The organism is Amphritea pacifica (assembly GCF_016924145.1).
Taxonomy (GTDB): Bacteria; Pseudomonadota; Gammaproteobacteria; order Pseudomonadales; family Balneatricaceae; genus Amphritea; species Amphritea pacifica.
On sequence record NZ_JAFFZO010000015.1, the window covers coordinates 1 to 57,671 of the forward strand.

The 57,671-nt window shown below is 50.8% G+C and carries 54 protein-coding genes (1 of these 54 running past the window's edge); 37 read left to right on the plus strand and 17 right to left on the minus strand.

All coding sequences use genetic code 11. The features are described 5' to 3' along the window. Positions 1-198: 198 nt before the first annotated feature. The gene (locus JW499_RS09980; protein WP_205210463.1) at positions 199-1,473 is read right to left on the minus strand and encodes an O-acetylhomoserine aminocarboxypropyltransferase/cysteine synthase family protein; all 1,275 of its coding nucleotides are present in this window, start codon (positions 1,471-1,473) and stop codon (positions 199-201) included. Between the two features lie 160 nt (positions 1,474-1,633). Between JW499_RS09980 and radA the strand changes: the two genes are divergently transcribed. Beyond that, positions 1,634-3,007 carry a DNA repair protein RadA gene (radA, locus tag JW499_RS09985; RefSeq protein ID WP_205210464.1) on the plus strand — a complete coding sequence of 458 codons (1,374 nt, stop codon included), beginning with the start codon at positions 1,634-1,636 and terminating at the stop codon, positions 3,005-3,007. A gap of 16 nt (positions 3,008-3,023) precedes the next feature. Here radA and JW499_RS09990 read toward each other — a convergent pair whose 3' ends face one another. After that, the gene (locus tag JW499_RS09990; protein ID WP_205210465.1) at positions 3,024-3,383 is read right to left on the minus strand and encodes a PilZ domain-containing protein; all 360 of its coding nucleotides are present in this window, start codon (positions 3,381-3,383) and stop codon (positions 3,024-3,026) included. 142 nt (positions 3,384-3,525) lie between these two features. After that, complete coding sequence (gene ettA / locus JW499_RS09995) at positions 3,526-5,187, minus strand: energy-dependent translational throttle protein EttA (RefSeq protein WP_205210466.1); 1,662 nt, start codon at positions 5,185-5,187, stop codon at positions 3,526-3,528. 238 nt (positions 5,188-5,425) lie between these two features. On the opposite strand from ettA, the gene JW499_RS10000 reads away from it, so the two are divergent. From JW499_RS10000 to ribA, 14 genes are all read left to right on the plus strand, one after another. After that, complete coding sequence (locus JW499_RS10000; RefSeq protein ID WP_205210467.1) at positions 5,426-5,845, plus strand: Hsp20/alpha crystallin family protein; 420 nt, start codon at positions 5,426-5,428, stop codon at positions 5,843-5,845. 210 nt (positions 5,846-6,055) lie between these two features. Next, the gene (gene glyA, locus JW499_RS10005) at positions 6,056-7,312 is read left to right on the plus strand and encodes a serine hydroxymethyltransferase (RefSeq protein ID WP_091354957.1); all 1,257 of its coding nucleotides are present in this window, start codon (positions 6,056-6,058) and stop codon (positions 7,310-7,312) included. Positions 7,313-7,450: 138 nt separating this feature from the next. Then, positions 7,451-7,927: a transcriptional regulator NrdR gene (gene nrdR / locus JW499_RS10010; RefSeq protein ID WP_091354959.1), complete on the plus strand. Its 477-nt coding sequence runs from the start codon at positions 7,451-7,453 to the stop codon at positions 7,925-7,927. Positions 7,928-7,932: 5 nt separating this feature from the next. Continuing rightward, the gene (ribD, locus tag JW499_RS10015) at positions 7,933-9,054 is read left to right on the plus strand and encodes a bifunctional diaminohydroxyphosphoribosylaminopyrimidine deaminase/5-amino-6-(5-phosphoribosylamino)uracil reductase RibD (RefSeq protein WP_205210468.1); all 1,122 of its coding nucleotides are present in this window, start codon (positions 7,933-7,935) and stop codon (positions 9,052-9,054) included. A gap of 2 nt (positions 9,055-9,056) precedes the next feature. Next, positions 9,057-9,734, plus strand: a complete 678-nt coding sequence (locus tag JW499_RS10020) for a riboflavin synthase (protein ID WP_205210469.1) — start codon at positions 9,057-9,059, stop codon at positions 9,732-9,734. Positions 9,735-9,758: 24 nt separating this feature from the next. Continuing rightward, positions 9,759-10,877: a bifunctional 3,4-dihydroxy-2-butanone-4-phosphate synthase/GTP cyclohydrolase II gene (gene ribBA, locus JW499_RS10025; protein ID WP_205210470.1), complete on the plus strand. Its 1,119-nt coding sequence runs from the start codon at positions 9,759-9,761 to the stop codon at positions 10,875-10,877. 5 nt (positions 10,878-10,882) lie between these two features. Then, positions 10,883-11,356 carry a 6,7-dimethyl-8-ribityllumazine synthase gene (gene ribH, locus JW499_RS10030; protein ID WP_091354969.1) on the plus strand — a complete coding sequence of 158 codons (474 nt, stop codon included), beginning with the start codon at positions 10,883-10,885 and terminating at the stop codon, positions 11,354-11,356. Position 11,357: 1 nt separating this feature from the next. After that, positions 11,358-11,834 carry a transcription antitermination factor NusB gene (gene nusB / locus JW499_RS10035; RefSeq protein WP_205210471.1) on the plus strand — a complete coding sequence of 159 codons (477 nt, stop codon included), beginning with the start codon at positions 11,358-11,360 and terminating at the stop codon, positions 11,832-11,834. 9 nt (positions 11,835-11,843) lie between these two features. Then, positions 11,844-12,821 carry a thiamine-phosphate kinase gene (thiL, locus tag JW499_RS10040; protein WP_205210472.1) on the plus strand — a complete coding sequence of 326 codons (978 nt, stop codon included), beginning with the start codon at positions 11,844-11,846 and terminating at the stop codon, positions 12,819-12,821. Further along, the gene (locus JW499_RS10045; RefSeq protein ID WP_205210473.1) at positions 12,818-13,291 is read left to right on the plus strand and encodes a phosphatidylglycerophosphatase A family protein; all 474 of its coding nucleotides are present in this window, start codon (positions 12,818-12,820) and stop codon (positions 13,289-13,291) included. Before thiL ends, JW499_RS10045 begins: the two co-directional genes overlap by 4 nt. 209 nt (positions 13,292-13,500) lie before the next feature. Continuing rightward, on the plus strand, positions 13,501-13,827 hold the full coding sequence (locus tag JW499_RS10050) for a PepSY domain-containing protein (RefSeq protein ID WP_205210474.1): 327 nt from the start codon (positions 13,501-13,503) through the stop codon (positions 13,825-13,827). Between the two features lie 14 nt (positions 13,828-13,841). Further along, positions 13,842-14,504, plus strand: coding sequence for a response regulator transcription factor (locus JW499_RS10055; RefSeq protein WP_205210475.1), 663 nt, complete (start codon positions 13,842-13,844; stop codon positions 14,502-14,504). Then, complete coding sequence (locus JW499_RS10060) at positions 14,501-15,853, plus strand: ATP-binding protein (protein ID WP_232846330.1); 1,353 nt, start codon at positions 14,501-14,503, stop codon at positions 15,851-15,853. Before JW499_RS10055 ends, JW499_RS10060 begins: the two co-directional genes overlap by 4 nt. 104 nt (positions 15,854-15,957) lie before the next feature. Continuing rightward, positions 15,958-16,575, plus strand: coding sequence for a GTP cyclohydrolase II (ribA, locus tag JW499_RS10065; RefSeq protein ID WP_205210476.1), 618 nt, complete (start codon positions 15,958-15,960; stop codon positions 16,573-16,575). Positions 16,576-16,621: 46 nt separating this feature from the next. Here ribA and dxs read toward each other — a convergent pair whose 3' ends face one another. The 3 genes from dxs to JW499_RS10080 are packed head-to-tail and all read right to left on the minus strand — an operon-like array spanning position 16,622 to position 19,528. Then, on the minus strand, positions 16,622-18,397 hold the full coding sequence (gene dxs / locus JW499_RS10070; protein ID WP_205210477.1) for a 1-deoxy-D-xylulose-5-phosphate synthase: 1,776 nt from the start codon (positions 18,395-18,397) through the stop codon (positions 16,622-16,624). A gap of 5 nt (positions 18,398-18,402) precedes the next feature. Further along, on the minus strand, positions 18,403-19,284 hold the full coding sequence (locus JW499_RS10075) for a polyprenyl synthetase family protein (RefSeq protein ID WP_205210478.1): 882 nt from the start codon (positions 19,282-19,284) through the stop codon (positions 18,403-18,405). Between the two features lie 4 nt (positions 19,285-19,288). Further along, positions 19,289-19,528, minus strand: a complete 240-nt coding sequence (locus JW499_RS10080; protein WP_091354988.1) for an exodeoxyribonuclease VII small subunit — start codon at positions 19,526-19,528, stop codon at positions 19,289-19,291. Between the two features lie 228 nt (positions 19,529-19,756). Between JW499_RS10080 and pomA the strand changes: the two genes are divergently transcribed. Together pomA and JW499_RS10090 are read left to right on the plus strand one after the other, a co-directional pair. Continuing rightward, positions 19,757-20,521: a flagellar motor protein PomA gene (pomA, locus tag JW499_RS10085; RefSeq protein ID WP_205210479.1), complete on the plus strand. Its 765-nt coding sequence runs from the start codon at positions 19,757-19,759 to the stop codon at positions 20,519-20,521. Positions 20,522-20,535: 14 nt separating this feature from the next. Continuing rightward, positions 20,536-21,489, plus strand: a complete 954-nt coding sequence (locus JW499_RS10090) for a flagellar motor protein MotB (RefSeq protein ID WP_205210480.1) — start codon at positions 20,536-20,538, stop codon at positions 21,487-21,489. A 73-nt stretch (positions 21,490-21,562) separates the two neighbouring features. Here the strand turns inward: JW499_RS10090 and JW499_RS10095 are convergent, their stop codons facing one another. Together JW499_RS10095 and JW499_RS10100 are read right to left on the minus strand one after the other, a co-directional pair. Continuing rightward, the gene (locus JW499_RS10095) at positions 21,563-21,868 is read right to left on the minus strand and encodes a c-type cytochrome (RefSeq protein ID WP_205210481.1); all 306 of its coding nucleotides are present in this window, start codon (positions 21,866-21,868) and stop codon (positions 21,563-21,565) included. A 159-nt stretch (positions 21,869-22,027) separates the two neighbouring features. Beyond that, positions 22,028-22,231, minus strand: coding sequence for a hypothetical protein (locus JW499_RS10100; protein ID WP_091354998.1), 204 nt, complete (start codon positions 22,229-22,231; stop codon positions 22,028-22,030). 298 nt (positions 22,232-22,529) lie between these two features. Between JW499_RS10100 and JW499_RS10105 the strand changes: the two genes are divergently transcribed. The 7 genes from JW499_RS10105 to JW499_RS10135 all read left to right on the plus strand — a co-directional run bounded on the left by JW499_RS10105 (position 22,530) and on the right by JW499_RS10135 (position 31,296). Beyond that, positions 22,530-22,997 carry a hypothetical protein gene (locus JW499_RS10105; protein ID WP_139203136.1) on the plus strand — a complete coding sequence of 156 codons (468 nt, stop codon included), beginning with the start codon at positions 22,530-22,532 and terminating at the stop codon, positions 22,995-22,997. Positions 22,998-23,135: 138 nt separating this feature from the next. Then, entirely contained in the window at positions 23,136-23,783 is a 648-nt protein-coding gene (locus JW499_RS10110; RefSeq protein WP_232846331.1) for a 2OG-Fe(II) oxygenase, read from the plus strand. Between the two features lie 219 nt (positions 23,784-24,002). Further along, positions 24,003-25,517 (plus strand): glycosyltransferase family 39 protein, encoded by a 1,515-nt coding sequence (locus JW499_RS10115; protein ID WP_205210482.1) that lies wholly within the window; start codon positions 24,003-24,005, stop codon positions 25,515-25,517. A 210-nt stretch (positions 25,518-25,727) separates the two neighbouring features. After that, a complete protein-coding gene (gene ptsP, locus JW499_RS10120) occupies positions 25,728-27,986 on the plus strand; it encodes a phosphoenolpyruvate--protein phosphotransferase (RefSeq protein WP_205210483.1) in 2,259 nt (752 codons plus the stop codon). Between the two features lie 21 nt (positions 27,987-28,007). Beyond that, entirely contained in the window at positions 28,008-28,514 is a 507-nt protein-coding gene (locus JW499_RS10125) for an MgtC/SapB family protein (protein WP_205210551.1), read from the plus strand. Next, positions 28,511-29,650, plus strand: coding sequence for a flavohemoglobin expression-modulating QEGLA motif protein (locus JW499_RS10130; RefSeq protein ID WP_205210484.1), 1,140 nt, complete (start codon positions 28,511-28,513; stop codon positions 29,648-29,650). The genes JW499_RS10125 and JW499_RS10130 overlap by 4 nt, the downstream gene beginning before the upstream one ends. Before the next feature lie 164 nt (positions 29,651-29,814). Beyond that, positions 29,815-31,296, plus strand: a complete 1,482-nt coding sequence (locus tag JW499_RS10135) for a class II fumarate hydratase (protein ID WP_205210485.1) — start codon at positions 29,815-29,817, stop codon at positions 31,294-31,296. A 5-nt stretch (positions 31,297-31,301) separates the two neighbouring features. Here JW499_RS10135 and JW499_RS10140 read toward each other — a convergent pair whose 3' ends face one another. Both JW499_RS10140 and JW499_RS10145 read right to left on the minus strand, forming a co-directional pair. Then, positions 31,302-32,558, minus strand: coding sequence for a surface lipoprotein assembly modifier (locus JW499_RS10140; RefSeq protein ID WP_205210486.1), 1,257 nt, complete (start codon positions 32,556-32,558; stop codon positions 31,302-31,304). Then, complete coding sequence (locus JW499_RS10145) at positions 32,545-33,462, minus strand: transferrin-binding protein-like solute binding protein (protein WP_205210487.1); 918 nt, start codon at positions 33,460-33,462, stop codon at positions 32,545-32,547. Before JW499_RS10145 ends, JW499_RS10140 begins: the two co-directional genes overlap by 14 nt. Before the next feature lie 791 nt (positions 33,463-34,253). On the opposite strand from JW499_RS10145, the gene JW499_RS10150 reads away from it, so the two are divergent. The 7 genes from JW499_RS10150 (at position 34,254) to JW499_RS10180 (ending at position 40,635) form a co-directional block, all read left to right on the plus strand. Beyond that, complete coding sequence (locus JW499_RS10150) at positions 34,254-35,456, plus strand: acetylornithine transaminase (RefSeq protein ID WP_205210488.1); 1,203 nt, start codon at positions 34,254-34,256, stop codon at positions 35,454-35,456. 174 nt (positions 35,457-35,630) lie between these two features. After that, the gene (locus tag JW499_RS10155; RefSeq protein WP_205210489.1) at positions 35,631-37,079 is read left to right on the plus strand and encodes a RimK family protein; all 1,449 of its coding nucleotides are present in this window, start codon (positions 35,631-35,633) and stop codon (positions 37,077-37,079) included. A 23-nt stretch (positions 37,080-37,102) separates the two neighbouring features. Then, positions 37,103-38,263, plus strand: a complete 1,161-nt coding sequence (locus JW499_RS10160) for a peptidase C39 family protein (protein ID WP_205210490.1) — start codon at positions 37,103-37,105, stop codon at positions 38,261-38,263. Between the two features lie 100 nt (positions 38,264-38,363). After that, positions 38,364-38,717, plus strand: a complete 354-nt coding sequence (locus JW499_RS10165; protein ID WP_205210491.1) for a hypothetical protein — start codon at positions 38,364-38,366, stop codon at positions 38,715-38,717. A 60-nt stretch (positions 38,718-38,777) separates the two neighbouring features. Further along, the gene (locus JW499_RS10170; RefSeq protein ID WP_205210492.1) at positions 38,778-39,359 is read left to right on the plus strand and encodes a c-type cytochrome; all 582 of its coding nucleotides are present in this window, start codon (positions 38,778-38,780) and stop codon (positions 39,357-39,359) included. An 8-nt stretch (positions 39,360-39,367) separates the two neighbouring features. Further along, complete coding sequence (locus JW499_RS10175; RefSeq protein WP_205210493.1) at positions 39,368-40,261, plus strand: cytochrome c; 894 nt, start codon at positions 39,368-39,370, stop codon at positions 40,259-40,261. 41 nt (positions 40,262-40,302) lie between these two features. Beyond that, entirely contained in the window at positions 40,303-40,635 is a 333-nt protein-coding gene (locus JW499_RS10180) for a hypothetical protein (protein ID WP_205210494.1), read from the plus strand. Positions 40,636-40,656: 21 nt separating this feature from the next. Here the strand turns inward: JW499_RS10180 and JW499_RS10185 are convergent, their stop codons facing one another. From JW499_RS10185 to JW499_RS10205, 5 genes are all read right to left on the minus strand, one after another. Next, on the minus strand, positions 40,657-41,103 hold the full coding sequence (locus JW499_RS10185; RefSeq protein WP_205210495.1) for a very short patch repair endonuclease: 447 nt from the start codon (positions 41,101-41,103) through the stop codon (positions 40,657-40,659). After that, positions 41,096-42,715 carry a DNA cytosine methyltransferase gene (locus tag JW499_RS10190; protein ID WP_205210496.1) on the minus strand — a complete coding sequence of 540 codons (1,620 nt, stop codon included), beginning with the start codon at positions 42,713-42,715 and terminating at the stop codon, positions 41,096-41,098. Before JW499_RS10190 ends, JW499_RS10185 begins: the two co-directional genes overlap by 8 nt. A 159-nt stretch (positions 42,716-42,874) precedes the next feature. Further along, entirely contained in the window at positions 42,875-44,278 is a 1,404-nt protein-coding gene (locus tag JW499_RS10195) for a hypothetical protein (protein ID WP_205210497.1), read from the minus strand. Position 44,279: 1 nt separating this feature from the next. Continuing rightward, positions 44,280-46,490, minus strand: coding sequence for an ATP-binding protein (locus tag JW499_RS10200; protein WP_205210498.1), 2,211 nt, complete (start codon positions 46,488-46,490; stop codon positions 44,280-44,282). A gap of 467 nt (positions 46,491-46,957) precedes the next feature. Then, entirely contained in the window at positions 46,958-48,229 is a 1,272-nt protein-coding gene (locus JW499_RS10205) for an NAD(P)/FAD-dependent oxidoreductase (protein ID WP_205210499.1), read from the minus strand. Positions 48,230-48,501: 272 nt separating this feature from the next. Between JW499_RS10205 and JW499_RS10210 the strand changes: the two genes are divergently transcribed. The 6 genes from JW499_RS10210 (at position 48,502) to JW499_RS10235 (ending at position 54,699) form a co-directional block, all read left to right on the plus strand. Next, positions 48,502-50,427, plus strand: coding sequence for an FAD-dependent monooxygenase (locus tag JW499_RS10210; protein WP_205210500.1), 1,926 nt, complete (start codon positions 48,502-48,504; stop codon positions 50,425-50,427). A 294-nt stretch (positions 50,428-50,721) separates the two neighbouring features. Further along, entirely contained in the window at positions 50,722-51,072 is a 351-nt protein-coding gene (locus JW499_RS10215) for a BufA1 family periplasmic bufferin-type metallophore (protein ID WP_091355034.1), read from the plus strand. Then, complete coding sequence (gene bufB, locus JW499_RS10220) at positions 51,059-51,988, plus strand: MNIO family bufferin maturase (protein WP_232846332.1); 930 nt, start codon at positions 51,059-51,061, stop codon at positions 51,986-51,988. The genes JW499_RS10215 and bufB overlap by 14 nt, the downstream gene beginning before the upstream one ends. Then, the gene (locus tag JW499_RS10225) at positions 51,988-52,851 is read left to right on the plus strand and encodes an HvfC/BufC family peptide modification chaperone (protein ID WP_205210502.1); all 864 of its coding nucleotides are present in this window, start codon (positions 51,988-51,990) and stop codon (positions 52,849-52,851) included. Before bufB ends, JW499_RS10225 begins: the two co-directional genes overlap by 1 nt. 15 nt (positions 52,852-52,866) lie before the next feature. After that, on the plus strand, positions 52,867-53,412 hold the full coding sequence (locus JW499_RS10230) for a DoxX family protein (RefSeq protein ID WP_205210503.1): 546 nt from the start codon (positions 52,867-52,869) through the stop codon (positions 53,410-53,412). A 576-nt stretch (positions 53,413-53,988) separates the two neighbouring features. Next, on the plus strand, positions 53,989-54,699 hold the full coding sequence (locus JW499_RS10235) for a GntR family transcriptional regulator (RefSeq protein WP_205210504.1): 711 nt from the start codon (positions 53,989-53,991) through the stop codon (positions 54,697-54,699). 94 nt (positions 54,700-54,793) lie between these two features. Here JW499_RS10235 and JW499_RS10240 read toward each other — a convergent pair whose 3' ends face one another. After that, positions 54,794-56,263, minus strand: a complete 1,470-nt coding sequence (locus JW499_RS10240; RefSeq protein ID WP_205210505.1) for an NCS1 family nucleobase:cation symporter-1 — start codon at positions 56,261-56,263, stop codon at positions 54,794-54,796. A 228-nt stretch (positions 56,264-56,491) separates the two neighbouring features. Further along, positions 56,492-57,671, minus strand: partial view of an NCS1 family transporter gene (locus tag JW499_RS10245; protein WP_205210506.1) — the 3' portion only. 182 nt of this gene lie beyond the right edge of the window; 1,180 of the gene's 1,362 nt are visible here — the last part of the coding sequence; the start codon falls outside the window, past its right edge; the stop codon is at positions 56,492-56,494.

Genomic DNA, 57,671 nt, shown 5'->3' on the forward strand with positions numbered 1-57,671 from the left:
ATCGAGATACTTGCTACAAAGGGAGCCTGAAAGGCTCTAAGCCGAGTCAAAGCGTCCCATAAATCTTTTACCTCGTTTTTGCTAACGTCGCTGGAATAGCCTTAGAAAAACAAAACCCCAGCAAAAATACTGGGGTTTATCAGTAACCTGAAGCCTCGCAAATGCGAGGCTTTTTTATAGTTGTTCCGGTCGCTCAGCTTATTTTGCGGCCTGTAGCGCCTGCTCCAGATCGGCCAGCAAGTCATCGATATGCTCAATGCCGACTGACAGACGCACCATATCGTCGGTCACACCCGCAGACTTCAGCTCTTCATCATTCAACTGACGGTGAGTGGTTTCTGCAGGAATCGATGCCAGAGACTTACAGTCGCCGATATTTACTAAACGGGTAAAGATGTTCAGCGCATCATAGAATTTACGGGTGCCTTCGCGTCCACCTTTGATGCCGAAGCTGAGGATGCCGGAAGCCTGACCTTTCATATACTTCTGTGCCAGAGGGTAATCTTTGTGGCTTTCCAGGCCTGCATAGTTAACCCAGCTAACCTGATCGTGTGCGGCAAGATATTCCGCTACTTTCTGAGTATTTTCGCACACCCGCTCCATACGCAGAGACAAGGTTTCGATCCCCTGCAGCAGCAGGAAAGCGTTCATCGGTGACAGAGCAGCACCGGTATTTCTCAGCGGCACGACCCGACAGCGGCCGATAAACGCCGCCGGACCAAAGGCGTCCGTGTAAACCACGCCGTGGTATGAAACGTCCGGGGTGTTCAGCAGCGGGAAGCGGTCAGCGTGATCTGCCCAGGGGAACTTACCGGAATCGATGATCACACCGCCGATAGAGTTACCGTGACCGCCTATATACTTGGTGGCCGCCTGAACAACGATATCGGCGCCATGCTCAATCGGGCGCCACAGAGCCGGGCTGGCAACGGTGCTGTCAACGATCAGTGGCAGACCGTGTTTATGGGCCAGCTCAGCCATGGTTTCAATGTCGGCAATGCCACCGGAAGGGTTGCCAATCGATTCACAATAGATCGCCCGGGTGCGGTCATCGATCTGTGCTTCCATCGCGGCAAAGTCATCTTTATTGGCAAAACGTACCTCAATGCCCTGACGTGGAAAGGTGTGGGCAAACAGATTGTAGGTGCCGCCATACAGTTCGCTGGTAGCGATGATGTTGTCGCCAGCTTCGGCGATGGTCTGAATGGCGTAAGTGATCGCCGCCATACCGGAAGCTACCGCCAGCGCTGCTACACCGCCCTCCATTGCCGCGACGCGCTGTTCCAGTACATCGGTGGTTGGGTTCATGATACGGGTGTAGATATTGCCTGGGACTTTCAGATCAAACAGATCAGCGCCATGCTGCGCGTTATCAAACGCGTAGGAGGAGGTTTGATAAATGGGTACAGCGACCGCTTTGGTCGTCTCTTCCGGGCTGTAACCACCGTGTATGGCAATTGTTTCCAGTTTCATCTGAAGCTCCTCATAAGCAATGTGATACGTCTGTGTTGGTTTTTTTTTTCGTTACGTAGCGCATGATTGTAGTCCTTCAGCTGAATAAATAAAGGCCTCTTTGGTTCAAGGTGACAGAGGGTTCCGCTAGAATGCTCAGATCTATTCGCAGGAGAGATTGATGGCCAAGGCAAAGAGTGCGTACGTCTGTAATGACTGCGGTGCAGATTACAGCAAATGGCAGGGGCAGTGCGGCGCTTGTCATGCCTGGAATACCCTCACCGAAGTGCGGCTCAGCAGCGCTAAACAAAGCAGTCAGCGTGGAGCCCGGTTTGAAGGTTATGCCGGTGCAGGCAGTATGGCGAGAGTGCAGGATCTGTCGGAGGTGAATCTGGCGGATATGCCGCGCTTTGCCTCAGGTTCCGGCGAGCTGGACCGGGTGCTGGGGGGCGGGCTGGTGCCCGGGTCGGCGATTCTGATTGGCGGGCATCCGGGGGCCGGCAAAAGTACGCTGCTACTGCAGACTATGTGCCATCTGGCGCAGCAGATGCCGGCACTGTACGTCACCGGTGAGGAGTCACTGCAGCAGGTTGCCTTGCGGGCTCAGCGGCTCGGGTTGATCACCACCAATCTGAAGATGTTGTCGGAAACCAGCGTTGAGCAGATCGGCACCATCGCTGAGCAACTGAAGCCTAAAGTGCTGGTGGTGGACTCGATTCAGGTGATGCATGTGGATGATGTTCAGTCAGCGCCCGGCAGCGTCTCCCAGGTGAGGGAAGCTGCAGCGTATCTGACCCGCTTTGCTAAACAGACGGGCACTGTGCTGTTTCTGGTAGGCCATGTGACTAAAGATGGCTCGCTGGCCGGCCCCAAAGTGCTGGAGCATATGATTGACTGTTCGCTGCAGCTGGAGGGGGACAGTGATGGCCGTTTTCGCACTTTGCGCAGTCATAAAAACCGTTTCGGTGCGGTGAATGAACTGGGGGTGTTTGCCATGCTGGAACAGGGCCTGAAAGAGGTTAAGAACCCCAGTTCGATATTTCTAAATCGAGGAGAAAAGCCCAGTCCCGGCAGTCTGGTTATGGTGGTCTGGGAGGGCACCCGGCCGCTGCTGGTGGAGATTCAGGCGCTGGTGGACCAGAGCCATATGAACAATCCACGCCGGGTCGCGGTGGGGCTGGATCATAACCGCCTGGCAATGTTGCTGGCCGTGCTGCACCGTCATGGTGGACTACAGACCGGTGATCAGGATGTGTTTGTGAACGTGGTGGGTGGGGTGAAAGTGCTGGAAACCAGTGCTGATCTGGCGCTGTTGCTCTCGGTGGTGTCCAGTTTCCGGGACCGGGCGCTGCCGCAGGATCTGATTGTGTTTGGTGAGGTGGGGCTGTCGGGAGAGATTCGTCCGGTACCGAACGGCCAGGAGCGGATTAAGGAAGCGGCTAAGCATGGCTTTCGCCGGGCAATTGTGCCGAGGGCCAATGCCCCAAAGCAGGCCCCGCAGGGGATGACTGTGGTCGGCGTCAGTCAGTTATCCGAAGCACTGGACGCGTTGTAATCATCGTTCCGCTGGATCAGGTATTGGTCAGGTGTTTCAGCTCCCTTTCGAGCAGCGCTTCATCGCCCAGGTTGAGTTCGACCAGCCGGCGCAGATGGGAGATACTGTCAATATCCATGTTCTGCGCTTCAAAGCCCAGATACTCCCCCAACTGATGCCGCAGGATTACCGGCATGCGGATAGTGATGTCATTGGAGAGACGGATAATCAGTTCGGCTGTATCACCGATATTCAACAAGGGTGTCAGAATGACTGAGGTCAGCGCACCCTGGAAAGAGATATCGATCAGCTCCACCGGCCAGCTGCATTCCTCGGTGTGGACCTCACAATCAGCATCAAAGGTGATTCGCTGGAAACGGCGCCGCTCTTCTGTCATTCGATTCTCCGGTTCTGTCTGTCAGACTAATGTTTATTCTAGTGTAATTTTCCCCAAGAGTATCTTTTGCCGCTGCTCAGACTGAGGAATATAAAAAACCGGCGCGAAGCCGGTTTTTTGGAGTGATGGGCAGGATATAGCGTTACTTAGCCATTCGCTTGTATTTGATTCGTTCTGGCTGGTGATCCTTGCCGTAGCGCCGCTTATAGTCTTCAGCGTATTCGGTGTAGTTACCTTCAAAGAACTCCACCTTTGAATCGCCCTCATAGGCCAGCATATGGGTACATACTCGGTCCAGGAACCAGCGGTCGTGGGAGATTACCACCGCGCAGCCTGGGAAGGCCAGCAGCGCTTCCTCCAGTGCCCGCAGGGTTTCCACGTCAAGATCGTTGGTCGGCTCATCGAGTAACAGTACATTGCCACCCTCTTTCAGCAGCTTGGCCATATGCAGACGGTTACGTTCCCCGCCGGACAGGTCTTTAACAAACTTCTGCTGATCAGCTCCCTTGAAGTTGAAGCGTCCACAGTATGCCCGTGAAGAGGTGGTGTAGTTACCGACCACGATGTTGTCCTGACCGTCAGAGATCTCTTCCCAGACAGTTTTTTCCCCCGCCAGATCGCGGCTCTGGTCGACGTACGCCAGTTTCACCGTTTCGCCGATCTCAATCGTACCGGAATCAGGCTGTTCTGTTCCGGTGATCATTTTGAACAGGGTTGATTTACCAGCACCGTTACCACCGATAATGCCGACAATGGCACCCTGAGGAATGCTCAGTGACAGATCTTCAAACAGTACTTTGTCGCCGAAGGACTTGGTAACGTTATTCAGTACGATCACCTTTTCACCGAGGCGGGGGCCCGGTGGAATATAGATCTCTGAAGTTTCATTGCGGGTCTGGAACTCCCGGGAGTTCATCTCTTCAAACTGGCGCAGACGGGCTTTGGATTTCGCCTGACGGCCTTTCTGACCCTGACGTACCCACTCCAGCTCGGCATTTACCGCTTTATGGTGAGCCGCTTCCTGCTTGGACTCCATCTCCAGGCGCTTCTCTTTCTGCTCCAGCCAGCTGGAGTAGTTACCTTCGTAGGGGATACCGCGGCCCCGGTCGAGCTCGAGAATCCAGCCAGCGGCATTATCGAGGAAATAGCGGTCGTGGGTGATCGCCACAACGGTGCCAGGATATTCCTGCAGGAAACGCTCGATCCAGGCGATCGATTCAGCGTCCAGGTGGTTGGTTGGCTCGTCCAGCAGCAACATGTCCGGCTTATCAAGCAACAGGCGGCAGAGGGCAACCCGGCGACGTTCACCACCGGACAGGTTCTTAACCTCTGCGTCCCAGGGCGGCAGGCGCATCGCATCGGCGGCACGTTCCAGCATGATATCCAGGTTATGGCCATCTTTGGCGGCGATCAGGTCTTCATAGCGGGCCTGCTGTTTGGCCAGTTCATCAAAATCAGCATCCGGTTCGGCGTAGGCTGCATAGACAGCTTCCAGACCGTTCAGCGCCTCTTTGACATCCGCCACCGCTTCTTCAACCACTTCGCGGACTGTTTTGCTGTCATCCAGCTGTGGTTCCTGCGGCAGATAGCCCACATTAATACCAGGCATCGGACGAGCCTCGCCAATATACTCCTGGTCCACGCCTGCCATGATTCTCAGCAGGGATGATTTACCTGAACCGTTCAGGCCCAGAACACCAATCTTGGCACCGGGGAAAAATGACAAGGATATATCTTTTAATATTTCACGTTTGGGTGGCACAACTTTACCGACCCGATTCATGCTGTAAACGTACTGAGCCATTACACAACCTGTTAACTGTTATCTCTGAACTGCGCATATCTTAGCGGTACAGAGAGTTTATTGCTATTTGATATGCGTCAAAAAAAGCACTGGAGAACGCTCAGTCTCATTTCTAAACTTAGAGTGCCGTTAGTAGCTGCGTGTTTATCGGCGACATTTATGGGGCTGATGCCGGGGGTGCTAACCGCAACATTAAGGCGTGCGACCACGAACTGCAACTTCTCGGGAGGTGAGCAAAATGAGTAATCTGACACGTTTTAATAGCCTGTTTGACGATACATTCTTCAATGATTTCTTCCGTCCGGTTCGCCGTGAGGATGGTGGTGATAAAGTGCCGGCAATAGATGTCCATGATGGCGAAGGGCAGTATCTGGTCAGAGTTGATCTGCCGGGCATCAAAAAAGAGGATATCAGCGTCAGCCTGGAGAACGGTGTGCTCTCCGTCAGTGCTGAAAGCACCCGTGAGAACACAGAGGAAAAAGATGGCAAACTGATTCGTCAGGAGCGTCGCTATGGCAGGTTTGTCCGTTCCCTCAGCGTCGGTGCAGATGTCGACCCGGCGGGGATTAAAGCCAGTTTCGAGAATGGAGTGTTGAGTCTGACGCTGCCTAAGGTTCAGGAACAACAACCCGCCTCTGTTTCGATCGCTATTGAGTAACCGTTATTCGGTATATCTCAGTACCCGGCGGCGAAAAGCTGCCGGGTTTATTCTCTTTATGAGCGAAATTCTCTGTGAACTGACTTACTTTCAAGTGCGTTTTGTATATAAATTCGACTATAATACGCGGCTTTTCCAAGGCCCGGAATATCGTTGCTGTTTCAAGCGCGATGGCGGGGCCTGTGTAAATCTCAACCTTGGGGACCGCTAATGTTTAGCAAAGAGATGACTATCGCTGGTTTTGATCCGGATCTGTATGCTGCGATGCAGGCTGAGGCCAGGCGTCAGGAAGAGCATATCGAGCTGATCGCTTCTGAAAACTATACCAGCCCACGGGTGATGGAAGCTCAGGGCTCTGAGCTGACCAATAAATACGCGGAAGGTTACCCGGGTAAGCGCTACTACGGTGGTTGCGAGCACGTTGATGTGGTTGAGCAACTGGCGATTGATCGTGCCAAAGAGTTGTTTGATGCGACCTACGCAAACGTTCAGCCGCATTCCGGTTCTCAGGCAAACGCAGCGGTTTATATGGCGCTGTGTCAGCCGGGTGATACGGTTCTGGGGATGAGTCTGGCTCACGGTGGTCACCTGACTCACGGTGCTGCTGTCAGCTTCTCCGGTCGCATCTACAATGCGGTTCAGTACGGTTTGAATGCCGAGACTGGCGAAATCGATTATGACGAAGTTGAGCGTCTGGCGCTGGAACATAAGCCAAAAATGATCGTAGCAGGCTTTTCTGCATACTCTCGCGTGGTTGACTGGCAGCGTTTCCGTGATATTGCGGATAAAGTGGGTGCATACCTGTTTGTTGATATGGCACATGTTGCCGGCCTGGTTGCTGCCGGTGTTTACCCGACGCCACTGCCTTTTGCTGATGTTGTGACCACCACCACTCATAAAACGCTGGGTGGTCCACGTGGTGGTCTGATCCTGTCGGCAAATGCCGATGAGGAACTGCAGAAGAAACTGAATTTTGCCGTATTCCCAGAGTCTCAGGGCGGCCCGCTGATGCATATTATTGCTGCTAAAGCCGTTTGCTTTAAAGAAGCGATGCAGGATGACTGGAAAGCCTATCAGGCTCAGGTTGTTAAAAATGCTCAGGCGATGGCCAGTGTATTCAAATCACGTGGTATCAAGATCGTTTCTGATGGTACCGATGATCATCTGTTCCTGGTTGACCTGATCGGTAAAGAGTATACCGGTAAAGATGCCGATGCCGCTCTGGGGCGCGCCAACATCACCGTCAACAAAAACTCTGTACCGAATGATCCCCGTTCACCCTTCGTGACCTCTGGACTGCGTATCGGTACGCCGGCCATTACCCGTCGTGGTTTTGGTGAAGCCGAAGCGGAACAACTGACCAACTGGATCTGTGACGTACTGGATAACATCGATAATGAAGATGTGATCAACACAGTGAAACAGAAGGTTCTGGATATCTGCGCACGCTTCCCGGTTTATAAGTAAACCGTTACAATAGAAACGGTTTTAAACCTGTTTCTCTATCGGGGCGCCTTGGGCGCCCCGGTTGTTTATATAAGCGCTTTGAAATCTGTGATGAATGCGTGCTTATATAAGCGATTAAACGCTCTTTGAGGATGATATATGTACTGTCCGTTCTGTAATGCCCATGAAACCAAGGTGGTTGATTCACGCCTGGTGGCAGAGGGACAGCAGGTGCGTCGCCGGCGCGAATGTATCTCCTGTCATGAGCGGTTTACCACCTACGAAGCTGCTGAGCTTCTGATGCCCCGCCTGATTAAAGCGGATGGCACCCGTCAACCCTTCGATGAAGATAAACTCCGTGCCGGTATTCAGCGTGCTGTGGAAAAACGCCCGGTCAGCGTTGAAGATATCGAAGCCTGTATCAGCCGGATCAAACAACACCTGCGGGCCACGGGTGAGCGTGAGCTACCCTCCCGCAGTGTTGGCGAAGAGGTGATGAGTCAGCTGCGTAAGCTTGACCAGGTTGCCTATGTGCGGTTTGCTTCGGTGTATCGCAGCTTTCAGGATATCAACGAGTTTAAAGAGGAGATTGACCGGCTGTCCGAACAGAAAGAGGATGTGCTGAAGGCCGAGTAACCGCGATGACAGACTGGAGTATTGCAGATCACACCTTTATGTCCCGGGCGATACAGATCGCCTGGCAGGGGCTCTATACTACCGGGCCCAACCCGCGGGTAGGCTGTGTGCTGGTTAAGGATGGCCAACCGGTCGCTGAAGGCTATCATCGTAAAGCGGGCGAGGGACATGCAGAGGTTAACGCCCTGCGCAGTGCGGGTGAACAGGCGCAGGGGTGTACCGCCTATGTTACTCTGGAACCCTGCAGTCATTTTGGTAAAACCCCGCCCTGTGCCGATGCGCTGATCGCGGCAGGCGTGGCAGAAGTGGTTGTGGGTATGGTTGACCCTAACCCGCGGGTGTCGGGTAATGGCATCGCTAAACTGCAACAAGCTGGCATATCGGTTCGTGTGGGTCTGATGGAGAGCCAGTGTCGGGCACTGAATCCGGGGTTTATTCAACGGATGGCAACGAAAATGCCATTTGTCCGGCTTAAAATGGCTGCCAGTCTGGATGGTCGTACGGCGATGGCATCCGGCGAGAGTCAATGGATCACCGGCCCACTGGCCCGGCAGGATGTGCAACGCTTGCGGGCGCGCAGTTCAGCGGTGATCAGTGGTGTCAGTTCAGTGATCAGTGATGATGCGTCGCTCAATATTCGTGCCGCAGAGCTGGGGCTGGATAATGCGGCTGAAGTGGCGGAGCGTCAACCTTTACGGGTGGTGCTGGATAGTAACGGTCGGATGCCTGAACAGGCTAAGATGTTCGGTCTGCCGGGGCGCACCCTGATTGTCAGTTGTGTTGATGCCCCCGCTTTTATCGCCGATATCGACTCGGCCGAGTGGCTCATACTGCCGGGAGAGCAAGGCCGTATCGATCTGCATCAGTTACTGCAGGAGCTGGCGCGCAGAGAGTGCAACGAAGTACTGGTGGAAGCCGGTGCTACCCTTGCGGGGGCCTTTGTTGAGGCGGGGCTGATGGATGAGCTGGTACTCTATCAGGCGATGAAACTGCTGGGCAGCAGTGCCCTGCCAATGTTTCAGCTGCCGCTGGATAAAATGAGTCAGCAGAAAAAACTGACTCTTGTCGACAGCCGGATGCTTGGGAATGATCTGCGCCTGACGCTGGTCCCCGGGCTGGAGAGATAACGATGTTTACCGGAATAATTGAAGCAGTGGGTGTGATCGCCGCGGCCGAAGAGGTGCAGGGCGATCTGCGTTTGTATATCCGCACCGGTGATCTGGACCTGTCGGATGTGAAACTGGGGGACAGTATTGCCGTCAACGGGGTCTGCCTGACCGCCGTGGCGCTGCCGGGAGATGGCTTCTGGGCTGATGTTTCCAGAGAAACCCTGGTGCACACCCGGTTTCCTGATCTTTCTCCGGGTGAACGGGTGAATCTGGAAAAAGCGATGCAACCGACGACCCGGTTTGGTGGTCATATCGTCACCGGCCATGTGGACGGGCTGGGCGAAGTGGTATCGATTGAAGCCGATGCCCGCTCAATCCGCTATAAAATCAGCGCACCGAAAACGATTGCCCGCTATATAGCAGCCAAAGGCTCGATTACCGTAGATGGCGTCAGTCTTACGGCGAACGCGGTAGAGGGACATATTTTTGAGCTGAATATTGTGCCTCATACGGCGCAGGAAACTATAATAGCCAGCTATCAGTCTGGTCGGAAGGTGCATCTGGAAGTTGATATTATTGCCCGCTATATGGAGCGACTGATCAACTATACCGATGACAGCGATACTAATTTAACGGAAACCGCCGGTGGGGTGAGTATGGCTACCCTCGCTCAGGCGGGTTTCCTGAACCGCCGCTAGAGCGGCCACAGAGGCTTTAGGTTAATGGAACTGAATACCCCCCAGGAACTGATCGAAGATATCCGTCAGGGCAAAATGGTTATCCTGATGGATGACGAAGACCGGGAAAATGAAGGCGACCTGGTGATCGCAGCGGAGATGGTGCGTGCCGATGATATCAATTTTATGGCCACCCATGCCCGTGGACTGATCTGTCTGACGCTGACCCGTGACCGTTGCCAGCAGTTGAAGCTGCCGTTGATGGTGCAGAGTAACGGTGCACAGTTTTCTACTAACTTTACCCTGTCGATCGAAGCCGCTGAAGGTGTGACTACCGGTATCTCTGCTGCAGACCGTGCCCACACCGTTCGCACCGCGGTCCGTGCAGATGCCAAGCCAGAAGATATTGTTCAGCCGGGTCATATCTTCCCGTTGATGGCACAGCCCGGTGGTGTGCTGAGTCGTGCAGGTCATACGGAAGCGGGTTGTGATCTGGCCCGCCTGGCGGGGATGACGCCGGCAGCGGCGATTGTCGAAATAATGAATGAGGATGGCACTATGGCGCGCCGTCCTGATCTGGAAGAGTTTGCCCAGAAGCATAACCTCAAGATCGGTACCATTGCCGATCTGATCCATTACCGCACCACCAACGAACACACGGTGATGCGCGAAAGTGAAGGGGTGTTGCCAACCGAGTTTGGTGATTTCAACTTCGTCACCTATCTGGATGAGATTCAGGGGTGTACCCATATGGCGCTGACGCTGGGGGATATCACCCCTGAAGAGCCAACTCCGGTACGGGTACATCTGCGTACAGAGGTGCTGCGGGATGTTGTTGGTGCCGCACAGGGGGAAGAGCTGAAGTGGACCATGCGTCGGGCTTTGAGGAAAGTGTCTGATGAGGGTAAAGGCGTGGTGTTGCTGCTGGATACCGGTGTGCGTGTCGATCTGGGTGACGCCCTGAATCAGATGCTCAACACTGAGAAAAAGATCCGGCAGCACAATATCAGTGCTTCAGGTTCCTATCTGACGGTAGGCACCGGCTCTCAGATTCTGCGGGATCTGGGTGTAGGTAAGATGCGGGTGCTGAGTTCACCTATGAAATTTAATGCAATCTCCGGTTTTGATCTGGAGATTGTCGATTACATTGCATGCGAAGAGTAAAGAATATGTCAGTTCAGTATATTGAAGGTGATTTCCTCAGCGGAAATGGTCAGTACGCAATCGTTGTGGGGCGTTTTAACAGCTTTGTTGTGGAAAGCCTGCTGGAAGGTGCGATTGATACCCTGAAACGCCATGGTATCGCCGCAGAGAAGATCCGCGTGGTGCGGGTTCCCGGTGCGTTTGAAATCCCGCTAGCAGTGCAGAAGATCGCCGCACAGAAAAAAGATGATGCCATTATTGCGCTGGGCGCCGTTATTCGTGGCGGTACTCCGCACTTCGAATACGTCTCTGGTGAGAGCTCTAAAGGTGTGGCTCAGGTGTCTCTGGAGTACGGTATCCCGGTGGCTAACGGTATTCTGACAGTTAATTCTATTGAGCAGGCGATTGAGCGTTCCGGCACTAAAGCAGGTAATAAAGGTGCAGAAGCTGCACTGTCTGCGCTGGAAATGGTTAGTCTGCTGCGTCAGCTTGAGGTTTAAGATGAGCGACACTCCTGCACCTAAAAAGCAGAAAAAACCCTCTCTCACCGAGATGCGCCGGTCGGCCCGCAGTTTTGCCCTGCAGGCGCTCTATCAGTGGGAGATGTCCGGTAATGCGGTGGCTGATATTGAACTGCAGTTCCGTATGGATAACGATATGTCAGGTACCGATCTGAGTCTCTTCGATGAGCTGTTGCATGGCGTACCTGCCAATGTCGCGGAACTGGATCGTGCTTATGAGCCCTTCCTGGACCGGGCGCTGGATGATCTCGACCCGATCGAGCGGGCGGTGCTGCGCATCGGTAGTTTTGAACTGATCAATCGCATTGTCGTGCCCTATAAAGTGGTGATTAATGAAAGCGTTGATCTGGCAAAAATCTTCGGTGCGACCGAGAGTCATAAGTATGTGAATGGCATACTCGACAAACTGGCTGCCCGGGTACGTATGACCGAGATAAACGCTAATCGTGGTAAATAAGCCGCTGTGATGACCGGCGAATTTGAGCTGATCCGGGACTATTTCGCCGATATCGGTGGCGATCTTTCCGGGTCTGTGCAGCTCTCAGTGGGGGATGACTGTGCGGTAATCACGCCGCCCGCTCACCAGGATCTGGTGGTCTCTATCGACACCATGGTCGAGGGGGTTCACTTTCCGTCTGGCACTTCCGGAGACAGAGTGGCTTCACGGCTGCTGGGCGCTGCCCTAAGTGATCTGGCCGCGATGGCGGCCAGCCCGGCTTTTTTCACCCTGGCACTGACGTTGCCTGATACCGATCCGGTCTGGCTGAAGGCCTTCAGTACCCGTCTGGCCGAGCTGGCGCGTCAATATGGTGTGCAACTGGTAGGGGGAGATACCACCCGTGGACCCCTTACCCTGAGTGTACAGGTGCACGGATGGACGCCGGCAGGCAAAGCCTTGCTGCGCAGTGGTGCCAGTCCCGGCGACCGGATCTTTGTCACCGGTACGTTGGGAGACTCCCGTGGCGGGCTGGAGACCCTGCTTAACAATATCCATGGTGAACAGGTGCCCTACCTGCAGCACCGTTTTTTCTGTCCCGAGCCCCGGCTGGATACGGCGTTGCTGATTGCCCCCTTTGCCACGGCGGCGATCGATATTTCGGATGGTCTGCTGGCAGACCTGAATCATATTCTTGAAGCCAGCCAGGTGGGGGCAATGCTCAACCCGGGTGAACTGCCCATCTCTCATGAGCTGCGTCACTGGGTGGGGGAAGCACAGTCGCGGCAGTGGGCGCTGAGTGGTGGAGAGGATTTTGAACTCTGCTTTACTGCGCCGGCACTGGTTGAGCCAAAACTGGCCTGGGCGCTGCGTGATCACAACGTTGCTGTAACCTGTATTGGACAGATCTCCGAGACGCGTGGAATCGTTCTGGCGGAGGATGGTCAGATCCTGCCTGTGACGCCTCAGGGCTATAATCATTTTTCTGAAACAGGTAATTTCCGATGAATCAGGCGCCTGCATCGGTGTGGCGGAATCCGATCCACTTTCTGGCGTTCGGACTCGGCAGTGGTGCTTCACCCTGGGCGCCGGGTACGGCGGGAACGCTGGCCGCTATCCCCCTGTTTTTGCTGATTCAGCCTCTCTCCCTGGTCTGGTATGTGGCGTTTTTGCTGGTCACCTTTCTGGTGGGGATCTACCTCTGTGGTCAAACCTCGAAAGATATGGGGGTGCATGATCATGGAGGGATAGTCTGGGACGAATTTGTAGGCTACTGGATCACGATGCTTGCAGCACCGCCTGGGTGGCTCTGGATTGCTATCGGGTTTGTTCTGTTCAGGCTGTTCGATATTATTAAACCCTGGCCGATCAGTTGGGCAGATAAAAAGGTCGCCGGCGGATTGGGTATTATGCTTGATGATGTGCTGGCGGGGCTGATGGCACTGATCTGTCTGCAGCTATTAACCCGGTTGGTCTAACGTTTATTCTGCACCACCGTCAGATTCACCACTCTTCTGCTCTATCTCCGTGCTTTCAGCTTGATTTCACAGATCGCTGATATTCTTGTTTGACAGTCTGGGATAACTATTCCGGTGTGTTACGGGTATATTTATACAAGCGAAACTGTTTTTGAGATGGCGGCTACCGCTGACAAACAGAGGTTGTTGCACAGAGCAGAGGCGTAATAATGAAAGCAATGATGATAAAAATAGCATTTTTGCTCCTTCTGGCGTCACCGGTAGCGCACAGTGAGTGGGTTGGGGTGAAAATCCTGGATGCTGAAGCCTGCCGGGTGTTGGTGCAGGCGGGTGAGATTCTCTCAATGAGCGATCTGATGCGGTTGGTCAGTACGCTGTCGGAAGGCAAAATCATTGATACCCATCTGTTGCAGAAACAACAGCTCTATATTTATGAGATGGAGATAGCCGCCCCCGATGGCATGGTGTCCATGCTCTATGTCGACGCCCGCAACGGCGATGTGGTTGATCCGGTAGTGCTACAGAATAAAAAATAGGGAGATCGGAACAGATGCGTATTCTGCTAGTGGAAGATGATGCGGCTCTGGGGCCTGAACTGAAGGCTTCACTGGCGAAACATGGCTATGCGGTGGATCTGGCGGTCAATGGTATTGATGGTGAAACGCTCGGCAGGGAGGATATCTATGACCTGGTGGTGCTGGATCTGGGGCTGCCTGACCGGTCGGGCCTGGATGTGTTACGTCACTGGCGGGCACAGAAGAATAATATCCCGGTTCTGGTGCTGACCGCCCGTAGCGCCTGGCAGGAGCGGGTTGATGGTTTTGATGCGGGGGCGGATGATTATCTGCCTAAACCATTTCACACCGAGGAGCTGTTGGCGCGGATGACAGCGCTGTTGCGGCGGGCGAACCAACAGATCACTTCACAGTTGCAAACCTCAGGGCTGACCCTGGACGAGAATACCCAATCGGTGATCCGTGAGGGCACAGAAATTGCCCTGACCGGAACCGAATACCGCCTGCTGCGCTATATGATGCACAACCCAGGACGGGTGCTGTCGAAGCTGCAGCTGGTGGAACATATGTACGATGATTGTGCTGAGAACGACAGTAATGTGGTAGAAGCGTATATCAAGATGCTGCGGAAAAAAATTGGCCACGAGATGATCGCCACCAAGCGGGGTCAGGGTTATGTATTCGGAGCCAGCCGTTGAGGTCGATTCAGTCCAGACTCAATGTTAATTTTATTGTCATCACGCTGATTCTGTTCAGCCTGTTCTGGGTGGGGCAAAGCTGGTTTCTGCGACAGATGGCGTATGACTTTGTCGCCGCCCGCCTTACCAGCGATGCCTACACTGTGCTGCGGGCGGTTGAGATGGATATCGGTTCTGGCTGGCGTATCAATGTCGACAACACCTCTTCAGTGTATCAGCAGCCGATGTCGGGGCACTATTACCAGGTCGCGGTGGATGGTAAGTGGTTTTTCTCCCGCTCCCTGTGGGATGGACAGATACCTGCTGCTGCCGGGCAGGACATAGGTCAGGAGAATATCCGCCTGATTCAGCAGGATGATAAGCCGACGCTGGTGTACTCAAAAACCTTCATGAAACAGGGGCGTGAGATCCAGGTCGTTCTGGCTGAGGATATCAGTCGCATTGATAAATCACTGACTCAGCTGGGCTGGTTGCTGGCTGGACTGGGAGTGATTGGTCTGATCATTCTGCTGGCACTGCAGATCTTTATTATCCGCCGGGGACTCAGCTCACTAACCGAGGTGAAACAGGATATCTCCCGGTTGAAAGCGGGGGATATTCGCCAGCTGTCGCCAACTAACACCCGTGAAATTGAACCGCTGGTGACTGAGATTAACTATCTGGTGCAGAATATGGAGCTGCGCTTGCAGCGCTCCCGCAATGCGGTAGGTAACCTGGCTCATGCCGCAAAAACCCCACTCACTGTGATCGATCGTCATATTGATACCCTGCTTGAGCAGGGCGTATCTCAGGGGCAGGGGATTAAGGAACAGTCTCAGCGGCTGCGGCAGATGATCGACCGGGAACTGACCCGGGCCCGGATTGCCGGAGCCGCCCTGCCGGGGCAGCGGATCTATGTAGGTGAAGAGCTTGAAAAGCTGATCCGCACCCTCAAAGCGATCTACCGGGAGAAGGCGCTGGTGTTTAATCTGGATATCAGCGCTAAAAGTTATTTTCCCGGTGAGCGGGATGATCTGGTGGAGTTGCTGGGCAATCTGCTGGATAACGCCAGTAAATGGGCGCAGAGTCAGATCTGTATCAAAGCGCATATGGATGAGCACTGTCTGGAACTGACTATTGAGGATGATGGCCCGGGGGTTCCTGAAGAGGCCCGGGAACGGTTGATGAACCGCGGTGAGCGGCTTGATGAGTCAACCAGTGGTCATGGCCTGGGGATGAGCATAATCAATGAGATTGTGCGTCAGTATCAGGGGCAGATAATACTCGATTCATCCGCACAGTTAGGTGGTCTGAAGGTGATGGTTATGTTGCCCCGCCGTGCGGATCTTGAGCTGCCGGCACAAAATTAATGCCGCGCAACCTTTAATATTCTGATAATGCCCCCATTTCAGGGGTATGTGAAAGGCGCTATCACTGCTAGAATAACCGCCTTATTTTTCGAAGGAATCCCTTAGTGTCCGTAAAGTACGCCGCATCATCCAAGTTGCCGACCCCATGGGGGGTCTTTACCATGGTTGGGTTTGAAGACCTGGCATCCGGAAAAGAGCATGTGGCGCTGACCTATGGAGACCTGAACTCGGATACACCGGTACTGGCGCGCATCCACTCTGAATGTCTCACCGGTGACGCGCTGTTCTCGCTACGTTGCGACTGCGGTTTCCAGCTGCAGGAAGCGCTGAAACGGATCAGTGAAGAGGGCTGCGGAGTACTGCTGTATCTGCGTCAGGAGGGTCGGGGTATCGGCCTGCTGAACAAGATCCGGGCCTATCATCTGCAGGATGGTGGGGCGGACACAGTTGAGGCCAATGAGAAACTGGGCTTTGCTGCAGATATGCGAGATTACAGTATGTGCAAGGTGATGCTTGAGCACCTTGGTGTGACCAGCGTCAACCTGATGACGAATAACCCGCGTAAGGTTAAGGCGCTGGAACAGTATGGTCTCAACGTTGCCGCCCGGGTGCCTCTGCAGGTGGGCAAAAATCGTCACAATGAACAGTATCTTGCGACCAAGATGGGCAAGCTCGGTCACCTGATGAGTGAACATCATTTTCAGGATGATGAAGAGGAATGAACTTCAAAAAAACCGGCTTCCAGGCCGGTTTTTTTATAACTGAATATTACAGGCGGCGCTGGATCGACTGGATAATCCCCTGGCTGTCCAGCCCGCACTCCGCCAGTTGTTCTGCCCGGGTCGCATGTTCAATCCAGCGATCAGGAATGCCCAGACTCAGTAAATCGTTATGGTATTGCTGTGTATGCAGGTACTCGCTAACCTCAGACCCTGCGCCACCTTTGATTGAATGGTCCTCAAGGGTCACCAGTAACGGATGATTTGTGACCAACTGATCGATCAGCGCGTGATCGAGGGGTTTAACAAATCGCATATCCACCAGAGTCAGATTCAGTTGCTCAGCGGCCACCCTGGCTTCATTGAGAAGCGGGCCGAAGTTTAACAGTGCGGCCCGCTCACCCTGCCGTATCACTCTGGCCTGGCCGGGAGGGATGATCTGTGGCGTTGTGACCGCAACGCCGGGACCCGTTCCGCGGGGGTAGCGTACGGCTGCAGGCCCCTGATATTCATAACCGGTTTGTAACAGGTTGCACAGTTCCTGCTCGTCTGCAGGGGTCATGATCATCAGTCCGGGAAGGCAGCGCAGATAGCTGATATCAAAGCAGCCCGAATGGGTCGCGCCATCCTCACCCACCAGACCGGCCCGGTCGAGCGCGAACAGAATATCCATATTCTGGATAGCGACATCGTGAATCAGCTGGTCATAACCGCGCTGTAAAAAGGTGGAATAGATAGCAACCACCGGTTTCATCTGGCGGCAGGCCATACCGGCCGCCAGGGTGACCGCATGCTGCTCCGCAATAGCGACATCAAAGAAACGTTCGCTGAAACGTCGCGAAAACTGTACCAGATCAGAGCCTTCACACATCGCGGGGGTGATCGCCACCGTTCGGGGATCGTGCTCCGCCAGGTTGCAGATCCAGCGGCCAAACATGTTGGCATAGCTGGGTTGCCGTGATTTTGGTGGGGTAGGCGGCTGGCTGATCGGCTCTATTTTTGTGATCGCGTGATAACCTACCGGATCTTTCTCAGCCGGAGCAAAGCCTTTACCTTTGAGGGTGGTAATATGAAGAAACTGTGGCCCTTTGCTGTTCAGCGACCGTTGCAGGGCCGGCAATAACTGATTGAAGTCGTGGCCATCTACCGGACCGTTATAATGAAAGTCCAGGGCTTCAAACAGTGCCGCTGTGGTGGCCCCCATCTTATCTTTGAGGTTTCTCGCCAGATAGGTGGCCAGTCCGCCCTCGTTGCGGGAGATCGACATATCGTTATCGTTCAGAATCACCAGCAGGTTGGCATGAGTATGCGCGGCATGATTCAGCGCCTCAAATGCCATCCCTGCTGTCATCGCACCATCACCGATAACCGCGACGGTTTTATGTTTCAGTCCCTGTAAGCGGTCCGCCAGTGCCATACCCAGGGCGGCACTGATCGAGGTACTCGAGTGTCCGGTACCAAAATCATCGTACTGACTTTCGCTGATACGAGGAAACGGCGCCAGTCCACCCTTTTGACGGATGCTCAACAACGCTTCACGGCGACCGGTGAGAATCTTATGAGGATAACTCTGATGGCCTACATCCCAGATCAGATGATCATCCGGTGTCCTGAGCAGATAGTGCAGGGCGATGGTCAGTTCGATCACACCAAGACCGGCACCAAAATGTCCACCGGTCTGGCCAACCGTGTAGAGCAGAAATGCGCGCAACTGTTCAGCCAGCTGGGGCAGTTGCTCTACCGTTAGCTGTCGCAGATCCGCCGGAATACTGATCTGATCCAACAGCGGTGTTTGCGGCCGGGACTCCGGGATGGAATACAACATAGTCATCAATACTGGCGCTCAACAATGTAGTCAGCCAGCCAGTGAAGCGGCGCAGCTGCATCTTTAAAATAGTCGATACTGGCATGGGCCTGTTCATTCAGCTGAGCCAGCTTTTGCTTTGCGCCCGCCATTCCCAGCAGCGCCGGGTAGGTGGACTTCTCCAGTAACAGGTCGGAGCCCTGTGGTTTACCCAGGGTTTCAGTATTACTCTCAATATCAAGAATATCGTCTTTTACCTGAAAGGCCAGACCGATAGCACGGGAGTAAGCGTTCAGCGCCTGCAGATCGGTGGCGCTCGCACGGTTGCTCGACAGGGCCCCCAGCTCAACACTGGCGCTGATCAGGGCGCCGGTTTTATGCTGATGCATCAGTTCAAGTTGTTCCACCGTAATTTGCTGGCCTTCATTGCAGAGATCGATAGATTGTCCCCCCACCATGCCCCGGTAACCACTGTTACGAGCCAGTATGCCGACCATCTTCAGGCTGACTTCTGTCGGCAGGGTTGTGTCTGCCGCCAGTAGCTCAAAGGCCAGCGCCTGCAGACCATCACCCGCGAGAATTGCAGTGGCCTCGTCAAAGGCGATGTGGCAGGTAGGTTTGCCCCGGCGCAGCTCATCGTCATCCATTGCCGGAAGATCATCATGCACCAGCGAATAACTGTGAATACATTCAATAGCGCAGGCCGCAGCATCCGCTTGCTCGAGCGCCCCCCCCAGCAATTGGTTGGCCATATAGACAAGCACGGGGCGGACCCGCTTGCCGCCATTGAGAAGGGAGTAATGCATCGCCTGGCGAACCCGGTCGGCATCACAGGCATGGCTGAGAACCGTCTTTAGCTGTTGTTCGACCCGGTGCTGATATTGCTGAAACAGCGGCTTAGCGTCCATCAGATCACTCCTCAGGGAGGTCAAAGGGAACCTCTTTTAACTCCCCATTCTGCTCAATCAGCATCTGCACTTTTTGTTCGGCATCGGCGAGAATAGACTGGCATTCACGGGTTAAGCGGACTCCTTGTTCGAAGGTCTGCAGTGATTGTTCCAGAGACAGTTCGCCCTGTTCCAACTGGTTAACCATGGTTTCCAGTTGTGACAGAGAGGTTTCAAAATCAGGTGTTTTTTTCTTTGCGCACATAGAGCATACCGTCGGTGTTGGAACCGTTTAAAAGGCGACAAATTACCGGACAGGCCGGTCAGGGTCAATCAGACCCATAAATTGTACTCTAAACAGAGGGATATAGGGGGAACCCGGTCAAAATTTTGGTATCATCACGTTAAAGTTTCACCGCTATGCGGGCGATAACGTATGACTGTTCAGACCGTTCAGAGAGCTGAAGCAGTCAGAGACACGAAGGGGATTTGTGTGGATTTAGCAACACTTGTTGGATTGATTGGTTCATTAGGCATTGTTATCGCCGCAATGGTGCTCGGTGGTGATCCCGGTGTGTTTGTCAACGTACCGTCAATGCTGATCGTTATCGGCGGTATGCTGCTGGTGGTGTTGATGAAATTTACGCTGGGGCAGTTTCTCAGCGTCGGTAAAGTCGCCGCCAAAGCATTTCTGTTTAAATCGGTCAGTCCGGAAGAGATTATCACTGAAACGGTGGACCTGGCTGATGCTGCCCGAAAAGGGGGGCTGCTCTCCCTTGAAGATAAAGAGGTCAGTAGTGATTTTATGCAGCGGGGTATCCAGCTGCTGGTGGATGGTCATGACCCAGAGGTTGTCAAAACACTGCTGAATAAAGAGATGAAGCTGACAACGGATCGCCATCAGACCAGTATCACCATTTTCCAGGCAATGGGAGATGTGGCTCCGGCGATGGGGATGATCGGAACACTGGTGGGTCTGGTGCAGATGCTGTCAAATATGTCTGATCCAAAATCGATCGGGCCGGCGATGGCCGTCGCGCTGCTGACCACTCTGTATGGTGCCATGGTGGCAACCATGATCGCCCTGCCCATTGCCGATAAACTCTCTATCCGCAAAGAGGAGGAAAGTCTCAATCAGGCGCTTATTATCGATGGTTTGCTAGCCATCCAGGCGGGCCAGAACCCCCGGGTGATTGAACAGATGTTACGCAACTACCTGCCTGAATCGAAACGTGCAGCAGCTGCTGAAGAGGCTTAAAGGGGCATACGAAGATGAGTGATGAAGAGCTCGAGTGTCCCCCCTGTCCCGCAGGTCTTCCCGGATGGCTGGCAACCTTCGCTGACCTGATGTCGTTGCTGATGTGCTTTTTCGTACTGCTGCTGTCTTTTTCGGAGATGGATGTACTGAAGTTTAAGCAGCTGGCGGGGTCGATGCGTGAAGCGTTTGGGGTGCAAAATCAGATTAAGGTTCAGGATATTCCCAAGGGAACCAGCATTATCGCACAGGAGTTCAGCCCCGGCCGGCCGGAGCCTACGCCCCTCAATGAAGTCAGGCAGATGACTCTCAATAATGACCTGCAGACCCTGGACGTCAGAACCCGGGAGGGGGAGTCTGATATCAGTGATAAACTGGAAGGGGAAACGGCGGACAAGTTGCAACAGATGCTGCAGCAGATGGAGGCTCAGGCAGAGGCCGCAGCGAAGAAAGAGGCGGTTGAGTTTGCAGCGGCTTTGCGGCAGGAGATAGGTCAGGGAAGTGTCGAGGTCGATACCGATGGCCGCAAGATTGTCATTCGTGTTAAGGAGAAAGGCTCGTTTGATTCCGGTTCTGCTGAGTTAAAGTTTGCTTATATACCGGTAATCGCCAAGATCCGCGATGTTTTGCTGAATGTCGGAGGTAAAGTGGCTATCGAGGGGCATACCGATAATATTCCCGTGTCTGGCGGGCAGTATGAGTCTAACTGGGGACTGTCTACCGCCCGGGCTCTGGCGGTTGGCCATGAGCTGTTTGCCGATCCGCGTATTGATCAGTCCCGCTTTACCATTATCGGCTATGCCGATACTAAGCCTCTGGCACCAAACAATACCGCAGAAAACCGGAGTATGAACCGTCGGGTAGAAATTATTATTCAGAAAGGGGATGACCCTGAAGCGCTGAAAAAACTTAAAGCGCAGGGGGCGGATGATAAGGAGTTCGGCCCGTTAGAACCTCAGGAAGTGTTCTGAAGCGGTGGTAGAACAGACGTTCTTCAGACAATAAAAAACCCGGAAAATCCGGGTTTTTTTAATCTGAATTCTATTATTTAGAGTTATCCAGCATGTACTGGATAGCACCTTTCAGTTCGCTTTCAGTGCAATCCATGCAGGTGCCTTTGGGTGGCATCGCATTCAGGCCATTCGTTGCACTGACCAGCAAAGCATCGATACCTTTTGCTGCGCGAGGGGCCCACTGTTCAGCATTACCAAATATTGGTGCGCCTGCTGCGCCAGTCATATGGCAGGCCATACACTTAGTGTTATACAGAGTGGCACCATCGCGTTCAGCCATAGCAGCTACAGGGGTCATCAGCATGGCAGTGACTGCCAGAATCATCGTTTTTTTCATCTCATCTCACCTTTTTAGTATCCGTTTATCGCTGCCGTATCACCGGCCCCGGAATTTTTAGTCATCGCAGTGTATGCATATGGCTACTTACTGTAAATACCTCAAAAGGTCTTAATCGAAGCTGAATCGTTAAAAAATGATGCAGAGCAAAAACGACTCTCAGGCACGCAGGCTCATGGCGTAGGTCGCCTGGTTGTGCTGGTTAGAGGCTCTCAGCTGTTGCTGTTTACGCTGTTCAATATAGTCTGCGTAGAGCGACATTGCCTGTTCGGCAGGCAGGTCGATAAGATGGATGATCTGTTCGGCGCTGTGGCCATCCCGCATCAGTTGCCCGATCTGATGCTCAATTGAATTTGTCTTCATTGTTTTAAACCTTTCTTTTATTTAGCCGATATAGTTTCTTAGAAAAGTATGACAAAACAGTTTCAAAGGTTAAATTTCCTATTTATTACAGGGTTTTTGTTGTCGGACAGGGGCGGAATAGTATATGTTCTGTTTTATACTCAAAATGAGAGATCTGTTTGATTAAGCCGCTGAATGGGTGAAATGCATAAGTAAAACGGACTTTACATAAAATTATAACAAGGGGGGGACAATGGATAAGGATACTGCTCACAGGGCTGGCTCTGAAGACGCTAAAAAATCTATTTTTGGAGGGGGTATGCCAACTAGCCTGCGTGCCAGTTATGATGCCGATGAACTGGCTCAGAAGCTGGGCTTTGTTTCTTTTTCAACCGATTTTCTGATTCGCTGTTACCGGGTGTTTGATGGTGATATCAAGTCGGCCATCATTTTTAATGTAATATCGCTCTGGGCGCTGCGTCAGCGCGAAGATGCGCAGGACCGTCAGGATGTGGCAGGTTTCTCCTGCAACAATCATTCAATCAGTATCGCTACCGGAATCCCTTACGAAACCGTTCGCCGCAAGGTTAAAGCGATGGTTGAGAATGGCTGGTTAGAGTTCAGTGACTCTTCACATGTGGTTTTAAACTCAGATAAGTGGCGCGAGGTGTTGAGTGAAGTGATCGACCCTGAACGCTGTGTTGTGGGTTATGTCCGCAGTACCGATGTTGCACCCACATTTGGACGTAGCGAGCGCCGCGGAAGTCCTGCTGATCGGCGCAGCTGACACTGAATCATCCGCATAAACAGGGGCCGCAATAGCGGCCCCTTTCTGTTTTTGTTATTTAGTTCATAGCGAATGCAGAAATAGATTGCCGGTTACATTGTTTTTCTGTCAAATGCGCTTTTCTAAGTAGTGTGACGAATGGGAAGCACGCCGATGTCATCCAGCGAGTTATTTGACCGCATCGCTCATGAGATTTATCAGCAGGGTTATTGTGTTATCCGCCAGGCGTTGCCTGAAAAGCTGGGGATGGCGCTGGCCCGGGAGGTCAGAACCCTGCCTGATGATCGTTTCAGCCGGGCCGGGATTGGTCGTCAGGCAGATTATCAGAATGTAGAAACGATCCGACGTGATGAGATCTGCTGGATCGATAACTCGACGCCTGCCGGGCAGGAATGGCTGTTATGGACGGATGGCCTGAAGCAGGCGCTGAACCGACGCTTGTTTCTGGGGTTGTTTTCCTTTGAGAGTCATTACGCTCATTACCGCGAGGGTGATTTTTATAAAGTCCACCTCGATGCCTTCAGGGGGCAGCAGAACCGGGTGCTGACGGTGGTGACTTATCTCAATCCGGACTGGACAGATAATGATGGTGGTGAGTTGCTTATCTATCCGGAAAAAAGCGGCGTCCCTCTGCTTACTGTGCAGCCAGAGTTTGGCACGTTGGTTGTATTCCTGAGCGAGGAGTTCCCCCATGAGGTGTTACCGGCCAGAGCTGACCGTTATAGTATCGCTGGCTGGTATCGTATCAACACTTCTGACCGCAATCGGGTCGACCCTGAACTGTGATGCCCTCCGCGGTTTTCGCTGAGTGAAAGCTCAGGGGCTATGCGGGAAACTATTGCCGAGACAGTGCAACGTGGGAAGCGCATCGGTTGTACCGCTCCGGGCGGTCTGCCATGGGGCGTATGGGGGCTTTGAACGTGATTACCAGCGACAGTGGTATTCGGATTCTCCTGTCTCAGTGATAACATAGTTTCCCCTATCATTTCGGAATAAGGACAGCCCGTGCCCCTCTCTGATAATGCGACGTCATCCCCCCGCCTTTTTATATATCTGCTGAGCGGTTATATCCTGGTGCATCTGCTGATTCGTCTGGCGATGGGGGGGACGCTGGAGCTGGATGAAGCTGAGCAACTGATTCTCGGTCAGCAGCTAGAGCCGGGCTATAACACACAGCCTCCCCTGTATAGCTGGTTACAGTGGATTTTCTTCCAGCTGTTTGGCAATGGGGTGCTGGCGCTGGCGCTGCTGAAATCGCTGCTACTTTTTTGTATCTATCTGTTTAGCTGGCTGACGGCGGGCAAGCTTATCGGGAATCAGCGTATCGCATTGCTGGCGGCTTTTTCGTTGTTGCTGATTCCCAGTATCGCCTGGGAATCGGTCAGAGACCTGACCCATACAGTGCTGGCGACGGCGATAGCGGCTGCTACCTTCTATACCGCTATCCGTATCTATCAGAAGCGTTCCCTCTTAGCCTATGTATCACTGGGTGTATTGCTGGCCAGCGGGATGCTGGCTAAGTACAGTTTTGGGCTGTTTGCCCTGAGTTTGCTGCTGGCAGCGTTGTCGATACGGGAGTATCGCCGTCTGATTATGGATTGGCGCATCGTGGTTGCTGCGGTTATTGCACTGCTGCTGTTTTTGCCCCATCTGTTGTGGGCAATGGAGCATCTGGATGAGATCAGGGGGTTCATCAGCAACCAGGTGGGGGAGGGCAATGGGGGCGGCTATCTTTCCGGGGTCATCAGCGGAGTGTCCAGCCTGGGGAAGAATATCGCTGAGTTCCTGATTCTGGTATGGCTGGTGCTGACGCTGTTGAGTCCTTCACTATACCGGCCGTTACCGGGCAGCGATCTGAATATTCACCGGCAGCTTGCGGGCCGCTTTCTGATGATGGCGTTATCGGTGTGTCTGGTGTTGATTCTGTTGTTTGGGATTACTCAGTTTCAGAGCCGCTGGTTTCAGCCGCTGTTGATTATCTTTCCGTTGTATCTGCTCAGCAGAGCTGAAGTGGTGGGGTTGTCTTTCCGGCGTGAGAGGTTGCTGCGTTCGGTGATTATTTTTTTTGCGCTAATCGTGATGGTCCTTAGATTCAGCCAGTTCTGGCTGGCCCCCTATGTGAAAAACAATGCTAACCGGATGCAATATCCTTCAGCGGCCCTTGCCGGGCAGTTAGAGCAGGAGGGGTTTAGTGGCGGTACGGTTATTGGTGATAGTAATCTGACGGCTGCTAATATCGGCCTCTATTTTGAGGGTGCGCGGCTGTTGAGTCCGAAAACTGAGTTTTTTATCGCGGATCAGCACGCCGCCGGGGGGCAATGTCTGATCGCCTGGAAAGCCACTCGCCAGGATGCTATGCCGGCCGGTCTGGCACACTATCTTGATGCCCTGGGGATTGTTGTCAGCGATGCTGAGCAGCGCTATATCAGCGCCCCGTATCAGTATTCTGATCGCGGTGAGTTTCGCCTCGGTTTTGTACTGCTCAGTTCGGCTTCGCTCTGCAATACCCCGGCAAACTGATAAAGAGCGCGGTCGGTCAGGCATCCGGTCTGACTGCGGCAATTAAGTGAGCCTCAATGGTTATAATTGATTGTCTTGATGCGTCGGGAGCGATATAAGCTTAATGTAAAGGGGGATGTTGCCTGTCTCGTTTGCTTTATCCGGTGAGCAGGACAGGGGTTAACGTTGGTCAGGATTGTCGAAACGAGTTGTCAAAACAAGGCGTGTGTTATGAGTCAGAATTCCAGTGAAAGTGCCTTTACTAAACTCACACAGATTATTCAGTCAGCCGCAAAAGCAAATACCATTGAAGCGCAGGTGCAACACATTGTTGAGGCGATCAGTGAAACACTGCTGGTCGACGTGTGCAGTCTCTATCTGCGGCAGCCGGATGATAGTCTGAGGCTGGTGGCCAGTCGTGGACTGATTCGTAACCATCCGGTTGTTATACCCTCTAAGCAGGGGTTGGTGGGGCAGGTGATGCAGCAGCAGAACACCATCAATATCAAAGACCCGGATCAGCACCCCGGTTATTTCTACGTTGCAAACTCTGAGGAGGAACAGTTCCATAGTTTTTGTGGCGTACCGCTGGTTTACCGTGCTCAGGTGAATGGTGTTCTGGTCGCGCAGAGTCGTCGTGCTGAGTTGCTGCCGTCTGACCATGTTGCGCTGTTCTCTACCCTGGCAACCCACCTGGCGATGCTGATAGCCACCTATTCAAAAGATCTGTTTGTTTCGCCATCTGAGGCAAAGTTATATCAGGGGATCAGCGGTGCGCAGGGGGTAGCGCTGGGTAAAGCATTTATCCGTAAAGAGTCAGGGCTTGCCGAAATACAAAAGCTGAAAACCGATGATGTCGGAACCGAACAGACGCGCTGGGTAAGCCTGAAAGCGGAAGCAATGAACGAACTGCGGGAAGAACGCGACACCGTCTGCAGTACGCTGGGGGAGGGGCTCGCCTCAGTATTGGATGCTTATCAGATGCTGTTAAAAGATGCGACATTTGAGCAGCGAATTATGGATGAGGTGGCGCAAGGCTATCAACTGCCCTGGGCGATCCGGCAAGCGGTCAGTTTTTTTTCTGATAAATTTAAAGAGATGGATGACCCCTATCTTCGGGCCCGTCATGAGGATATTGAACAGCTGGGCGCTAAGCTTTATCAGATCTGGCAGCGTACCTCAGAGCCGCAAGCGCCGGCAGGAAATGAACCACTGATTCTGGTGGGTGACCAGATCAGCGTTTCTGATATTGTTAATCTGGCCACGGACCGGCTGGCGGGTATCGTCTGTTTTGGCGGGGGATCGCTATCCCATATAGCGGTGTTTGCCAATGCCCTGGGCATTCCTGCGGTGATGGGGCTGGGGGAGGTCTCTGTCCAGAACAGTGAGCAGGTTGTGGTTGATGGTGATGCCGGTCAGGTGATCTGCTCTCCCGCAAAGTCGGCCCTCAGAGAATACAAACGTATTATCTCTGAAAGACAGACACTGGCTAACCGTTTACAGGCTGACAGTCAGTTGCCTGCGGTGACCAAAGACAATGTCAGAGTGACATTACTGGCGAACTCCGGATTGCAGGCTGATGTTTTGCCCGGGCTGAGATTTGGTGCAGAGGGGATAGGTCTGTTCCGTACTGAAGTCCCCTTTATGGTCCGTTCCAGTCTGCCTTCTGAGGATGATCAGGAAAAGATATATCGCAGCCTTATCAGTCATTATAAAGATAAACCGATCTATTTTCGTACCCTGGATATCGGTGCCGATAAACCATTGTCATATCTGCCATTGGTGAAAGAGGAAAACCCGGCGCTGGGATGGCGGGGGATTCGCTATATTCTGGATAACCAGCCACTGTTAATTACTCAGTTACGCGCTTTTATGAAAGCGGCGGCTGGTAGTAGACATGTGCATCTGATGTTGCCGATGATCGCTTCAACCGAGCAGCTGGACCAGTGCCTTGCCATACTCAATGAAGTGCATCATCAACTGGTAGCGGAGGGTGTACAGGTCTGTCGCCCTAAAGTTGGCATTATGGTGGAGGTGCCCAGCTGTATCGCTTTGCTGCCGTTCTGGCGCGATAAGCTTGATTTTATCTCTATCGGCACCAACGATCTGAGTCAGTATCTGCTGGCGCTGGATCGTAACAGCCCGCTGGTCGGAAAATGGTACGACTCGCTTCATCCGGCTGTGATTCATGAGTTGCTGCGTATCAGCACTATGGCTAAGCAGATGAATCTGCCGGTGAGTGTTTGTGGTGAGATGGCATCTGATCCGGTCGCGGTCATTCTGTTGTTAGGTATGGGGATTCAGCAGCTGAGCATGAGTGCTGCGAAAATTCCGCTGATTAAATGGATCTTGCGAAGCATCACCAGAGAGCAGGCCGGCGAACTGCTTGCTGAAGCGTTGCAGCAGGATAATGCCAGCGCCATCCGTCAACTGGGACAGCAGTTTCTTGCGTCAAAACAGCTATTATTTAACGAGACCACGCCAAAATAGAGGTTATCGATTTTGAGTGCAATGGCGTTATCAACGGACCTGGCGGCATGGATTAATATCGCCCCCTACCACTGGAGTGCAATCGGCACCGCGCTTTTTTGTGGCGCAGTGATTGGCTGTGAACGACAGATCAGAGGCAAGCCTGTCGGTATCCGGACCTCCGCACTGATTACTGTAGGGACCTACCTGTTTCTCGCCAGCGCATTGTTGCTGCAGGGGGCGACGTCTGATCCTACCCGGGTGCTGGGGCAGGTGGTCACCGGCATCGGCTTTCTGGGAGCGGGGGTAATGTTGTCAAAACATGGTGCCGTCATCGGCGTGACCTCGGCCGCAGCAATCTGGATACTGGCCGCGTTAGGCGTGCTTATCAGTATGGGCCACCTGCTGCCCGCTATCAAACTATCGCTGCTGGTGGTGTTGATTTTATGCGGTGTTGAATTTATTGAAAACCGCCTGCGTGTACTGACCCGCGGTGTACATCAAAAAACAGACCAGACCCCCGGGCGTTCTGGAAGGACAAAACAATGAGTGCAACTGAGCTGATAACAGCACCGTTGAGGAAACTGGATAATGAGTTGTACGATCTGGTCAAGGGCTTCAATATTCTGGACAGTGTTAGCCCGGTGAACTACCGGCAGGAAAAAGCCGCGTTTTTTGAATCCAGTTTTTCCCGTAGCCCGGCGTTTGTCTATGCAACTCAGAAGGTCGACTCATTTTGTCTTAAGCGCAGCCTGTTTAACCTTCCGGTTGATAAACTGGCCGACCCGGAGCTGAGCCAGTTATACAGCGATGTGATCGAGTCTTATGTGGATAAGATTGATCAGTATAAGTCGATCGGCACTGCCGATTTTCTCTACGAGTCGTTTCGCTATTATGGCGAACCCAGCGAAAAAGATATCCGCAATGCTAACTTTATTCTTCACCTGCCCGACCCTGATCCGGGCAGTAATGAGATGCTATGCGCGGATGAGATAGTGAGCCGGCTTGAACAGTTTGCCCAGGCGGAAGGCTATGAGTATCAGATCCGGCTGGAAGACAGCATGATTGCTAATGCGCTGGTATCCGGGACGACTGTTAAAGTCAACCGGTCAGCCAGTGTATCTGAAACGGAAGTTGATGCCCTGGCGCATCATGAACTGGGGGTGCATCTGGTTACCACCCTGAACGCCCGCCGCCAGCCGTTGAAAATCCTGTCGATGGGCTGTCCGGTTAATACCATGACGCAGGAAGGCCTGGCGATACTCAGTGAATATCTGGCGGGATGTATGACTCTTCCCCGTCTGAAAGTCCTTGCTTTAAGGGTGCTGGCGGTTGAATCGATGGTTGAGGAAAACGATTTCAAGAAAACCTTTCTGTTCCTCAAAGAGCAGCATAACGTTGTCGATGACCAGGCGTTCACCATTACTGCCCGGGTTTATCGTGGGGGAGGTTTTACCAAGGATTATCTCTATCTGCAGGGCTTGCACCAGATGCTGAATGCCTACGAAACCCGGCCCGATTTTAACAATCTGTTGTCGGGTAAGGTTTCAATTGAACATCTGTCGGTTATTACCGGATTGATCAATAAAGGGTATCTGCTCAAACCTGAGCTGATCAGTCCTGCTATCGCTCATCCACAAGATAATGATGCGATTCAGAAATTTATCACCCATGCGATTAAATAGAGAACTGACCGGCTTTAGTCTATGGTTTAACCAGTGGAGGCTGTTGTTTCAGCATCCGGAGTTAAACGTTTTTCATGAGTTTGTTGTCAGGTCCGGCTGCACTGATAGCGTCCCTGACATAGGCTGTGACTCCGCCTCTGCTGACAACCGGAGGCACAGGAGAGATGAAAAAAAGTAACACTGCAACACGTAACAGCGATTCAGTCGGCGGGCCTGTCGACAAAACCGCAACCCAGGATAATGAAGCCCCACAGGCTAAGGGGTATTTTGCTCCGGTCAGCGTTGATGAGGGGGCGTTGTGGGGAGTGCAGACACAGCGATCACTGATCAATTTCAATATCGGTCAGCAACGCTTTGAAGCCGGTTTTATCGATGCGCTGGTGCATATAAAACGGGTGTGCGCTGAGGTCAATCATCGTCAGGGACGACTCCCGGATGATCTCTATGGTGCCATAACGCAGGCCTGCGACGATCTGCTGGGCGGTCACCACCGGGACCAGTTTCCCCTGCGGGTGTGGCAAACCGGTTCGGGTACCCAGACCAATATGAACGTCAATGAGGTGATCACCACACTGGCGAACCGGGTGCTGAAGTCGGGCGGAGATCTATCTGAGCACACCGCGAACGTTCACCCCAACGATCATGTCAATATGTCCCAGTCCTCCAATGATGTGTTTCCAACGGCGATGCGTCTGGCGGTGGCTCAGCAAAGCGATGACACGCTGCTGCCAGCGCTTAATCACCTGATTACAGCTCTGAACGATAAACGGACAGAGTTTGCCGCTATCTATACCGTGGGCCGCACCCATCTGATGGACGCACTGCCGGTCACAGTCGGTGCAGCGTTGTCGGCACACATCACACAGCTAAAAGAGGCCGCTGAGGCGATACAGGATAGTCTGAAGGCGGTCTGTCAACTGGCAATCGGCGGCACCGCAGTGGGGTCGGGCAGTAATGCTCCGGAGGGGTTTGGCGATCAGGTTGCTGCGGGGCTGGCGCAACGATACAACCTGCCCTTCAGCCGCCATGAAAATCTTTATGCGGCGGTCTCCGGTGAGGATGCGTCACTGCGTTTCAGTGCCGCCCTGAAGCAGCTGGCTGCTGTGCTGCTGAAACTGGCCAATGATTTTCGTCTGCTGGGCAGTGGCCCCCGCTGCGGCCTGAATGAGTGGCAACTGCCCGCCAATGAGCCCGGCAGCTCCATTATGCCGGGTAAAGTGAATCCAACCCAGTGTGAAGCCCTTAGCATGGTATGCCTGCAGGTGTTTGGTAACGATCTGACCGTATCCATGGCGGCCTCCCAGGGCCAGCTGCAACTGAACACCTATCGCCCGGTGATTATCCATAACCTGATGGAAAGCACCGGATTGTTAGCCGATGCGATGAACTCATTTGCTGCGCATTGTGTGGAGGGGCTGGCCCTGAATCAGCAGCAGATCAAATCGAATATGGCACATAATCTGTCAATCATCACTCTGCTGGCCCCGCAGATTGGTTATGATACGGCGTCTGCCATAGTCCATGAAGCGCACCAGAACAACAGCTCGCTCTCTGCCGCCGCACAGGCACTTGGGTATTTCGAAGAGCAGGCGTTTGAGTCTCTGATGCGCGATGTGCTGGATCAGCAGTTAAAAGTGAAGCGCTAAGCTCTTTATCGGTAGGATCTTAGCTCAGCGGTGATCATCACTTTGTCATAAGTGAAGTAATCAATGGACGATTCTTCCTGTTCAAAAGAGATGCCTATCATGGGGGTAAGACCTTTCCAGTCGATCTCCCGGTTAAGCAGATTAATATGCCAGACGGTTTTTTTATCGTTTCTTGTTTGGTTGAAAAGCGGATCTGTATCACCATAGTCTGCTTTTGTATACCGACCACCCACTTCTACGTTCCAGGCGTTAACGGGGATTTCAACGGCAGCAGACAGCGCTGCAGACTGATAGGAATAGGGTTTCTCTCTGGCGTGGGAGTGCGTCAGGGTTAAGCCTCCGAGAAAGCGGGATTTCTCGCCAATGGGGACAATCAGATTACCGGCTACTGTTTGCAGCGTGGTATCAAGATGATCCGCCTTTTCAAAATCGAGACGGCCAATGGAGTATTCAATGACCTGGCTGAACTGGTCGGTGATTTTCGGGCTGTACTTTACGCTGGCATAGGGGTAACGGTAATTTCCGGATTGTGAGTTCCAGTGGTTTTCTACCCCGGCGGATAATAATACGTTACGTTTTTCAGCAGGGGTATAGCGTATTCCTGTATCGAGGGTATAACTGTCCAGTATATTCTGCTCAAAATCACGCACGGAAAGCGTGGCGTAAGCCTGAGTAAGCAGGTTGGAAGATATAGGTACTCCGCCCAGCAATTTATAATTTAACCCTTGTGAAACGCGGTTTTCAGGTGGTTTGTTGACAGACTGTGTTTGACCCAGAATATTGACCTCTTTTTTTGAGGTAAAGTTGGTTGGGTTATTATCGCTGATCAGGGCGATAGAAAAATCCACAAACCCCACAGCGTTATCAATCTCCTGCAGATACAGATAGATCTTCTGCTTTACCGGCCAGGGCAGACCGCCAGAGTCCAGCGCTGAGTTGAATACCTCTCTTGATGCTGAAAACTCCCCCGCCAGAAACAGTGCTCTGGCCAGCTCCAGCTCCACACGGGGGCTGTATTCCTGCTTCAGAATCTCACGAAAAATAATGGCGGCCAGGGGGTAATCTCCCTGTTGCAGAGCGATTCCCCCCATCACAAACAAAGACTGAAGTTTTTGCGCAAGGCGGTCCTCCTCTGTTGCAGGGGCCTGCGCCTGAGAAACTTCTGTCTTCACCTCACCGGCATAGCTGTTAAGCCATACCAGTGAAGTGAGCAGAACGATAGGTAGCTGTTTAATAATGGAGCGCAATCTACCGTTTAGCACCAAAGGCACCGGTGTAGATTTCTACGCCGCCACCGGTAAGCGCAAAGGTTCCACCGGCCTCTTCAGCGGATGGGCCGTAGAAGTAGCCGCTAGCTGAGCCTGTTAGCCCGGTACCAGTAACAGACCCGGAAAAATTGTTAGAGCCAGCTGAGTAAGTTAGAGTGCCAGAAAGATTGAGGTCTGAATTAACCGACGCAACCTCCGTATTAATATTAACGGTGTTGTTGTTTGACGTTGTAAAAGCCAGGCTGCGGTTCGCAAAGTCTGCATTGATAGATGTATTACCTAAAACATAAAATAGGGTTCCGGCAGAGTCGATGTAGAACCCTGAAGTAGCGCCTGTAAATGTGGCTGTGCCAGTCGTAGGTACTGCGCTTCCATCGGTACGGGAACCTACAGATATTGAGCCAAGTCGCCCAGATGCTCCTGAGCCAGTAGTTGTTTCGGTTACCCAGGTACCGAGGGTCTGGTAGTCCCAGCCGATATTCAAAGGTAATAAAGTAAATCCCACTTCACTAAAATCAGGCGAATTAACTGTAAGCAGGGGAGATGTTGAGTAGTCAAAGGTATCAGTTGCAGAGTCCCAACTGACAGTCCCTTTATCGGTGACTATCGATAGTTTTGAGATTTCGCCGCTATCATTGTAGGTCAAAGACGATTTAGCGGTTGGGTCAGTACTTGGATTACTAGTGCCAGTAATTATAATCGAGGTTGGATTGGTATTAGCAACATAGCTAAATTCTACCGACTGCCCCTCAATATCGACTATCGAGTTGGCAGGAATAGCACTGAAGCTGGTAAAGGATCGCTTAACGACGGCGCTGCTTCCGCCACCGCCACCACACCCGGTCACCAGCAGAGTGAGACTGCAGCAGAGAAGCGTTGTTTTCAGGGAATTATTCATCTGTCATTCCTTTGCAAATACCGGTTAAATTCCATCTGACCGATCTGCTTTCTTTTAGAAATCAGATATTGTCGCTGTGTCATTCAGCAGATAGTTAAGCAACTACCCGACGTTCCGGTGTCATAATATTTGAGGCTGAACTGTTCTGCCTGAACCTGAAATTCAAAAGTCAGTGCTGCCTGTTTCGCAAGAATCTTATGAAGTATGTCTGTTTGAATCAAGCGTTTGACACGTTTTTTTCGGTATACAGCTCAATAGATTATCGACTATTTCAATATTATTTTTGTAGTGTTGTTTTTTTATTACTCTTTAGTCGTATTGTTATAATTTGTTTGTAATTCTGAACGATAAAAATCCACGTCTTGCTGTTCCTTACACTATTTCATCAAAATAGTGGATATTCTGTCTTGACCATGATGTAAATTAGCCTGATACTCGCGCCACTATGAAACCATTAAAAAACACCCCAATATCAGCAACAGACTACCTGAATACATTGCGACGCAATGTATCGACTACCTGTGTCTGTTTGGGTGTGGTGGGCCGACGACGATAACCGTCTGAGCCAGAAAATACTCAAAAAGCCGCAGGTAACCCCTGCGGTTTTTTTATGTACAGGACGTACAGTATGCCGCGGGCGCATGGATGCGCAGGAGCGGCGATGAGGACGTACAGTATGCCGCGGGCGCATGGATGCGCAGGAGCGGCGATGAGGACGTACTTATGCCTTGGGTGTATGGATGTGCAAGAGCACCGATGCCTGAATTAAATATTTTTTAAGGAATAAACAGATGGAATCTAATTCTGTCACTGACGTTGTAGCGAAACAAAACTATCTGATCCCCATCACTAAGCGGCCTGAACTCTGCTTTATCCGTGGTGCAGGTCACTATCTGTTTGATCAGCATGATAAAGGCTATCTCGACTGGATTCAGGGCTGGGCGGTTAACACCCTGGGGCATAGTCCTGAAGTGATGCAGCAGGCGCTGATCAAACAGTCAGCACAGCTGATCAACCCCAGCCCGGCTTTCTATAATCAGCCGATGCTTGAGCTGGCAGAGATGCTGTGTGAGAACTCCCGGTTTGATCAGGTGTTCTTCACCAATAGTGGTGCTGAGGCCAACGAAGGGGCGATCAAGCTGGCGCGAAAGTGGGGGCAGAAGCATAAACATGGTGCTTTCAAGATCATCACCTTCCAGCACAGTTTCCATGGCCGGACGCTGGCGACTATGTCGGCCACCGGTAAAGAGGCATTTGCGCCACTATTTGAGCCTAAAGTGAGCGGTTTTACCAAGGTGCCCTATAATGATCTGGCAGCCACTGAAAGCGCGATTGATGATCAGACGGTCGCAGTTATGCTGGAGCTGATTCAGGGTGAGGCGGGGGTAATCCCGGCGGATGCTGAATTTGTTGCCGGGCTGGACGCGCTGTGTAAACAGCATAATCTGTTACTGATCGTGGATGAGGTGCAAACCGGGATTGGCCGGACCGGCACGTTGTTCGCCTATCAGCAGTATCAGGCCGAACCGCACATTATGACACTGGGTAAAGGGCTGGGTGGCGGTGTACCGATTGCAGCGATGGTGATCGATAAAGCGATCAGCTGTTTTGATCCCGGTGATCAGGGCGGCACCTACAATGGTAATCCGCTGATGTGTGCGGTCTCCGCGGCGGTGTTGCAGGAGGTGCTGGCGGAAGGCTTTATGGCTCAGATCAACCGTGTCAGCGAGTATTTCTGCCAGCAGCTGTCTGCGTTGGCTGAAGAGTTTGGTCTGGGGGCGATTCGGGGCAAAGGTCTGTTGCTGGCGATCAATACTGGCCCCTTCTCTGGCCCACAGATTGTTGAACTGGCCAGAGAGGCAGGGCTGTTGCTGAATGCACCACGAGAGGACTCGCTGCGGTTTATGCCCGCACTGACACTGACGGAAACCGAGGTGGATGAAGGTATTGCGCTGCTGGCGGGTGTATTAACAACCCTGAAAGCCGCTAAATAATCACTGTTGTGAACGTGCGCCCTGGGTGGAATCTCCTGCAAAGGGCGCTGAATGAAACAATGGTTCCGGGATCTCCCGGAACCAGAAAGCTGTATATAACCCTGTGAATCTGGGGTGCCCAAACCGTCAGTGACTGATGTGCTCAAGCATCGCCCCAAACCGTTGGACTGACATATGTATAAAACTCTTTTCGTGGTGGATGATGACGTTTCCCTGTCCGGTCTGCCTGCCAATACCCTGACCTTTGAGACCTATCTGCGGGATTACCCTAAACTGGGTGAGCCGAAGATCCGCATTATCAACCTGTGCGATACCGAGCGCTATCTCAGCAAGGGCTATTACTGCTCCTTGCTGGCGGAAGCCCGTCAGCATCAGGTGCTGCCCAGTGTTAAGGTGATTAACGCCTTACGTAGCCGGCGCAGTTCCGGTCTGTGGCTGAGCAGTTCGCTTCTGGCAGGCTTATCCGGCGAGAAAGAGATAGAGGGCAGTCAGATCATCTGTATGGGCGAAGTGGCCGACCCGCGTTTTAAAAAGATTGCCAGTAAGGCGTTTCAGCAGTTTCCTGCGCCATTGCTGGAGATGTCCCTGAGCGTCACCGAGTCGGGCCATGATATCCGTCTGAGTCGCTGTTCTCTGTCCTCCCTGACCGCTGAACAACTCAGTTTTGCCCTCGGAGTGATGGATCAATACGCGCGAATTAGCTGGCACAAGAAGGGTTCCGGTAAGAAGTATCGCTGGGATCTGGCGATTCTGCTGGACCCGGAGGAGAAGGTGCCCCCCAGTGATAAACGGGCGATCTCCCGGTTTGTTAAAGCCGCCGAAAAGTATGGTATCCGGGCCCAGATTGTCACCGCTGATGAGCTCAACCATCTGAGCCAGTTTGATGGTCTGTTTATCCGGGAAACCACGGCGATAGATCATCATACCTACCGTCTGGCATGCGAGGCGGAAGAGAATGGTCTGGTGGTGCTGGATGATCCCAGCTCGATTTTGCGGTGCTGCAATAAGGTTTATCTGCACGATGCCTTTAATTACAAAAAGGTTCCCAGCCTGAAAACGCAGATGATTACCGATGCCAGTGAGGGCACTCTGGACAGTATCGAAGCGGAGTTTGGTTATCCGGTGGTGCTGAAACTGCCGGAAGGTTCGTTCTCTAAAGGGGTGTTTAAAGCGGCATCCCGTGAGGAACTGAAAACCCTGCTGGATCAGCTGTTTCTGGAATCTGCACTGTTGCTGGTGCAGGAGTATATGTTTACTGCGTTTGACTGGCGGATCGGAGTGCTCAACGGCCGGGCGATCTATGCCTGTCGTTACCATATGGCGCGTAATCACTGGCAGATCTATAACCATGGTTCGAAGCGCAACTTCTCTGGCGGCTTTGATACTCTGGCCACCTTTGAGGTGCCCCGGGTGGTGCTCGATGCAGCCCTGAAAGCGGCCGCTGTGGTGGGTGATGGCCTCTATGGGATCGATATCAAAGAGGTGGATAAGTGTGCCTATGTGATCGAGGTGAACGACAACCCCAGCATCGATAGCGATGTCGAGGATCTCTACCTGGGCGAGGAGCTGTATATGCAGATTATGCATGAGTTCCTGCGTCGCTTTGAGCTACGGGGACGCTAGGTCATGATCAGGGATAACCATTGATGAACGCGAAGCCAGAGCTTCCGCCAATCACTTTTCGCCGGGCAACCCTCGATGATCTGGATATTCTGGAGCAGATAGAGAATCGCTGTTTTGAAGGGGACCGGCTCCATCGGCGTAGCCTGCGTAACTGGATCAAAGCCCCCCACGGTGAGTTTCTGGTGGCGGTCAGTGAGAATCAGGTAGTGGGTTATGGACTGGTCTGGTGCCATAAAGGCACCCGGCTGGCGCGCCTGTATTCGCTGGCATTGTTGCCAGAGATGCGCGGGTCCGGCGCGGCGGCCCGACTGATGAGTGAGCTTGAGTCGGCCACCGCGGGGCGGGGCTATCTGTTTATGCGGCTGGAGGTCGCCAAATCAAACCAGGCGGCGGCCGCGCTTTATCGTCGCTGTGGTTATCGGGTGTTTGGCGAATATCATGATTATTACGAGGATCACTCCGATGCATTGCGGATGCAGAAGACAATTCAGTATCTGAGTATCGATAAAACCCAGCGCTTAACCCCCTGGTATCAGCAAACCACCCCCTTTACCTGCGGCCCGGCAGCGCTGATGATGGCGATGGCCAGTCTGGATGAAACTCAGGTAGTGGATCAGAAAGAGGAGCTGGATATCTGGCGTCAGGCTACCACCGTGTTTATGACCACCGGACATGGTGGTTGTCATCCACTGGGGCTGGCACTGGCCGCCAGTCAGCGGGGATTTCGGGCGGAGGTGTTGATCAACACGGGAGGTCCGCTGTTTGTCGATGGTGTTCGCTCGGCACACAAAAAAGAGGTGCTGGCTGTTGTGCATCAGCAGTTTGTCGAAAAAACCGATCGCGATGAACATATCCGGGTGATCTATGAAGAGCTGGATCAGCAGCGCATCTCCGACTGGCTGCAGGAGGGCTATGCGGTGATCATCCTTATCAGCACCTTCCGGCTGGATGGCAAAAAAGCGCCCCACTGGGTGGCGGTCACCGGCATCGATGAACGCTGCTTTTACGTTCATGACCCCGATGCCGAGGATATCAGTCAACTGGCCATCGATAACCAGTATCTGCCGATTACCCGGCAGGACTTCGATAAGATGTCAGCCTTTGGCAGTGGCCGGCTGAGAACCGCGGTGGCGATCAGGAAGCGGGAACTGAACATAGATAAGTACACTGCATACCCGCTGTAAGAGTCTCGTCTTGACATTCCCCCAACCGGAACCTTTATACTCAGTGTGACTGCCGGCTCAGATGGGCACGGCAGAAGAGGTAAAACGGAGACGATATTGTATGTGGGTAAAGCTTAAACAGCTGATTGTCGTGTTACTGGTGTTGAGCGTTCAGCTGCAGCCAGTGCATGTGCATGCTGTTGAGTTGCAAACACTGCAGTCTGGACACTCCGTTGGCCAGTTGTACCATGGTCATGGCGCTGAGGATGGTGTTCATTTGGGATATGACAGCAGTTCAGATGACACCGAATACCATGGTCATCTGAGCGAGTGTCACCCCGGGCATATGCTGTCACCGGTAACCGCTGGGTTACAGCCGGTTAGAAAATTGACTCAGTTCGCGAGGTGGGAGCCGTTATGCCGGCTCTCATCCGTTTCTCTGGCGCAGGAAACACCGCCGCCCCGATCCCTTTGATCTGATCATCTCTACACTGCTATCTGTTGTTTTTCTTACGATTAAGGGAATTCTGTTGCTATGAAAAAAATAATCTTATCGATCTGCCTGCTGGCAGTGACCACACTGACCACTCAGCAAGTGATAGCCCATGGGGAGGCAACTGGTGTCATTAAAGAACGGATGGACCTGATGGAGGGTATGAAGGATGTCGTAAAAGAGGTCAGTGCTATCTATAAGGGCGAAGCAGAGTATAACGCTGACACTATTCGTAATGCCGCCGAAACGATTAAAACCCACTCCGGTGATGCCATGACAAAGCTGTTTCCTGAGGGCAGCCTGTCGGGGCACTCTGAAGCTAAACCGCTGATCTGGGAGGAGTGGCAACGCTTTAAAACCCTTGCAGACCGTCAGGTCCGACTGGCAGATGGGTTGTATCAAGCCGCAGACAATCAGGAAAGTGGTAACGCGGGTCATATGATGGGTGGCTCCGGAATGATGGGTAGTTCCGCTGGCATGATGGGGTCAGGCGGCATGATGGGCGGTACAGAACATATGATGGATGACCCCGAACTGCTTGCTAAGATGCCCTCCAGTGCGGTGTTTCAGATGCTGACCGACAACTGTTCATCCTGTCACGAGCGTTATCGCGAAGAGGAGTGAGTCGGCTGATGAAAAAGCACGGGTTGCTTGTTGTCGTCGGGTTGGTGGTAGCGGTGACGGGCTGGTTTAGTCTGCCGCTGCTGGCCAGTATTCCTGAGCTGAAACTGAGTACAGCCAGGGGTGATGTGTCCCGGGGCGCTTATCTGGCCAGAGCCAGTGGCTGCATCGCTTGTCATACCGATGTTAAAGGCGGTGGTGCTCCTTTGGCTGGTGGCGCGCCACTGAAAACGGAGTTTGGCACTTTTTATCCGCCTAACCTGACTACCGATGTGCAAAACGGTATCGGTGGCTGGACTCTGGAGCAGTTTGCCATTGCGCTGCGTCATGGTGTTTCGCCATCGGGTGATCCCTATTATCCGGCGTTTCCCTATGAGTTTTATGCCGGTCTTAGTGATCAGGATATTACTGATCTCTGGGCTGCGTTCCAGACCGTTCCGCCGGTTGCTCAGACAAGTACAGAGCATCAGCTGGGCTTTCCCTTTAATCTGCGCCGGAGTCTCTACCTGTGGCAGGCGATGTTTCTGGATGAACGTCTCTTCGCAGCAGAACCCGATAAAGATGAGCGTTACAACCGGGGAAAATTTCTGGTTGAGAGTGCGGCCCATTGTGCGGCCTGCCACAGCCCGAGAAACCTGTTAGGTGCACTGGATAGCGGCGCGCTATATACGGGAGGTGCGTCAGCGCTGGAGCAAGAGGGAAATATTCCTCCGATAACGGCTAAAGCCCTGACTGAAGCGGGATGGAATGAGCTGGATCTGGGTTATGCCCTGAAAACCGGCGTCAAAGCCGATGGTGACGTGTTCGGTGGCAGCATGGCGGAAGTGGTGCGTGAAGGCACTGCTTACCTGCAGCAGCAGGATAGGAATGCGATTGCATACTATCTGTTTAACCGGGATGACTAGCGCGTTAAGCCGTTGTGAAAGCTTACACGGAGGAGATTGATATGGTCGATAAACAAACAGCAAGCGTCGAGTCCGGTTTCAGTTTTGCTCTGATGGCAGGTTTCACTCCGGACAGCGCACAACAAGAGATCCTGGCAACCACTGAGGGCGTGCTGTCGGTCGAATGGCAGGCTAAGCACCTGATCGTCCGTTACAGCATTATGCAGACCGGTCTGCCCCAGCTGCAACAGCAACTGCAACAGCTGGGCATCCCCCTGAAACAGAGCCGCTGGCAGGGTATAAAAGCAGGTCTGAAATGTTTTACCGATGACAATCTCAGGGCCCATGCGGTCCACGAACATCAGTGCTGTGGTAAACCGCCTAAGGGGATGTAGGGGGAATCAGGTTTGTTGGTTCTAAGGTATAGAGCGTGAGGGGGTATTAGCTTTCAACCAAGAGGAAATATGTTTCAGCAGCTCTGTTTCAGGTATTCTGGTTTTACCCTTTATCGCGCATTCCCAGACTGTTAATACTCTCCAGCCCTGCTTTTCCAGCAGTGCCTTTTGTCGCTGATCTCTGTTTTTGTTGCCGTTTAACTTTGCTTTCCAGAAGTCTGTTCTGGTTGCGGGAAGTTTGAAAAGATGACAATCATGCGCATGCCAGAAACAGCCATGGACGAAGATAACCGCTTTGTATTTGGGAAGGACCAGATCCGGTTTTCCGGGTAGTTCTTTGGCGTTTACCCTGTATCTGAAGCCTGCCGCATGCAGGTGTCTTCGAAGCCAGAGTTCTGGCTTCGTGTTTTGCGCTTTGATGGCTTGCATATTCTTCCGACGGATATCGGAAGAATGAACGTCAGTCATGTACTTGTGTCATTGAAAGTTCGAACTCAGCCTCAGTTTTTGACTGTTCAGGTTCATTCCGATCAATGATGTTCTTCACAATTTTAGCAATTTTATATGCAAGTAAAGGGGGGACAGCATTGCCTACCTGGTGGAATTGTTGTGTCCGGGGGCCTTGAAAAAAATAGTTATCTGGGAATGTTTGTAATCTGGCCGCTTCTCTAACTGTCAGGCTTCGGCACTGACTAGGTTCCGGGTGTATGAAGTAATGCCCGTCTTTCGATATGTGGCTGGTTACGGTAGTTGAAGGTCCTTCCTCGGTCTGTACACGAAAACGATCAGAAAACTTTCCCGTTTTCCAGTTCTTATGCTCAGGTGCGAGGTCTTTGAGACTGAACTCTTTATGTCCTTTAGGTGATCTTCTATGAGCTTTCGCGAAGCTGGAGGCATAAACATACCGCTTAAGGTCTAGGGTCATATGTCCTTTCGACTCATGGTTAAGCCAAACTTTCAACTGATCACCATCTTTCTGGTACCAATTGTTCAGAGTCTTATCCGACATGGTTTTGAAACCTCTTTTATTTACCCTCAAGCTACCGGGGTTTTCTCTTAGCTTTAACTGTTTCTTTGCGTTATTTAAATGAGGGATTAGTTCTAATAATGAAGTTTGGTCGCTTTGGGTTATATCGTGTTTAAGGTCGTCAATATGCCTGGATACTTCATTTATCCATTCTTGTGTACTGTCTTTTTGCTTTGTCAAAGTACTACGAATTGGTGGAAGCCCTTCGATTACTTCTGAAACGCTTCTTGTGGTGGTCTTCTCTAAAATTCCATGGGGTGTTTCTATATCCTCTCGAATACCTAGAAGTATTACCCTGTGACGAGCTTGAGGAATCCCATACTCTTCAGATCGAATTATGAATTTTCGGGCATCAAAATCATTTGGATCATCGGAATAGATAAAAGAATCATTAGATACTAACGAGCAAATGCGATACTTGTGGCCTGTTGTTTCCTTGCCAAGTGCCTTATTTGGATCCGACAAGTCTTTGAGAATGTCGTGGAAAATTGGGCGCCCATGCACCTTTGCTGAAAGAATGCCCTTTACATTTTCCATGACAAATACTGACGGCGTGTATGTCTGAATGATTTTAAGATATTCCTTGTAAAGAAAATGCCGATGATCATCTTCAGCTATGTAACTCGTTATACCTTTATTTCTTGCTCGCCCGACGAGGGAGTATGCTTGGCAAGGCGGTCCCCCAATAAGTACCCAGTCTTCATTATTTTTTCCTATACTTGCTGAAGTGATTCTGTCATCAAGCTCAGCGTTACCGTCTTTGCTCCCTAACTTTATCTGACGGGCTTCCTTAAGAGAGCGCACCCACAGATCTTCTGTTTTATCACTATAGGGGATATCAGACTTACCATTACAAAAATCATAGTAGTCATTGAGGCAGTCAGGCCTCTCTCGCTTGAGAAGGCGAAAAAATGCTCTCAGTTGTAATGTTGAATGGGCGTGCTTATCGACTTCAGCTGAAACTGCAATCTCAAATGCATTCTCTAATGAGGAAAATCCTTCTCCAAGACCTCCAGGTCCGGCAAAAAGGTCAACTATCTGGATTGGTTTCATAGAGGGAAGTCACAAGTTAATAGGTCGAGACAAGGTTTCAGTGAAATGATACGAAAGTAATTTGGCGCTCGATATAGCATGTTTTTTGCTTCTTGTGAAGTTTTTTGTTTGTTGTAGCATGAATTCATAGTAATGAATTTAGTTAAAATGAAAAATAATTTATTTAAGTTCGGTTATTCCAGGTCTTGTTAATTGATTGCCTATTTTATGTATAAAATCATTAAGTAGCTGACTTCTAATTCTAACTACAGGCTCTTTTAAGAGAATGTTAATTTCTTTTATATTGGGAGAGCTTGTGATCACTTTTGTACTAAATACGAATTGGCTGTTATTGTTTTTTATTTCAAATACAGGGGTAATTATAAACTGATCACCATTCAATCTAAGGTCTCTTCCTGACTTTAGTTTCTGTTTAATTTTTGTTTCATCTTCTTGATATAAAAAATGTCTGTTGTCATCATTTATTTGTAGGCCGATTATGAAGTTTTTCCACACGCATTTATTTTGTGCATGATCGCAAGGAGGTGTTATATCCATCATTACTAGTTCAAATGTTTTGCTGGCTTTATCTGGGGTTATTGATTTTTTCTTAGTGGTGCTGATGAAGTTTTCAATAATAAATTTGCCCCAGTTGCTATTGCTCATATAAGGAATTGGCAGTGGCCATATTAAACTTTTAGGGTAACTATAAATGCTGCCAGGGGAAATAGAACCTGTGTTCTTTAGATCGTGATCTAAGTGTAACATGCTATTGATCTTAGCCTTCCAGTTATTGTCAATTGTGGTATTGCTACTGCTACTACTATTGATAAATGAAAATGGAGATGGAGCTGAGTGGCTAATTCGATCACTTATGAGAGTATTTAGAACTGAGTAAACTGGTGGCGAAATACTTTCTTGGTCTAATGATTTTCCTGCTTCTGCAACAGCTATTTCCATTAAAATATGAGAAAGCCGCTCGTCAAAATTTACAGGATGATCTTCATGTTCAGATGCGACTTCACCTAAGTTTTTTATAATTTCCGAGCTGCTAGATGAAACTGATCTTTCCCATTCTATCAAGAAATTAAAGGGAGGAGAGCTCTCTAGATGACTTTGCAGTAGTTGAGATATCTCATTTGAGGACTCTTCTGAGAGAGGGTTTATTTTCTCGCTATCTTCAGTGTAATGAGTTTTGTCTATTGATTTTACATTAAATGGTCTTTGGCTTGCTGGAAGTCTTTCTGTTAAGAAGTTAAATAGCTCCGTGCTCTTCTCTTCGAATGTTGTCCATGTAATTAATAGCCATGGGCCGTTGTTGTGGTTTAGTAGTCTTTGTATTAGTTTGAGCGCGATTGCATAATCGCTAATATTAGCCGAGCCACTGTTAGTAAGGTTTACATCTAAGATGATAGCCCTTACTCCTGTGTGGATACTTTTTAATAAAGGTGCTTCAAGCTCTTCTAGCAATGGCTCGTCATAGTGAATAAATAGAGTTGGAATTTGTTTCTTCCAAAGCTGCTTTGTTATGCATATCCCGTGGTCTTCACGATCATCAATTACTAATACCTTAGTTCGTTGCATACTAAATCATTCCTTTGCTATTGAAAACTAATGAGACTACCGCGCCTTTGCACACTTTTGGAATGCTGATATCGCCATTATTAGGAAAGGCAAGCCTTCCTTTGTGACTTTTCATTACCATATCAGCGTAATAAAGTCCGATGCCCATGCCTTCCATTCTCCGGGTGAAAAATGGCTGAATTATATCTTCAGGAGGGTCTTCAAAGCCCCCTCCACTATCAGCAACTACTATCGCTGGCCCTTCCAGGTCATGACTAGGACCTATCCAAATATGTCCTGGTATTTCATCGGATTCTCGATTTATTTTTACCCAGTGAATAGCGTTGTCTATAAGGTTGACTAGTGTTGCTGTGAACATTCGTCTAATTCCTTTGACCTCAAAATCTAAATTAAGAGAGTTTTCAAAGCCATTTAAAAATTTAATATTATGAAATTCAAAACGGGTGGATTGACTTAAAAGAGCATACTTGACTAATTTAGAAGCATTCACATTCTCCATGTTTTTATTAGTTACCATATAAGCAGCACCTTGAAGTGTTTCTACAAGATGTTTAGACATGCTAACTAATTTATCCAATGGTGCTTGAAACTCAATAGCTCTATCAAGACCTCTAACTCCTCTTTCTATTTCATGGAAGACAGTAACTAGTCCTAGACCAGCTCCAGCAGCAGACATAAGTGTATTTCGGGTTTCTTTATATGTTTCAGAAACTTGTTTTATTAAGGGGCCAAGTTCCTTATCATAGCCCATCTCTATAGATTTTTTACTTAGATTTTCGATAGCTTCTTCTGTCGTAACCTTGTGTAAACTTTTCTCAGTTGACTTTGGGATGTTAAAGCATGATCTCAGAATTTTTTTGTCTTTGTTTCTTTCAATCTCGAATTGATTTAAAGCGCATAAAATCGCATATCGAAGTTCTTGGTAAGCTTCATTTTCAATGAAGCCCTCTCTATTAGTTTTTTCTTTAAGATTCTGGCTGTACTTTAAATCAAGATGGATTTGCCCCATCAATAATTGGTTGCTGACTTTTCTAGATGGTGATTGAACCCTGCGATGGTCAAGGCCTAGCCAATCATTACCTTGTTCACCATAATCATATACACGCATTCCATCTCTATAAACTCGAATTCCTCCTTGTTCTTTTAAGAATTTAGTAAGACCAGTTATATCTGGAATGTATCTGGCTGAGACTTGTTTGTCTAAATCAAATCCAAAAATAATTCCCGTTATTGGACCTACGCCTAACTCGTTAACGGTAATCTTACTATTTCTTTTTCTTCCATTTCGGTCTAACTTAAAATATTCAAAAGAGTGTTCTAATGTTTGCTCTTTAGTTCGTGGTGATAATATACTCTCAAAATCTTTTAATATTGCACTAATTGGTTGAAATTTATATGTAGAGCTAAATCCATTTTCGTCGATAGAGAATTGATAAATATACATTGCTTGGTCTTTAGCGGTATCCGGATCAAATATTCCGTTCAGCCAGTCGCATTCAGGAACAATATTAAAGTTCACATCAAAAATATCATCATTAACTTCTATCGATATTTCACTTTCTTTGCTTTTTAGATCAGGTGTATTTTCTTCAAGGTTGGCAATAGGTAAATTATGAAATTTGGGAGTGGTCATAGCGCTAACCGCTCTATAAAGCCTTCTTATATCACCGCGAGCCCATTTATTATGTAAGTCTGATATCTCGATAATAGTACCGGTATCGTCGTCTTTAAATAGACTCGATTCACCAATAGTCATTGTTACTGGAGCTTGGTCTAGGTATTCATACTCTAGAAATTCTTTCCAATTAATCGTTACTTGTACTTCTTTATTTCCAGCAGCCTTAGTTGTCATTGTTATGTGATCACCGAGCTTATGGACTGCAAAGCGGCCAACGCCTTTTTCACCAACAGGCAGTCGTCCGAGAGGCGTTCTTATGTTGTTCTTTCTAGCAATCTCTTTATGGTTAGATGCTGGTTCAAGCCATACTTCGCTGACAATTGAAGGAGTCATACCGAAGCCGCTATCCACTATTTTGATAGAGGCGTCTTTTGAATTAGGATTGCTAAATGTGATGGATACACTTTTAGCATCGGCATCGAATGAATTTTTAACTAACTCAAAGAGTGCCATCCGATGGTCTCTAATTAGTTGTTCTCCAAGCAATTGCATTAGTCTTGCTTTTGGCCTGAAGTGAACAGGTGGGTTATTCATAACTATCCTTGAGGTATACCTAACGTATTTATATCCAACATGCTGCACAAGGAGTCGAAGATAGTCCAGAGCTGAATCTGAAATAGTGGGTATAAACGTGGGAATAATTATCGGATTGCGATAAGTGGAGTCAGAGTAGAGTTTGTTTTACCTGTATAAGCTAGCTGTTTAGAACTGAAGAGAGTACTTGCTCTTATCGGTTGGCTTCTTCCTGGTGGGAATGCTATATAGTTAATAAATATGAAAGAGTTTGATTGAAGACGGCTTTTTGTTCTTCGGTTTGGTAGGTCTAGGTCTGCTGAACCTTAAGAAGTCAGAACGCTAAGCCTGATTATTGCCCGCAAGCGATAATGAATGGGGTAGAGGTAGTATTTATGAGTCAACAAAGGCCATCCCTTAGGGTGGCTTTGTATGTGGTTTTGGTAGAAATGGCGGAGGTTGAACCTCCGCCCTCCAATCTTCCCCTATTATTTCTTCAACTTATCGATATTCAGCATCTTCATCAAAAACTTCTCGAAGATCGGTTCGCTGACGCCGCTGCGGATCTTGTGCATAAAGTATTTTTCAAAGCCGACTTTCGCCAGATGCACCCACTTTCCGGATTTCATCCAGTTAACGTTGCGTGGCGGAATCTGTGGCATGGCGACAAAGGCGATGCCGCTGTCACCCATATCGGCCAGACAGACGGCGTTCCAGGTGGCTTCGCTTTCCGGTTCTTTGTTATCCAGCACTGCGCGGATGTTATGGGCGGTGGCGGTGACCATACTCTCAATCATAAAGCCGGTTTTCGGTACGCCGGTAGGCACGGGGGTTGGTTTTTTCGGGGCGATGGCGACCGCTACACCAATGCCCCAGATATTGGGATATTTAGGGTTGCGCTGATGTTTGTCGATCACAATGAAGCCCCGGGGGTTCACCAGTCCTTCAATATCCCGCACCGCATCGATGCCGGTAAAGGCGGGCAGCATCATGGTATAGCCGAAGGGCAGCTCGTGGCGCTTTTTCTCTTCGCCCTGCTCATCGCACTCGATAACGTGCATCAGGCCATCTTCTATACGGTCTACTTTGGCGTTGCAGATCCAGTCAATATGGTGCTGGCGCAGCTCGCTCTCAAGCATGGTTTTACTGTCGCCGACACCATCAAGGCCGAGATGACCGATGTAGGGTTCTGAGGTGACAAAGGTCATCGGGATCTGATCACGGATTTTTCGCTTACGCAGATCAGAATCCATGATGAAGGCGGTTTCATAGGCGGGACCGAAGCAACTGGCTCCCTGCACAGCGCCGACAATAATAGGGGCTGGTTTTTCAGCCAACGCTTTCCATTGCTCACAGGCAACTTCGGCATGATCGATATGGCAGACAGAGTTGGTGAAGCCTTCCGGTCCGAATCCCTCGATCTCATCGAAAGCCAGTTTTGGGCCGGTGGCGATAATCAGGTGGTCGTAACTGAGCATGGTGCCATCTGACAGCTCCAGTTCACTGGTTTCCGGGTGAACCCGTTTGGCGGCACTGACAACCAGTTCAACCCCTTTTTTGGCCATCGGTGGGGCGAGTGGAACGGTGATATCTGAGCGCTTGCGCCAGTCGACGGCAACCCAGGGGTTGGAGGGGACGAAGTGGTAGTAATCCTTATCACTGACGATGGTGACCGTGTCGTCCGGCCCGGCCAGATCCTTCATTTCATAGGCCATCGGAACACCGCCAAGACCGGCACCGAGGATGATGATATGCGCCATACTCTTCCTCCAGAGAATCACTCTCTATTTAAGTATTATATTTATTAGATTTATCTAATATAAGATCAAAATGTAGTCAGAGTCAACGTTATATTTGTAAACATTGGTCGTAGAGGGGGTGGCTCAGAAAGAACAGCTGACGCGATATCATTGGGTTTGTGTTTATCTATGCGTAAACTTTATATCTGGTTGTAAATATCGATTATTATCTATACCTGTGATCGTTTACAGTGGTGGTCTCTATACAACAAGAAGATCGGAAGGTGTAAGCGATGCAGTATTATGTGGATGGTTTTCGTGGGGGTGATCCCGATATAAAAAATGCGACGGCGAAACGTCGTGACCGTAGTGAGTTTGCTCCGCTACCGGAAAAAGTTGATGTTATGATCGCCGGTTGCGGTCCTACCGGTCTCTGTCTGGCCGCGCAGTTGTCTCAGTTCCCTGAGATCAGCACGATGATCGTTGATCCCACGCCGGGTCCGATTGAAAAGGGTAAAGCCGACGGTATCAATACCCGCACGATGGAGATGTTTCAGGCGTTCGGCTTTGCCGATAAGATTAAGCGTGAGAGCTACTGGGTCAATCAGACCAACTTCTGGATGCCTGATCCGGAAAAGCCCGCCAACATTAAACGTATCGGCAGAGTGCAGGATGTTGCCGATGACTCCTCTGAGATGCCCCATATCCTGATCAATCAGGCGCGCATCCATGAGCTGTTTCTCGAGGTGATGAAAAACTCATCGACACGACTGGAACCTGACTATAGCTGGTCCATCGTTGATCTTGAGGTGGATACTACCACTGATGAATATCCTGTCACCGTAACGCTTGAAAACAACGGTATTAACGCGGGCGAAAGAAAAACCGTGCGCGCTAACTATGTGGTCGGTTGTGATGGTGCCCGTTCCAATGTGCGTAAGGCTATTGGTGGTGAGCTGCATGGGGATGCGGCGCATCAGGCCTGGGGGGTGATGGATATTCTGGCGAATACCGATTTCCCCGATGTGCGTCAGAAATGTCTGATCACCTCTGCTCATGAAGGTAACGTGCTGATCCTTCCCCGGGAGGGAGGCTATCTGTTCCGCATGTATGTGGAGCTGGATAAGCTCAATCCGGATGAACGGGTGGCTAACCGTAACTTTACCATCGACGATCTGATTGCCGGGGCTAACCGCATCATGCAACCCTATTCGATCGACGTTAAAGAGGTTGCCTGGTGGTCTATCTATGAGATTGGTCACCGGATGACTGACCGGTTTGACGATGTCCCGCCGGGTGAAGCTAACAGCCGGACTCCACGGGTCTTTACTGCCGGTGATGCCTGTCATACCCACAGCCCCAAGGCCGGTCAGGGGATGAATGTCTCGATGCAGGACACCTTTAACCTTGGCTGGAAACTGGTGCATGTGCTTCAGGGAAGAGCGGCTCCCGGTCTGCTGCATAGCTACTCTGCTGAACGCTGGGCCGAGGCTAAACGTCTGGTGGATACTGATCATGAGTGGGCGCGCATTATGTCCGCACCTGCCGGGGAGTCGGTACTGGATAATGGTGACGAGCCTCGCTTTATGCGTCAGTTTAAGGCTAATCTGGAGTTTACCGGCGGACTGGCTGTTAAGTATGGTGAATCTGCCCTGGTTGGCCCGGCAACGCATCAGGCGCTGGCGAAAGGCGAAGAGATCGGTCGTCGCTTCCATTCGGCGCCGGTTGTGCGCCTGGCGGATGCCAGGCAGATGCAGCTGGGTCATGTGGCTGAGGCAGATACCCGCTGGCGGATCTATGCATTTGCCGGTAAAAATGACAGTTCGGCACCCGGTTCAGCGATCCATAAACTGGCGGACTGGCTGCACACGGATTCCAACTCGCCGGTTGTGCAGTTTACAGGTCGGGATGAGGATATCGATGGTCTGATCGATCTTCGCGCGGTGTTCCAGCAAACCTTCGATCAGTTGGCTTATGAAGATATGCCCGCGCTGCTTTGCCCTACCAAAGGTAAGCTGGGACTGCAGGATCACGAAAAAGTGTTCTGTGTGGATCACAAGGGGCTGGGGGATATCTTTGATATGCGGGGTATCAACCGTGAACAGGGCTGTATGATTGTGGTCCGCCCGGATCAGTATATTGCGCAGGTGCTGCCGCTGGATGATTATCAGACACTGGCGGACTTTTTCGCAGGCATCTACAAGTCCACAGCCCGATAATATAAAGCTTAAACAGCAGAGTGTTAAACAGGCATCGGCGCGATCCGATGCCTGTTTTTTTTATGGGTTATTAATACCCGCCTCATCATCTCCTATGCATTTCTGATCGTTTTTATACGGTCATCAACGCTCTGAAACACACCCTGAATATTGATCGTCTTCATTTCTCTCGCCTTTTGTTTCGTTTCAGCTTTATTTCAGTTTGAGTCTTTACAGTAGCTAACATCAAGTGACGAAGACTTGTTGCCGCCGTCACTCAACATAAAAATATCGACTTAATCTGGAGCAATAAAAATGAACAAAGCAAACTTAGCTACAGCACTACTTCTTGGCGCGTCAACTGCGCTTCTGAGCACGGGCTCCGTGGCCGGTCCTAGCAGTCAATTGAAGGTTTCTGAAACGGCGTCAGCCGAAGTTCAGGCTAAAGTTAACAGTTGGTTAGCGGGTGAAGAAATTAGCGGTCGTAAAGATAAGTGCTTTGGTATTGCACTCGCGGGTGAGAATAATTGTGCAGCAGGTGCCGGTACCAGCTGCGAAGGTACCTCGACTACAGATTTTCAGACGAATGCCTGGGCCTATGCGCCTAAAGGTACGTGTGAATCAATCGTGACACCAAATGGAATGGGTTCTCTTGAAGGTTCATGAATGCAACCCGCCCCGGCAGTCTTTGATTGCCGGAGCGCATTTAGGGGCAGGCCTGGGGTTAAAGGCTGAACACCTGGATGATATTTTGGCGTTACCTGTGGAAGAAGATATTTGCACGGGTAATCGTCTGTGGTTTGAAGTGCATACAGAGAATTACTTTGTTGCGGGAGGGCCCCGGCTAAATTATCTCCGCTCAATCCGTGAGAACTATGATCTGAGCTTTCATGGCGTTGGGGGATCATTAGGCAATGATCATCAGTCTATGCCTGAGCATATTCAACAGGTAAAAGCGTTAATCAATGAGTTTCAGCCAACGCTGATATCCGAACATGCGGTCTGGTCTCGCTCCGGCGGTACATATTTTGCTGACCTTATGCCCCTGCCCAGAACCCGGGACGCACTGCGGTCGTTAGTGGAAGGGATTGACCGCTATCAGTCAGGCATAGGCCGGCGTATTTTAATTGAGAATCCGACTAACTATCTGGATTTCATCAGCGAGATGGATGAACCTCAGTTTTTAGTTGAAGCAGCGCAGCGCAGTGGCTGTGGTTTATTAATTGATATCAATAATTTGTATCTCAGTAGTAAAAACACCGGTATTGATGCAGCACAGTATTTGTCGCAGATTCCTGCTGAGCTGGTTGGTGAGATTCATATGGCCGGGTATGACCCTGACCCGGAATTAGGCCAGGCACTATTAATCGACAGTCATGCAGCAGATATTGATGGCCCGGTCTGGGCTTTGTTGGAGCACGCGTTGTCTCTGTTTGGACATCGGCCGGTATTAATCGAACGGGATGCCAATATACCGCCGTTTGCTGAGTTGATGAGGGAGCGCCAGACGGCACAGGGCTATTTAGATCAGTGCAGCGGTCATACCGCTGTGGCTAATGGCTTTCAAAAGGAGGCACGCTGATGGCGCTGAGTCCTTACATTGATGCATTTGCAGATTACCTGCGTACCGGTGATGCCCGTTGTATGAACGATTTTTGCGTTAATGCTGAGCATATGAAGCGATTATCTGTGTATCGCAATGGTTTTTATAAAGGTTGTGTTGATGCGCTAGCGGCAAACTTTCCTATGTGTGAAAAGCTTATTGGGCGCGCAACGTTTAAGCGTATCGCCTGTGTTTATGTCGACCATTTTCCGCCTGGACAAGGGACGTTGGTCGGTTATGGGCAGAGCTTTCCTGGCTTTCTCAGTGACCTTATTGCGGATATAGAAGCACCGCCTGAGACTGTCACGCTATCCCCGGCTTTGGTCGACTTAGCGCGTTTGGATTACGCATGGCTAACGAGCCTGATGAGTGTGGACGCGACGCAGACGCTGACAGCAGAAAAGATCTCATGGCTGGTGGAAGAGGGGCACGATTTTACTCAAGCCGTGGTGAAATTAAACACCAGTGTTGCGCTTCTGCGAGTCAGTTCCGGTACTTTGAAGCAATGGATCGGATTAAAAACTGACTCAAGTGTAGCGGAGCCTGTAGAGACCAGTGCTGTTGAGGGAGAATTTAATAGCATCAGTGAGTTAACGCGGGCGGATAGCGCTTCCGCTGTTGATACTGTGATGTTTTGGCGTGTACAGGGTGCCGTGCAGGCGCGCTCGCTTTCCGCGCCTGAAATAGCGCTTATGGCAACGTTACAGGGAGATGGAGACATACTTGAAAGGGCTTTTGATGCCGCGTTAGCTTTAGACCCTGATTTTGATGTCAGTGATGTTTTCTCAGCCTGCCTGCAAAATGAAATATTAGAAATTGATATGGCCAAATACAATGATTAGCACTAGGGAGTACATATGGGTATGGTAGGCAAACTCCGTGAACGTTACGTACAACTGGGTGTGCAGTTGTCACGATTGTTAGAGCCCCTGGCACTGTTCTTTCTCCGTTTTATGGTGGCTAAAGTCTTCCTGGACTCCGGGCTGAGTAAGTGGGATGGCTTTTTACAGTTTAATGTAGAGAAGTATGACCTGTTCAAGTATGAATTCTTCTGCCCGGATCCGGTCAGACCCGGAGCATTACAGCTATGTAACCCTGAAACACTTGAGTATGTTGAAGGCTCATTTGTAGTGAAAATGATTGAGCTACTGGCCGTATTTGCGGGTATAGCGGAAGTTGTATTGCCAATCTTACTCATTATTGGTCTGTTGTCTCGTTTTGCAGCGTTAGGCCTGATAGGCATGACAATGTTTATTCAACTGGCGGTATTCCCAACATGGGATCACTGGATTAATCCAGCATCCTGGTGGGCTGTTTCCCTGCTGATTATTGTTGCCCGTGGTCCGGGAATTCTGTCAATTGACCGATTGTTTGGTTTAGATGCAAAACCTGTTTCGCTGTAAACCTCTTCTATTGGGGTTTCCCTGAGACCATAGCATTGATACAGAGGTATGCTGTGCTTGAATGAGTACGATATTCAACATCAGAGATAAATAGGGCCAGAATAAAATTACCAAAGCATGAGAGGCAAAGAGAGTGTTATCAACAGGTGCCTTTCTTTCGACAGAGCAAAGAAAAAGGGCTGCCCGGAGTCTATCAGAGCCGTCATAATGGTGTGACGGATTGACTGCGCCATTGCCAGTCTCAGGTTAATAAGTCGCGATCCCGATTCCAGCTTACACCAGGGAACCAGTGATTTCATGCGCCCAGAACGGCCCCGTTCTATCTTATTGATATACTTTTTATTCGTAGAGTGATGATAACGCCAGAGATAACCTCAGATAACTCGTCCGGGATTGTCGGGTACCCGATTCAGAGAGCCTGTTAACCGCCTACCGTTTGGCTGTTGCATCCGACTGTTCGACTCAATCTCCTCTTCCTTGTGGCAACGCTTGCCTGATTAATCTTCTGGTTACCTGTGCAGTGGTTGTTGATGTAAAATACCCGCTTATCTGATGTGAGCATAGAACCCATTATCTATGAACGAAAATATTAAAAGAAGAACTGCGAAACGAGATGAAGAGTCGATCTATGATCAGATTCTTGGGGCCATCTTTGAACGTAAACTTTTGCCAGGTACCCGGCTTAAGGAGGAGGAGCTCTGCGAAGTTTTTGGTGTTGGGCGTGGTAGTGTAAGAAAGGTGCTTCAGCGGTTGGCTCATGAAAACCTGGTAGAGACGATTCCCAATAGTGGCTCTTTTATAGCCAAGCCCACCATTAAAGAGTCAAAAGAGGTATTTCAGGCACGTCTTTTGATCGAAACCGAGCTGGTCAGAGAGTTAGCCTTAGTCTTTTCTCCTGAGAAACGTCAGGCGTTGGAGGATCATGTCGCCCGTGAACAGATGGCGCACGATACCGGTAACCATAATCAACGCATAAGGCTGTCCGGGGAATATCATCTGTTGATTGGAAAGCTGGCGGATAAACCGGTTCTGACAGAGTTTCTTCGGGAGATTATCTCTCGCACCTCATTGATTATCGCACTTTATGAACGCACCAAGTCAAATAGTGGGGATGTACCCACTCCCCCCTGTCGGGACCATCGGCAATTGATTGAAATTCTGGAGAATGGCGAGGCAGAGAAAGCGGTGACTCTGATGCGCGATCACTTGCTGGATATCCAGAGTATGTTGAATCTTGACCCCCCCACTGAAAAGCCAGTGGATCTTAGAAGCATATTTACCAGTTAAATCTGAAGCCTGGAAAAGACTGAACACGCGAACCCTCTTCAATAATAAAACCAGTGCAGCTATCACTGCACTGGTTTTGTAAATCGGCATCCCTTTACGCTTCAGCGTTCACATCTTCCTTTATTGCAGTGGTTTTAGTCTGGAGCATCAGTATTTTGTATACCAGACCACCGAGTAAGGCACCTACTACCCATCCAAAGCCGGACAGCTCTGCTAATGCGGGCACCCACACTGTACCTACTGAGAAAATAGCGGCGACAGCAAATGCCTGCAACGCTTTACTGTTCCAGCCATTGTGATAGTGGTATTCACCATCGGGGGCTGAAGAGAACAGATCCTCAAGGTTCAGTTTCTGTTTCTTAATCAGATAGTAGTCCGCGATCATAATGCCGTAGATCGGCGCAAGTACGGCGCCCAGAGTGTTTACAAAGCCCGCAATGCCGATATTACTGATCACCGAGACCCACAGCGCGCCAACAAAGAATGCGATACAGGCGGTGATAACCCCTCCGGAACGAAAACTTATTTTGCTGGGCGCCAGGTTAGCCAGATCAAAAGCGGGTGGAACAAAGTTTGCCACCAGATTTATACCAATAGTAGCGGCAAAGAAGCAGACTGAGGCGATGATGGTGAGAGGCAGACTGCCGACCCGCTCAACGATATCCGTTGGGTTGGTCAGTGTTTCACCGAAGATAACAACGGTGCCGGCGGTGACAAATAGGGCAATAAAAGAGAAAACGGCGACGTTGACAGGCAGCCCCCACCAGTTGCCTTTTTTGAGGACCTTTTCACTTTTTACAAAGCGGGAGAAATCGCCGAAGTTAATAACCACTGCGGCAAAATAGGCAATCATAGTGCCCATTATTGCCAGAAATGCCATCACCGGGCCTCCCTCATATTCTCCTGTCCCTCTGAATATGGTGCCCACAGCAGGCAGGAGCTGGTCACCCGCTTCAATCCAGATCATGATCATCAGGGCGATCATCACCAGATAGACAAAGGGACCTGCCCAGTTGAGAAAGCGGGTAATCCAGTCGATACCTTGCATAAACATATACATCTGGAAGAACCAGACAATGATATAAGCGGTCCAGCCGATACTGGTCATGCCAAGAAACTCTTCTCCGCCCGCGCTCCCCGGGAATAGCGCATGAATAAGCAAAGTGACGGCGGTTGAGGCGAAGTAAGTTTGCACGCCGTACCAGAAAATAGCCACGATAGCGCGCATCATAGCGGGAAAGTTGGCCCCACGGACCCCCATACTGGCGCGTGCCATGACCGGGTAGGGAATGCCGTATTTCACACTGGGAATGCCGGACAGATTGCACAGCACCATAACAAAAATAGATGCTGCAATAATGGCAGCCATGACAGCCCAGCCGTTGAGACCGTAGGCGATGAACAGCGATGCCGCCAGGGTATAACCAAACAGGCTCTGAACATCATTAGCCCAGACGTTGAATATCTCAAACGCACCCCACTTACGATCTTTTGGCGATAGCGGCGCCAGATCCTCATTGTAGAGACTGGGATCGATGTTTTTAATCTTCAGATCTTCAGACATGCCGACCTCCGGATATTATGGGCGTGGCGTTGAGGTCTGACGTGCCAGCCGTGGAGTGGGATAAGCGATAGGTCTCATCTTTTCTTAAGTGCTGCATGGGGGTACCTTTTTGTTATATTTTTGTCAGGCGCGCTAAGCGCTGCTTCTCTCTTAAATCGTTCTCTGTACGGATTGTTCAACCGGTGAACGCTCAAACCGGTTTTCATTTGTTGGCGACTCTGCGTCGATTCAGCTGCGAAAACGTGTGCAGGCCGACCAGTTGTTCATCAGCAGGTAGTACGTCAGACCGGCGGGTATCAGGCTGGCATACCATGAAATTGAGGAGAAGGTGAGTGCAACCGCCGCCCCTAGCAAGGAAGCGATAATGGCTGCCCAGTTGACGCCACGGTATGGTCCTGTTTCGTTATACAGATGTTCCAGATTCAGGGTGCGGTTACGCAGAAGAAAGTAGTCTACAACCAGGACCGCGAAGATCGGGCCCAGAAATGCTGAATAGGTCTGTACGAACAGTTGTAACCCTGCTGACGATTCCTCCTTCACCAGCTCCCAGGGGAAAGTCGCAAAGGCGGCAAGTCCTACCACAATGGTGGCTGTACGAAATTTGAGCTTGAAAACGTCCATCAGAATATAGGTAGGGGGCACCACATTATTAAGCACGTTGGTGGTGACCTGTGCAAAAGCGATAAATAGCAGAGTAGTGACAAGCAGAGGTGTATTGTCTACTGCACTGGAGAATACCTGGATAGGATCAGAAACCCCTGTGGCACCGGAGACCATCAGTCCTATCAGGCCCATAAACAGGGTGCAGGGCAGGATCGACATGGCGTAGATAATACTCAGCAGGCCTGCCCCTGTACCTTTTTTCAGCTCTCGGGAATAGTCGCTGACATTCAGCATCATGGTGCTGTAAATACCCAGAAACAGCATTGTTGCAGCCCAGAAAGGCGCCCCCCAGGTGCCCTCGATATTCACCAGGTTAGTGGTGATCTCATCACCGTATTTGCTGATAACGCTGTAGAACATATATACCAGCGATAGCAGAATAAAGCCGCTACCGATGTTTTCCAGCCATTTGATTCCCTGAAAGCCAAATATCGACAGGCCAATCTGTAATAACTGAAATGTGACAAAGAAAAAGATCAGGTTATCGAAACCAAACATAGTGCTGGAAACCGCATTGAGAGCGCCGGCACCGATCCAGGACTGAAATCCGTACCAGACAATAGCGGGAACCGCCCGCACCAGCCCGGGAAAGCGTGTACCAGCAAAGCCGAATGCACTGCGTGCCTGCACCATAAAAGGGATGCCATATTTATAACCGGCGGCACCGTTAAGGCTCAGGGCGATACCGATGATAAAACAGCCGATGGCAATCGCGACAGTCGCCTGAAGTAAGTTGAGTGTACCC

Bases quoted from the DNA above. Each gene is read 5' to 3' on its own strand.
- nusB (WP_205210471.1), top strand. From the start codon at position 11,358: ATGAGCGACACTCCTGCACCTAAAAAGCAGAAAAAACCCTCTCTCACC.
- JW499_RS10105 (WP_139203136.1), top strand. From the start codon at position 22,530: ATGCCAACTAGCCTGCGTGCCAGTTATGATGCCGATGAACTGGCTCAG.
- ribD (WP_205210468.1), top strand. From the start codon at position 7,933: ATGACAGACTGGAGTATTGCAGATCACACCTTTATGTCCCGGGCGATA.
- JW499_RS10075 (WP_205210478.1), bottom strand. From the start codon at position 19,284: ATGGACGCTAAGCCGCTGTTTCAGCAATATCAGCACCGGGTCGAACAA.
- JW499_RS09990 (WP_205210465.1), bottom strand. From the start codon at position 3,383: ATGACAGAAGAGCGGCGCCGTTTCCAGCGAATCACCTTTGATGCTGAT.
- ptsP (WP_205210483.1), top strand. From the start codon at position 25,728: ATGAGTCAGAATTCCAGTGAAAGTGCCTTTACTAAACTCACACAGATT.
- glyA (WP_091354957.1), top strand. From the start codon at position 6,056: ATGTTTAGCAAAGAGATGACTATCGCTGGTTTTGATCCGGATCTGTAT.
- JW499_RS10110 (WP_232846331.1), top strand. From the start codon at position 23,136: ATGGGAAGCACGCCGATGTCATCCAGCGAGTTATTTGACCGCATCGCT.
- JW499_RS10175 (WP_205210493.1), top strand. From the start codon at position 39,368: ATGAAAAAGCACGGGTTGCTTGTTGTCGTCGGGTTGGTGGTAGCGGTG.
- JW499_RS10055 (WP_205210475.1), top strand. From the start codon at position 13,842: ATGCGTATTCTGCTAGTGGAAGATGATGCGGCTCTGGGGCCTGAACTG.
- JW499_RS10125 (WP_205210551.1), top strand. From the start codon at position 28,008: ATGGCGTTATCAACGGACCTGGCGGCATGGATTAATATCGCCCCCTAC.
- radA (WP_205210464.1), top strand. From the start codon at position 1,634: ATGGCCAAGGCAAAGAGTGCGTACGTCTGTAATGACTGCGGTGCAGAT.
- JW499_RS10050 (WP_205210474.1), top strand. From the start codon at position 13,501: ATGAAAGCAATGATGATAAAAATAGCATTTTTGCTCCTTCTGGCGTCA.
- JW499_RS10230 (WP_205210503.1), top strand. From the start codon at position 52,867: ATGGGTATGGTAGGCAAACTCCGTGAACGTTACGTACAACTGGGTGTG.
- JW499_RS10130 (WP_205210484.1), top strand. From the start codon at position 28,511: ATGAGTGCAACTGAGCTGATAACAGCACCGTTGAGGAAACTGGATAAT.
- ettA (WP_205210466.1), bottom strand. From the start codon at position 5,187: ATGGCTCAGTACGTTTACAGCATGAATCGGGTCGGTAAAGTTGTGCCA.
- JW499_RS10240 (WP_205210505.1), bottom strand. From the start codon at position 56,263: ATGTCTGAAGATCTGAAGATTAAAAACATCGATCCCAGTCTCTACAAT.
- JW499_RS10100 (WP_091354998.1), bottom strand. From the start codon at position 22,231: ATGAAGACAAATTCAATTGAGCATCAGATCGGGCAACTGATGCGGGAT.
- JW499_RS10200 (WP_205210498.1), bottom strand. From the start codon at position 46,490: ATGAATAACCCACCTGTTCACTTCAGGCCAAAAGCAAGACTAATGCAA.
- JW499_RS10020 (WP_205210469.1), top strand. From the start codon at position 9,057: ATGTTTACCGGAATAATTGAAGCAGTGGGTGTGATCGCCGCGGCCGAA.
- JW499_RS10045 (WP_205210473.1), top strand. From the start codon at position 12,818: ATGAATCAGGCGCCTGCATCGGTGTGGCGGAATCCGATCCACTTTCTG.
- ribBA (WP_205210470.1), top strand. From the start codon at position 9,759: ATGGAACTGAATACCCCCCAGGAACTGATCGAAGATATCCGTCAGGGC.
- JW499_RS10190 (WP_205210496.1), bottom strand. From the start codon at position 42,715: ATGAAACCAATCCAGATAGTTGACCTTTTTGCCGGACCTGGAGGTCTT.
- JW499_RS10185 (WP_205210495.1), bottom strand. From the start codon at position 41,103: ATGACTGACGTTCATTCTTCCGATATCCGTCGGAAGAATATGCAAGCC.
- JW499_RS10215 (WP_091355034.1), top strand. From the start codon at position 50,722: ATGAACAAAGCAAACTTAGCTACAGCACTACTTCTTGGCGCGTCAACT.
- JW499_RS09980 (WP_205210463.1), bottom strand. From the start codon at position 1,473: ATGAAACTGGAAACAATTGCCATACACGGTGGTTACAGCCCGGAAGAG.
- JW499_RS10095 (WP_205210481.1), bottom strand. From the start codon at position 21,868: ATGAAAAAAACGATGATTCTGGCAGTCACTGCCATGCTGATGACCCCT.
- JW499_RS10170 (WP_205210492.1), top strand. From the start codon at position 38,778: ATGAAAAAAATAATCTTATCGATCTGCCTGCTGGCAGTGACCACACTG.
- JW499_RS10205 (WP_205210499.1), bottom strand. From the start codon at position 48,229: ATGGCGCATATCATCATCCTCGGTGCCGGTCTTGGCGGTGTTCCGATG.
- thiL (WP_205210472.1), top strand. From the start codon at position 11,844: ATGACCGGCGAATTTGAGCTGATCCGGGACTATTTCGCCGATATCGGT.
- JW499_RS10225 (WP_205210502.1), top strand. From the start codon at position 51,988: ATGGCGCTGAGTCCTTACATTGATGCATTTGCAGATTACCTGCGTACC.
- JW499_RS10000 (WP_205210467.1), top strand. From the start codon at position 5,426: ATGAGTAATCTGACACGTTTTAATAGCCTGTTTGACGATACATTCTTC.
- nrdR (WP_091354959.1), top strand. From the start codon at position 7,451: ATGTACTGTCCGTTCTGTAATGCCCATGAAACCAAGGTGGTTGATTCA.
- JW499_RS10155 (WP_205210489.1), top strand. From the start codon at position 35,631: ATGTATAAAACTCTTTTCGTGGTGGATGATGACGTTTCCCTGTCCGGT.
- JW499_RS10150 (WP_205210488.1), top strand. From the start codon at position 34,254: ATGGAATCTAATTCTGTCACTGACGTTGTAGCGAAACAAAACTATCTG.
- JW499_RS10090 (WP_205210480.1), top strand. From the start codon at position 20,536: ATGAGTGATGAAGAGCTCGAGTGTCCCCCCTGTCCCGCAGGTCTTCCC.
- JW499_RS10235 (WP_205210504.1), top strand. From the start codon at position 53,989: ATGAACGAAAATATTAAAAGAAGAACTGCGAAACGAGATGAAGAGTCG.
- dxs (WP_205210477.1), bottom strand. From the start codon at position 18,397: ATGTTGTATTCCATCCCGGAGTCCCGGCCGCAAACACCGCTGTTGGAT.
- JW499_RS10135 (WP_205210485.1), top strand. From the start codon at position 29,815: ATGAAAAAAAGTAACACTGCAACACGTAACAGCGATTCAGTCGGCGGG.
- JW499_RS10160 (WP_205210490.1), top strand. From the start codon at position 37,103: ATGAACGCGAAGCCAGAGCTTCCGCCAATCACTTTTCGCCGGGCAACC.
- JW499_RS10165 (WP_205210491.1), top strand. From the start codon at position 38,364: ATGTGGGTAAAGCTTAAACAGCTGATTGTCGTGTTACTGGTGTTGAGC.
- ribH (WP_091354969.1), top strand. From the start codon at position 10,883: ATGTCAGTTCAGTATATTGAAGGTGATTTCCTCAGCGGAAATGGTCAG.
- JW499_RS10080 (WP_091354988.1), bottom strand. From the start codon at position 19,528: ATGTGCGCAAAGAAAAAAACACCTGATTTTGAAACCTCTCTGTCACAA.
- JW499_RS10210 (WP_205210500.1), top strand. From the start codon at position 48,502: ATGCAGTATTATGTGGATGGTTTTCGTGGGGGTGATCCCGATATAAAA.
- JW499_RS10195 (WP_205210497.1), bottom strand. From the start codon at position 44,278: ATGCAACGAACTAAGGTATTAGTAATTGATGATCGTGAAGACCACGGG.
- JW499_RS10180 (WP_205210494.1), top strand. From the start codon at position 40,303: ATGGTCGATAAACAAACAGCAAGCGTCGAGTCCGGTTTCAGTTTTGCT.
- JW499_RS10145 (WP_205210487.1), bottom strand. From the start codon at position 33,462: ATGAATAATTCCCTGAAAACAACGCTTCTCTGCTGCAGTCTCACTCTG.